This window comes from Curtobacterium citri, from assembly GCF_030362955.1.
Lineage (GTDB): Bacteria > Actinomycetota > Actinomycetes > Actinomycetales > Microbacteriaceae > Curtobacterium > Curtobacterium citri.
In genome coordinates, this window is record NZ_JAUCML010000009.1 from 1 (window position 1) to 55364 (window position 55364).

Here is a 55364-nt window from a genome sequence, read left to right on the forward strand (position 1 = left end):
GGCGCGGCCCGCAACAACCCCCCCCCCCCCCGGGCGGGGGGGGGGGGGCCCCGCGGCCCCCCCGCCTCCAGTCCGTCCCGGGGTCGGTTGTGAACCGCTCAGCCCAGTCCCGCCGCCTGGTCGGCGCGCACCGTGTCCGCGATCTTCTCGAGCGCCGCCTCGCTCAGCAGGTTGAACGGCGCGCGGCACGGCCCCACGGGCTCGCCGGCGGCGTTGGTGGCTGCCTTGACGATCGTGTTCGGGTTGCCGAGCGCGAACAGGTTGCGCAGCGGGCGGATGGACGCCTGCGCCGCGCGGGCCCCCTCGAGGTCGCCCGCCGCCCACTTCCGGGTGATCTCGACCATGGTCCGCGGGTAGACGTTCGCGACGGCGGTGATGCCGCCCGCGCCGCCGGCCTGCAGCGTCGGCAGGACCAGCGAGTCGGTGCCCGCGAGCACCGCGAAGTGCTCGGGATCGGTCAGCTCGATCAGCTGCAGGATCGCGTCGAAGTTGCCCGACGAGTCCTTCACGCCCGCGATGTTGTCGATCTCCGCCAGGCGGGCGACGGTCGCCGGGCTGATGGTGTTCCCGGTCCGCGCGGGGATGTTGTAGACGAGCACGGGGACGTCGACGGCCTCGGCGACGACCGCGAAGTGCCGGTACAGCTCGTCCTGGGACGCCGCGGCGAAGTACGGGGTGATGACGGAGAGCACGTCGGCGCCCGCCGCCTGCATGCGTCGGGCGATGCGGACCGTCTCCTTCGTCCCGACGGCACCGGCGCCGCCGTACACCGGGACCCGGCCCGCGGTGGCGTCGACGACCGCCTCGAGCACGGCGAGCCGTTCGTCCTCGGTCTGCTGGAAGAACTCGCCGTTGGTGCCGAGGCAGAAGACGCCGTCGGCGCCCGCCCGGACGGCGCGGTCGGTGTGGAGCCGCATCTGGTCGAGGTCGAGCGACTCGTCGTCGTGGAACGGGGTGACGAGCGCGTGGATGCTGCCGCTGATCGTGGTGGTCACTGCAGGTGCTCCTTGTCGGCTGGGGGGCCAGGCGGTCTGGTGGTGGGTCAGGGACGGGGTTGCTGCATCACGTGGACCGCGAAGCCGCCGAACTCCCCCGCCAGGTAGATGTTCTGCAGCCGTCCGTCCTCGAAGTGTGCGGCGGTCTCCTGGTCGAAGCCGAAGCCCTTCGCGGTGAGTTCCTCGACCGCTGCCTCCAGGTCGTCGGTCGACATCCCGATGTGGCCGTGCGTCCCGAGGTACTGCGACCGGACGCACTCGAAGAACGTGCCGGCGAACTCGGACTTCTTCCCCTGGCGGGGGTCGAGGTTGAACATGAGGCAGAAGAGGTCGCACAGTTCCTGCGCTGCTGCTGCGTCGGGGTTGTTGATGCCCACGTGGGCGAGCTGGAAGGTGTTCTGCACGTCGGGTGGCTCCGTCACATCGGGTTCGTCACGTCGGGTTCGTCACGTCGGGTTCGTCACATCGGGAAGAGCAGGAGGGCGCCGGCGGTCAGGGCCAGCAGGCGGATGAAGTACATCGGGATGGTGAACTTCCAGAACTGCAGGAGCGAGTACCTGCCGACGCCCATGACCATGGCGGGGAGTCCGTCGATCGGCAGGAAGTGACCGTTCCACCCGGAGATGACGATGGCGACGGCCGCGGCCGCGGGGTTCAGCCCCAGGCTGACGCAGGTCGCGATGGCCAGCGGCGCGAACAAGTACACCGTGCCGATCGTCGATCCCGTGAGGGTCGCGAGCACGCTCGTCAGGACGCAGAACCCGAACACCAGCAGGAACGGACTGACGTTGCCGCCGAGCAGTCCGGCGACGGACTCGCCGACGAGCTTCGTGAGGCCGGTCGCGCCGAGCGCCTCGGCGATGCCGATCACGCCGGCGGACATGATGATGATCGGCTGGCTGATGGCGTCGCGGATCTCGGTGAAGTCGAGGACCTTCATGATCAGCAGCAGCGCCACCGAGAGGCCCGTGATCGCGTAGCCCGCATCGCCGATGTAGCTGTACGAGATCATGCCGGCGATCGCGAGGACGAAGCAGGCGTAGGTCGCCAGCTGCTTCCGACGGTCCAGCGTCGGCGCGGTCACCGTGGCGGTCGCGCTCGACGAGGCGATCGCGGTGGCGTTCGCCTCGGCGGCGTGCGGACCGGGGGTCGCCGGGTCGGTCGCGCCCGGGCCGGTCGTGCCCGGGCCGGTCGTGCCCGGGCCGGTTCCGGCAGCGGTGCTGCGCGCTCCGACCGTGGCCGGCTCCTGCGCCTCGGCCGCCCGCTGCGGGTCGGACTCCTCGTCGGTGATCGGGTGGTCGGGCAGCAGGCGGTAGGCGATGAGGCACCAGACGAGGAACCCGAGGCTGAGCACGAGGTTCACGATCGAGAACCGGACGAGGTCGATGTTCTCCCGCACGCCGGTCGCCTCCAGCACCGCGACGACGATGCCGTACTGCAGCGCCACGTTGAACGGGAGCATGGGGTGGTTCGCCGCGAAGCCGGCCGGCATGAGGACCTTCGACGGCGGCAGCTTCTTGTTGTAGGCGAGCGTCGAGAGCAGCCCGATCACCAGGACGTAGTAGGCGGTGGAGCCCGTGCCGAAGATGCTGCAGCCCAGCATGACGAACACGATGATGAGGACGTAGGCCCGGAACCCGCCCTTCGTCCCGAGTCTCGTGATCATCCGTTTGAAGCCCGAGACGAGGTCGGTCTTCTGCAACGCGGCGATCACCGCCATGAACGACGCCAGCATGATGATGGTCGCGTTCGCGAAGCCGCTGAACGCGACGTTGATCGGCACGACGTTGAACACGACCATCAGGAGACAGGCGATCAACGGCGGGACACCGAACGGCAGGCGGTCGATCATGATCAGCACGATCATGAAGACGGTGATCGCGAGTGCGAAGACCATGGGGAGGGTCATGCTCGCTGCTCCTTCGCAGAGAGGTCCGGACCGGCGGAGGTGGACGACGTCGACACGATCCCCGCGAGGACGTCGGCGCCGAGGTGCACGTGCTTGATCGCCTTGCGGTGCCACGTGTAGGCGATGTGCAGTCCCCCGGCCGGGTCGGGGAGCACCGAGGGGTAGGACAGCTCGCGGTTGAGGCCGTCGCGGCTGTTGTTCGAGAGGCAGTACCCGTCGCCGTTCTCGATGTCGTAGGCGGTCGGCCAGGACCGCCCGTCCGGGGTCGACACCACGAGCGTCATCGGAGCACGTGGCGCACCCCAGAACGCACTGGGCCCGTCGGCGTCGAGCGCGGGTTCGGCGACCCGGGGACCACCGTCGGCCTGGTCGGCCGCGATCCCGTCGTCGTCGATCTCGTCGTACAGCGAGACCCTGCGGCTCGTCGCGTCGGCCTTGCTCGCGTGGTTCATCACCATCGCGATCCGGCCGTCGGCATCGAGGGTGCGCGCCTGGATCGACGAGTTGTTGTTCGGCAGGTCGGTCGGACGACAGGGCGCCCAGGTCATGCCGCCGTCCGTCGACCACGACTCGTACACGTGGTCGGCCCAGCGAGAGCGGAAGCACGCCCAGAGGACGCCGTCCGCACGCGGCACGATGTCCATGTGCACGCAGCCGCTCGACTCGGGCACGGCGACCTCGGACCAGGTCTCGCCGCCGTCGTCGGAGTACCAGACCGATGCGGTGTCGTCGTTGCCGACCCACTTCTCGCCGGGTACCGTCCGGCAGTTGAACACCGGCAGCAGGATCCGACCGCCCTCGAGCACGACGGGCGTCTGCCGCACGAAGACACCGACCGGTGCGTCGGCACCGAGCAAGGGGGACGGCTCACCCCAGGTCACGCCGCCGTCGCGGGAGACCCGGCGCCGCACCTCGGAGGTGTCCTGGTTCCCGGCGACCTGCGCGGTGTACAGCAGCCAGACGGCACCGTCCGGCGCCGTGAAGAGGATCGGGTTCTGCTCGGAACGCGCAGGGTCGGAGCTCAGCTGGACGGGTTCGAGCCAGCGGTCCGTCCCCGCGGGCAGCCGCGAGAGGTGGACGGAGATGTCGGAGACGCCCTCCTGGGTGCCACCGAACCACACGCACGCGAGGTCTCCCCCGGGCAGGAAGGCGAGGTTCGCCGCGTGGCACTGCACCGTCGGTGTCGGCAGGAGCGCCTCGGCTCCTCCGTCGGTCCGGGCTCGCAAGCGGCCATCGGGGTCGTGCATGCGGGGTCCTCCGGTCGACTCTGACGGTGGGCACCAGCGGTCTGGTGCAGTTCTACGGTGAACGGTCCTCGCCGGGAGCGGTGCGCATCAGACCTGGTGCATCCTCCGCCGATCGAGCGAGGAGGCCATCCTGACATTCCTGCTCGAATCGCGCAACCGGTTTGCGCGAGTCGTGCACGCCGCTGTCACCGACGGACGGAACGCGCCGTCCGTGCACGAGACGCGCGCTGCAGGTCGACCTGGCCCGTCCGGTCCGGGCGCACCAGGACGAGCCCGTTCCGCGCACGGAACGGGCTCGTCCTGGTCTGGGTCTACTGCAGGCGGATGCTGTCGAGCTCCGCGTACCCGGTGCCACCGCCGTAGTTCGGCGATCCCTTGGCCAGGCGGATCACGTTGTAGCCGGCCTTGAGCTGCACCGTGACGTCGACGCTGCCGGTGGGGTTCCCCCAGCCGGACGTGGTCGGCGGGTAGCTCACGGTGGAGAACCCGCCACCGTTGTAGGCGAGCCCCTGCGTCGCGGTCGCACCCGTGGCGTTCGCGTACTTGACGGTCATCGTGTAGGCCTTGGCCGTCGGCACGTCGACGAGGAAGTCCACGAAGCTGTCTGTCCGGACGTCACCGGTCCCGTCGATGCGTCCGACGTATCCGCCGTTCGACGCGGTGGACGACGACAGCCGGCTCGCGTTGACGACGGTCGCGTTCTCGGCCTCGTACGTCTGCTGGTACGAGGGGGTCCCGGACGTCGGCGTGATCAGGAGCTGGTACGCCGCGACCGCGTCCATGTTCGCGACCGGGACGGTGATCGAGCCGTTTACCACGGAGTACGTCGTCGTGGAGACGAGGTTCGGGGCGGCCTGGTTCGTCGTGCGCCCCGTGGTGTTCGTCGACGAGAGCCGCACGCTCACCTGGCTGCCGAGCCCCGCGAGCCCGTTCACCTGCACGGTGTTCGAGCCGCTGTCGCCGCCGAAGACGACGTTCACCTGCTTCCGGCTCGCGTCGTAGGACGCGGCGCCGTCCAGGTACGACTGCGGGACGGTTCGGACGACGTTCCCGGACTGGTCGCCGTACCACTTGTAGGCCCAGTAGGACGCCGTGGGCAGGTTGTTGTACAGGAGCCCGTCCATCGTGCCGGCCTCGTACCAGTAGGCCCGCTCGGCGTCGTGGATGCCGGCCCGCTCGAACGCGGCCATGTAGTGCACGCCGATGCTCGGTTGGTCGACCTGGCCGGGCGACGCGTACTCGTTGATCGAGATCGGGATGTGCGGCAGCCCGAGGGAGTCCTCGATGGACCGGAAGTCCGCCACGTGTGCCTGGACGTCCTGGTAGCTGAAGTCGCCGAGCTCGTGCCACACCGCGATGGCGGGCAGCGTGTTCGTGTTCTTCGCGTTCGTCATGAACGACTGCATGAAGGAGTGGTCGTACGCACTGGCACCCGGACCGATGATCGGGGTCAGCGCGTCGATCGCGCGGATGTCCCGGTAGGTGCGGGTCCACATGTCGAGGTAGCTGCCGGCGTTCGGGTCGTTCTTCGTGCTGGTCGTCCAGTTGGCGTCCGGCTCGTTCCAGATCTCGTACCCGGCGATGTTCGTGGTGCTCGTGGCGTTCACCCGGGCCGAGATCATCGTCTTGATCTTCGACTCCCAGTCGGGCCAGCTGACCCAGTTGTAGGGGAACGTGCTGAAGACGTCGGGGAGCCGGAGGTACTGCTGACCGCCGGCGGCCGTGATCTTGTCCGCGACCTGCAGGCCGTCGCAGCAGGGGTGCGTCGCACCGTTGCCGAGCTGCTGGGTGCCGGGCGGCGGCTGGGTGAAGGTGTTGACGTGCAGCGGGTACAGCTGGCTCAGCGGCGGGGTGCTGCCCGTGTCGACGCCGTACAGGCCGCCGGCGGCGACGTGGGTGACCGGGCGGACGGTGGTCCCGACGTCGACCGTCAGCGTGTTGCCGGCGGCGAAGGCCGGCGTCGCCGACCCGAAGCCGAACACGGCCGTCCCGGCGACGGCGAGTGCGGAGAGGACCGCTGCGGCACGGCGTGGACGGCCACGGCGGCGCTCGGACCGGATCGGTGTTCGAAGATGCGTCATTGCTTCCTCCTCGTGGTGCACCGGGTGGTGGTCCCGGTGCGGTGGTGTGGTCACTCCGCGCTGTCGGCGGGGTGCTTGTGGAGCCGGCCGAGGCGCTCCGCCTCGGCGTTCCGCTCGTAGCCCAGGTAGGCGATGACCGCGAGGACGCGGTGGCGGTTCACCGGTCGCACCGTCTCCGGGCAGTTCACGACGCGGGACACCGTCTGGTGCGACACCCCGGCGACGAGCGCCACGTCGTAGATCGTCGGCCGCTCGGTGTGGTCGAGCGTCATCGCTCCTCCTCTCGGCCCGCTCGGCGGGTGGCCGGGTCCGCGGCGGACGGGAGGCACGGCTCGCCTCCCGTCCGGAGCGCACCTACCCGACGGGCAGGAAGACCCGCATGGTCGAGGGACCGCGGTTGCCCCAGGACGCGTAGGGCACCAGGCGGACGGTCCGGCCGTCGCCGGCCGCACCGTCCGCGGCGCGGTCGGTCTCGTGGTCGGTCGTGCCGTCGGCGCTCCGGTACGGCAGCGCGTCCGGCTCCGGCGTCGGGTGCACCCGGACCGCGATGCGCACGTCGTCGACACCGCCGTCCACGGGCTCGACACCGGTCGGCACCGTGACGTCACGCACGTCGGCGCCCAGGTCGGTGGACTCGAGCGCGTAGACCAGGGGGCCGCGCTCGACCGCGACGGTGCCGCGCACCGCGTCGATCCGGGCGTCCGGCACGGTGATCCGCGCACGGACGGGCACGTCGAGGACGACGCGGTCACCCGCGGCGAAGACCCGGGTCACGGTGACGGTGTCGCCCACCACGGGTACCGCCTGGCCAGCCACGTCGAGGGTGGCTCCCGAAGACCAGGACGGTACCCGCAGTCGGAGGGCGACCGGGCCGTCCGAGTCAGCGGTCGCGACGACCTCGACCCGGCCGGCGTGCGGCCAGTCGGAGCGCACCGAGAACGCCGCCCGGGTGCCGTCGCCGACGACGGTGTCGACCTCGTAGTCGCCGTACTGGTGCAGCTGCAGGCCGTCGTCGCTCACGGTCGCGAACACGGACTGCACGCTGGCGATCGTGCGCGACAGGTTCGTCGGGCAGCACGACACCTCGAACCACGGGGCACGCAGGCTCGACAGGGCGCGCCGGAGCACCTCGTCCTCCGGCGGCACGGTGCCCTCGACGCGCTGGTGCATGGTGTTCGCGTAGAAGAAGGCCCGGCCGTCCTCGCGCGGGGCGACCATCACCGCGTTGTACAGCGTGCGCTCGATCAGGTCGGCGTACTTCGACTCCCCCGTCTCGAGCAGCAGCCGCCACGAGAGCATGTTCGACGCGATCGCCGCGCACGTCTCGCCGTACTCGCGGTCCGGCGGCAGCTCGTAGTCGGCACCGAACGCCTCGTCCTGGTGGTGGGCGCCCATCGCGCCGGTCAGGTAGGTGCGCTTGGCGACCGTGTTCGCCCACTGCGTCTCGACCGCGCGCAGCAGCTCGGCGTCACCGGTCTCGACCGCGACGTCCACCGCACCCGCCGCCAGGTAGAGCGCCCGGACGGCGTGTCCGCGCAGGACCTCGGCGTCCCGGACGGGGACGTCGTCCTGGAAGTACTCCTGTCCGTACTCGATCGGCGCGAGCAGCCCATGCCCGCGACGCTCCACGAACGTCCGCGCCAGGTCGACGTACCGGTGGTCGCCGGTCGCCCGACCGAGTTCCACGAGGGCCGGCTCGATCTCGGGGTGCCCGCACACCGCCTCCCGTCCGCCCGTCCCGAACACGTCGACCAGGTGGTCGGCGACGCGGACCGCCACGTCGACGAGCCGTCCGCCACCGGCGGTGCGCAGCCGCGCGACCGCTGCCTGCAGCAGGTGCCCCATCGAGTAGAGCTCGTGGCCCCACTCCAGGTCGGACCACCGGGGCCGCTGCCAGGGGCGACCGAAGCTCGTGTGGAGGTACCCGTCGGCGTCCTGCGCCCCGGCGACCCGGTCGACCAGCCGGTCGTAGCGCTCGGCCAGGTCGTCGTCGTGCTGCACGCCGAGCTGCCAGGCCATGGCCTCGAGCAGCTTGTAGACCTCGGAGTCGACGAACTCGATGCCGGCGTGGTCGAACGGCGCTCCGGTCGCCGCGGCGTCGAAGTTCCCGGTCCAGCCGATGCGCTCCATCCAGGTCTCGCAGTGCCGGATCACGGTGTCCGCGTTCCGCTGCTGCCAGTCGGCCCAGTAGCCGCCGGTCAGGCGCAGGTCGCCGAGCGGCAGGGGGCGGAGCGCACCGGTCGAGGGCACGACGGGACCGGCCGGGACGGTGGTGTGGGTGATGGTCACGATGTCCTCCTGGGACGTGGGGTGCGGGTGCGTCAGTCCTTCACGGCGCCGGCGGTGACACCGGCGGCGACGTAGCGCTGGGCGAGGACGAGGAGCACCGCGGCGGGGATCGACGCGACCACGGCGGTGGCCATGATCGAGTTCCACTCCTGGTTGTTGTTGCCGATGTAGGCGTAGATGCCGAGGGTGATCGGCTTCGCGTCCCCGCCGCCGTCGAGGGTGTTGGCGAACAGGAAGTCCGACCAGGCCCACAGGAAGCTGAAGAGCGAGACCGTCACGATCGAGTTGCGGCTGACCGGCATGACGACGGACGTGAAGGTGCGCCAGGTGCTCGCGCCGTCGATGCGGGCCGCGTTGAGGAGTTCGTCCGGGATCCCCCGCATGAACGCCGTGAAGATGAGCACGCCGAAGGGCACCGCGATCGTCGAGTCGGCGAGGATGAGGCCCCACACGGTGTCGAGGATCCCGAGCTGCACGTAGATCGTGTAGAAGCCCATCGCCATGATGATCGCGGGGATCATCTGCGCGATGAGGAGCACGAAGCTCATGGCGCCGCCGCCCCGGGGGCCCAGCTTCGCGAGCGAGTAGGCGGCCGGGGCCGACAGGGCGAGCGTCAGCACGACCGTGCCCAGGCCGACGAGCAGGCTCGTGCCGAGGAACGGCAGCTGCTGGCCGAGCACGGTGCTGTACCCGTGCAGGGTGCCGTCGATCGGGATCAGGTTCGGCGGGCTCTTGCGCATGTCCTGGTCGCGGGTGAGCGAGACGTTCACCATCCAGTAGACGGGGAACAGCATCACGGCGGTGAGGACGACACCGAGCGCGGTCCGCCACCAGCGCTTCGCCGCGGGCGGTGTGCCCGTGGCCCGCAGTCGGCCGCGGGTGCTCCGGGTCGTCACGGCTCGGGTGACGGTCGTGGTGGCCACCTCACACCTCCAGTCGGCGCTGCACGCGCGCGTAGATCAGGCCGACGACCAGGGCGATGACGATGAGCACGTTGCCCACGGTCGCGGCGGAGCTGAAGTCGGGCAGGAGCGATCCGAAGCCCAGTTGGTAGGACCAGATGGCGAGGGTGGTGGACGAGCCGGACGGGCCGCCCTTCGTCATGATCCAGATGATGTCGAAGACCTTGAGCGTGTAGACGAAGCCGAGCAGCAGGGTGATCGCCGTGACCGGACGGAGCAGCGGGAAGGTGATCCGCCAGAAGCGCTGCCAGCCGTTCGCCCCGTCCAGGGACGCCGCCTCGTAGAGCTCCCCCGGGATGCCCTGCAGGCCGGAGTACATGATCACGAGGTTGAACGGGATGCCGATCCAGATGTTCGCGACGAGGACGGCGAAGAGCGACCACTCCGGGCTCGTCAGCCAGTTGATCTGTCCGATGCCGACCGCTTCGAGGAACGCGTTCACGATGCCCGAGTCGCTGTTCATCATCCACGACCACGTGCTCGCGGACACGAGCAGCGGCAGGAGCCACGGCACGAGGAACAGTGCGCGGAGCAGGCCCGACAGCGGGAAGTGCTCGTGGAAGAACACCGCGAGGGCGAGCCCGAGGGCGAACTGCACGGCGATCGACACGAGCACGAAGACGGCCGTGTGCCAGATCGCCGGGGCGAAGGTCGCGCTCGAGAACACGTCGACGAAGTTCTGCAGGCCGACGAAGGGGGCGTTGCCGGAGACGAAGGACGCCACCGTGTAGTGCTTGAGGCTCAGCTCGATGTTCTTCCAGAGCGGGTACGCGTAGAAGAGCACGAGGTACAGGGCCACCGGGGCGAGGAACGCCCAGGCCGTGAGCTGCGCTCTCCGCTGCGCGTGTGCGCGGCGGCTCCGGGCCGAGGAGCTGGTGTCCTCGGCCCGGGGACGCGCAGCCGACGGTCGCAGTGACGTCGTGTCGGTCGTCATGGTCGTGTCGGCTTCCGTTCGGTGGTGCGGGTGGTGGTGGTGCTGGTGCCGCCGTCGGCTACTTCTGCAGCTTCTCGTCGACGGCCTGCTGGGCGGACTGCAGGGCGTCGGACGGCGACGCCGAGCCGGACTCGGCCTTCTGCACGGCCGTCCAGAGCTGCTCGGAGATGACCGGGTACTTCACGCCGAGGTCGTCCCCGGTGCGCGCGCGGGCGGCACCGACGGCCTCGACCCAGGTCTTCAGGTCGGCGTTGCCGGACAGCTGCTGCTGCTGGAGGTCCTTCGACGCGGCGACGTAGTTCAGCGTGTTGTCCGTCTTCACGACGTTGTCACCCGAGGACAGGCACTCGACGATCTTCTTCGTGGTCGCGTAGCGGGCGTCGTCCTGCTGCACCGGGATCGTGAAGAACTCGCCGCCGGTCGGCACCGGGGCGGCTCCGCCGTCCTTCGCCGGGATCGTGATGACGCCGGCGCCCATCTGCTTCGCCGCGTCCTTCTGCCAGGTGCCGTTCTCACCGAAGGCGAAGTCGCCCGACTGGAACTCCTGCCAGCTGGTCGTCTGGGTGTTCTGGATCACCGAGTTCGGGGCGTACCCCTCGTCGATCCACCCCTTCCAGAGCTTCAGCGCCTCCTCGGCCTTCGCGGAGTCGAGCTTGGTCAGGTCGGCGTCGGCGCCCCAGAACCACGGGAGGAACTGGAACGAGCCCTCCTCGGTGTTGATACCTGAGAAGGTGATGCCCTTCTTGCCCGCCGCCTTCACCTTCGCGAGTGCCGCGGTCAGCGAGTCCCAGTCCTTGACGGACGAGGGGTCGACGCCCGCCGCCTGCAGCACCTTGGGGTTGTAGTACAGCGCCAGGGTGTTCGCGCCGATCGGGACACCGTACGTCTTGCCGTCGACGACCCCGGCGCCGAGGATGTTCTGCGCGATGTCGCCGGTCTCGAGCCCGCTCGTCGCGGTGTCGGTCAGGATGCCGGCCTGGGCGAGGGTCGAGACGACCGGGTTGTCGACGAGCAGCACGTCGGGCGACTTGCCCTGCTGGCCGGCGAGCAGCGCCTTGTTCGTCAGGTCGGACGTGTCGTAGCCGGTGCGCTTGACGGTGACGCCGGCGTCCTTGCCACACTGGGCGATGAGCTTGCCCCAGTCCGACGAGGCGTCGTACTGGGGGTACGGGTCCCAGAAGGTGTACGTGCCCTTCGCGGCGTCGGACGAACCGGAGCCGGAGGACTGGGCAGAACATCCGGTGAGACCGGCGACGACGCTGGCTGCTGCCACCAGCGCGCCGATGCGGACAACAGTCTTGGTGCGCATGATCACGGGTTCCTCTCTGAATGCGACGTGATCGCCGTTCGGGTCCGGCAACGTCCGTCCCGGCGAGCGCACCTCCCCAGGAGGAACTCTTCGTCGAGCAGGACCGAAACCGGTTTCGGGAGCAATGTACGAGGACCCTTGCCGCAGTGTCAAGAACTTTCGTAAACTGGTTTCGGAGGGGCACATGGACGACGACGATCACCGCACCGGGGCCACGGCCGAGACCACGACGCTGGCCGACGTCGCGCGCGCAGCCGGCGTCTCCGTCGCGACCGCGTCCAAGGCGCTCAACGGTCGGGCGCACGTGAGCGCCCGTTCTCGAGAGGCCGTCCTCGCCGCCGCCGCTGCACTCTCGTTCACGCCGAACCCGTTCGCCCGTGCCCTGAACCGCGCGTCCACGAACACCATCGGCATGCTCACGAGCGACCTCGACAACCGGTTCGTGCTGCCGATCCTGCTCGGCGCCGAGGACGCGTTCGGCGCCGGGTCGCTGAGCGTCCTGCTCGCCGACGCCCGCGACAGCGCGCTCCGGGAACAGCTGCAGCTGCAGTCCCTGCTGACCCGGCGGGTCGACGGCGTGCTGGTCGTGGGCCGCACGACGAACCCCCGGCCGCCGATGCAGGCGAAGCCGGACGTCCCGGTCGTCTACGTCTACGCCCCCTCGACCGACGAACAGGACCTGTCCTTCGAGCCGGACAACGAACTGGCGGGGCGGATCGCCGTCGAGCACCTGGTCGCCGCCGGTCGCCGACGCATCGCGATCGTCAACGGCGAGGACACCTACGCGGCAGCCCGGGACCGCCTGCGCGGGGCCGCCGCCGCGATGGAGGACCACGGTCTCGAGCTCGTCGGCAACCCAGGCCTGGTGTTCGGTGCCTGGGACGAGTCCTGGGGACGGCAGGCGGCCGGCCGGCTCCTCGCGGCACACCCCGACGTCGACGCGGTCGTCGCGGGGAGCGACCACATCGCCCGCGGGGTCATGGACGCGGTCCGTGAGTCCGGGCGGAGGATCCCGGACGACGTCGCCGTCGTCGGGTTCGACAACTGGGACATCCTGGTCGAGGGCGCTCGGCCGCACCTGACCAGCGTGGACATGAACCTGCAGGAGCTCGGACGGCTGGCTGCGGAGGCACTCGTCGAGAGCATCGAGGGGCGGGTGCGGCGCGGACGGATCCGCAACCCCGTCCGGTTGGTGGCGAGGGGCTCGAGCGGCGCGGATTCCTGACCACTAGGTTCGGACGGTGTGGGGCACGCTGCTCCCGCCGATGCACGAGGGGATCCGATGTCGACCACGACGCCGCCCGGCTGGTACCCGGACCCGTCCGGACAGCCCGGGAACCGCTGGTGGGACGGCGCCGCCTGGACGCAGCACGTCAATCCGCCCGCCGGACCGGTGCAGCGTCCCCGGATCCCGGACGGAGTGGCGACGGACACCCTCCCGATCTGGTTGCTGGCACTCCAGCCGGTCCTCGTCGTGCTGCTCCAGTTCGCCTACAGGCCGGAGCTCCGGTTCCGGACCATCGGCCCGGATGGCCTGCAGGCGCTCGACCCGGCATCGGTCTACACCGTCGGCTACTTCGTCCTGCAGGTCGGCGGGCTGCTCCTCTACGGGGCGGCCGTGCTGCTCGCGTTCCTCGACCACCGTGCGCTCCGACGGCGTGGTGTCGTCCGGCCCTTCCCCTGGCCCTGGGCGTTCCTGGCCACGATCGTCTACGTGATCGGGCGGTTCGTCGTCGTGCGGAAGGTGGCACCGGGTCGGCCGATGTGGCCGCTGTGGACGTACCTGGTGGTCGGCGCCGTCGGCACGGTCTTCGGCGTGGTGCGCGCTGCGGCGCTGTTCCAGCAGATGCTGCCGTAGCCACGGCGGCTCCCCGCTCCGACAGCCGACCGCTCCGCCTCCAGGATTCGAACCCGGACCTAACGGCACCAAAGGCCGTCGTGCTGCCGTTACACCAAGGCGGAACGCACCCCGATGGGATGCCCCTCCATCCTCCCATGCCGTCGAGGCTGGCCGCGCGGCACCGGTTCGGCCAAGATGGAGGGATGCCGCAGCAGGACGAGGTCGACCGGATCGTCACGGCGTGGGGCCGGGAGCGCGGCGACCTGGACTTCGGTCCGCTCGAGGTCCTGTCGCGCGTCGACCGACTCGCACGGCACCTCGACCGGGCCCGCCGGGCCGCGTTCGACGCGAGCGACGTCGAGCCGTGGGAGTTCGACGTCCTGTCGGCGCTCCGGCGTGCGGGCGAGCCGTACGAGCTCAGCCCGAAGACGCTGCTGCAGCAGACGCTGGTGTCGAGCGGCACCATGACGAACCGGGTGGATCGGCTGGCCTCACGCGGACTCGTCAGCCGCCGGACCGACCCGCGCGACGGCCGGGGCATCCTCGTGTCCCTGACGGCGAGCGGGCGCGCGGCCGTCGACGCGGCGATCGCCGACCTGCTCAGCGCCGAGCGGGCGATCCTGACCGGGGTGTCCGACGACGAGCAGGGCCAGCTCGCCGCGCTGCTCCGTCGCCTCATCCTCGGCCTCGGCGACTGAGGGCAGCCGGCCCGGCGTAGCGTGCGCGGCATGCACGCGATCACCCTCGCCGTGGCCGACGTCGGACGATCGGCAGCCTTCTACCGCGCCCTGCTCGGCATCGAGGGCAGCGGGATCATCGGCACCGAGTACCCCGCGACCGAGAACGCGGCGGGCGGCACCACGGCGATGTTCACCCTCGACGACGGCCTGATCGTCAGCGTGTACGGCCGCGAGGACATGCGGAAGGACTCCGGCGTCGACCTGGCGACCGCGCCGAGCACGACGATCGGGCACTTCGAACCGTCGCGGGAGGCGGCACAGGCGTTCCTCGACCGCGCACGTGACGCCGGCGCGACGATGTCGGCCGCGCCGTACACGCGACCGTGGGGCATGTGGTCCGGCTTCTTCCAGGACCCGGACGGCCACCTGTGGGAGGTCGTGGCGAACCCCGGCGAGGGGGATCCGACCGAGGTGCGGCCCGACCACGACACCGCCGCGGACGCGGAGACCACCGCACGCGAAGAGGGGGCGCGCGGCGGGCACTGACTCCCCTACGGTTGCGGCATGGACAAGGGGCGGGCCGTCGTCGGAGTGAGCGTCATCGGGGCACTGGTCCTCGCCGCGGGGCTCGTGGTCGAGACCGTGCCGACGCAGGGCCTGACGACGAGCACCACCGGCGGCGGCGTGTGCGGCACCTACCCCGAGGGCTCGGCCGTGGCGGCAGCGTGGTTCATGACCGACCTCCAGAACGAGACCGACCACGACGTCCGCGTCCGCACCGTCCGCATCGCCACGATCGAGGGCGTGCGGCTCGAGCACCTCGCACTCGCCCCGCACCCCCGGACGTCGTCGCCCGGCGTGATCATCACCGAGGACCCTGATCAGCCCGCCGAGTACGGTCGCACCGTCCCGGTCGGCAGCGGTGTCGTCGTCCGGCCGCACAGCGACCTGAACGTCAGCGGTCGGATCGTGCTCGACCCGGACCGGACCGCGGGGTTCGTCCGAGGCGTGGTCGTCACCACCCAGGACGGGCTCGGACGACTGCACACGGTCACCGAACCGATCGCCTTCGGGACCGGCATCGGCACCGGGCACGACGCGAGCGAGATCGGTTGTCACGGCGCCTGACCACGCCGCTCGACCACCTGACCGGGCCCGACTACACCCCGAGCAGCTCCGCCACCTCGAGCCACCGCTCCTCGAGCTGCTCGACCTCGGCCTCGAGCCCGGCGAGCTGCGTCTGCAGCGCCCCGAGCCCGGCGTAGTCGGACTGGTCGTGCGCGGCGAAGGCGTCGAGCAGCTTCTTCCGGTCCGCGCCGACCTTCGCGATCTTCCGGTCGAGCGCGGACATCTCCTTCTCTGCCGTCCGGCGGTCCGCACCCGAGAGCGAGGAGGCGGGGACGGTGGTGGACGCGGCCACGGGTCCGGCCGAGCCGGTCCCGCCGACGGTGTCGGGCCTCCCGGCCGTCGCGGCGGCAGCCGCAGCAGCCGTCTGCGGGACGGAACCCGACGCACGCAGCCGCATGTACTCGTCGACCCCGCCGGGCAGGTGCCGCAGGTGCCCGCCGAGCACGGCGTACTGCTGGTCGGTCACGCGCTCGAGCAGGTAGCGGTCGTGCGACACGACGAGCAGGGTGCCCGGCCAGGTGTCGAGCAGGTCCTCCATCGCGGCGAGCATGTCGGTGTCGAGGTCGTTCGTGGGCTCGTCGAGGATGAGCACGTTCGGCTCGTCGAGCAGGATGAGCATGAGCTGCAGCCGGCGCTTCTGCCCGCCGGACAGGTCCTTGACGGGCGTCGACAGCTGCTCCGACGTGAAGCCGAGCCGCTCGAGCAGCTGTGACGGCGTCATCTCCTTGCCGTCCGCGACGTAGCTCGTCTTCTTGCGGGCGACGACCTCGCGGACGCGGTCGTCCGCGAACTGCGCGAGGTCGGCGAGCTGCTGGTCGAGCACGGCGACCTGCACGGTCTTGCCCGTCTTGACGCGGCCGCTCGTCGGCTGGAGCTTGCCGGACACCAGGTTGAGGAGCGTCGACTTGCCCGCGCCGTTCGGGCCGAGGATGCCGGTGCGCTCCCCCGGCGCGATGCGCCACTCGACGTCGCGCAGGATCACGGCGTCGCCGAACGAGACGCCGATGTCGAGCAGGTCGACGACGTCCTTGCCCAGTCGCGCGGTCGCCGTCTGCGACAGCGCGACGGTGTCGCGGATCGGCGGGACGTCGTCGATGAGCGCGTTCGCGGCGTCGATGCGGAACTTCGGCTTGCTCGTGCGGGCCGGAGCGCCGCGGCGGAGCCAGGCGAGCTCCTTGCGGGCCAGGTTCTGGCGGCGCTGCTCGATCGTGGCCGCCTGCCGGTCACGCTCGACACGCTGCAGGATGTACGCCGCGTAGCCGCCCTCGAAGGGCTCGACGACGCCGTCGTGCACCTCCCACGTGTCGGTCGACACCGCGTCGAGGAACCACCGGTCGTGCGTGACGACCACCATGCCGCCCTGGTTCGACGACCACCGACGGTTGATGTGGTCCGCGAGCCACTGGATGCCCTCGACGTCGAGGTGGTTCGTCGGCTCGTCGAGGAACAGCACGTCCCAGTCACCGACGAGCAGCTTCGCGAGCGCGATCCGGCGGCGCTGCCCACCGGACAGGTCGTCGACGACGGCGTCCCAGGGGATGTCCGACACGAGACCGCCGATGACGTCGCGGATCTTCGGGTCGCCGGCCCACTCGTGCTCCTCGAGCTCGCCGACGACGATGCTGCCGACGGTCGCGCCCGCGGGCAGGACGTCGCGCTGGTCGAGGTACCCGACGGTCAGCCCGCGGCGGTGCGTGACGCGGCCGGCGTCCGGTTCGAGGCGCTGGGCCAGCAGCGCGAGCAGGGTCGACTTGCCGTCGCCGTTCCGGCCGACGACGCCGATGCGGTCACCCTCGTCGAGGCCGAGGGTGACGCTGTCGAAGACGACACGGGTGGGGAACTCGAGATGCACGTTCTCGGCGCCGAGGAGATGAGCCACCCGTCAAGGGTAGGCGGCGCGGCGGGGTGCGGGTACCGCGGGGTCGCGGTGGGGTGCGGTGGGCTGGGCGTTCGTGGGCGCGTTCGGGTGGTCCGTGGTGCGCTGCGCTCTCGAACGATCGCCGGCACGTCGCGCCACGGAGTTCCGTGGCGCGAGGTGCTCCGCGTTGTGCGCGACCGCAGGACGGCCGCTCTCGGTCCGGCCGGGAGGCGCGGCTCAGCTCGCGGGCTCCGGCTCGCGCTCGGCGCGGGGCGGGTTGCGCTCGACGAAGGCCCGGTACTGCGCCCGCCAGCGCAGCGCCAGGACGAGGACGACCGCGAAGAAGACCAGCGCAACGGCCTGGATCGCAGTGAACGTCGACCAGGTGGTCGTCAGCAGGTTCCCGCTCCACAGGAGCAGGAAGCCGGGCGCGAACGCGATGATCGGCGTGGAGGTGCGCCGTCGCTGCTCCGCCACAGCGCGCAGGACGTCGGTCCGTTCGGCGGGCCAGACCGAGACACCGCGCGCCATCCGGTCGATCGCCCGTCGTTCCCGCGCCCGGAGGCCCGATGTCGGGTCGTTCCCGAGCGGTGGGAACGCGTTGCGGCGGAGCAACCAGACCACCGCGACGACCCATGCCACGAGGGACGCGAGCAGGCACACTGCCCCCACCGTGCCCCAGGCGCCGTCCCGCGGCTCAGTGTCGAATTCGATGTCGGGTCCGAGCCGCCAGCCGACGAAGGCGCCACCGACGACGGCGACCATCACCAGGACGACCAGGACCACCCGCCACTGCTGCCGACGGCGACCATCACCAGGACGACCAGGACCACCCGCCACTGCTGCCGACGCCGACGCACCGTGGCGAGTGGCCGTCCGGCGATGGTCTCGGCCACGGTCTCCCACGTCGCGTCGGAAATTGGTTCGTCCGGGTCGCGCCGCATCAGCTGCCCGCGGTCGGGTCGCCCTCGCCGGCGGCCTCCTTCGCGCGGCGCAGCCGCGCCTGGGCCTCCCAGTACTCGATCTCCCGCTCGAGCTCGGCGAGCTCCTGCTCGGTGCCGTTCACGCGCTTGTCGCCGTGCGCCGCGCGGGCGTGGCCGATGCTGGCGTACCGGTCCTCGTGGCGGTTCGGCTCGATGTAGCGGCCGTGGTTCCGGTCGTTCGCGCTCCAGTCGTGCCCGACGGCGAACCACACGATGCTGCCGACCAGGGGCAGGAAGATGCAGATGAGGATCCAGGCGAACTTCGGGAGCCCTCGGACCTGGTCGTCGCCCCGCGTGATGATGTCGATCAGGGCGAAGACGAGCAGCACGATCCCCGCGCCGTACAGCAGAACGCTCATGTTCCGGAGTCTATGGATCCGCCGAGTGCGGGACCATGCCCTGAACGGGTGCCGGGATCACGATCCTGCGTCGGTCTCCTGCGGGGCTCCACAGCTGCCGGGGTCGGCCGCGGGTTCGTCGGCGAGCAGACGTCGGGCCAGCGCTGCGTCACGGACGGTGCCGACGAGACTCCCGACCGCGGCCACGGCCGGGAGGAGGTACAGGACCGACAAGGTGCTCACTCCGGACGCTGCCAGCGCGCTCCAGAGGATCGGGTACGCGTACAGGCCGGGCAGTCCGTCGGCCGCCGCCATCTGCACCGCGGCTGCGCGGACCACGGTGCGCCGGTCGTCGGGAGCGGTTCCGCGACCACGGACGACTCGCTTGACGGCGCGCTGCTCCCGCGCTGAGAGCGATCCGATGACCGGCTGTCGATCCGGGGTCCCGCGTCGGCGGACCGCCACGATCACTGATGCGATGACGACGATCAGTGCCACGGATGCCACCACGGTGGCGAGCAGCCACCGGACGGGCGCGTCCGGCGGCAGCACGACCGCGGTGACGAGCAGTGCGAGCTCGACGACGACGCTGACGGACACGAGCAGGCCCCGTCGAGCGGGACGAGGCCCTCGCCCCGCCGCGAACCGTCGCAGCACGAGTCGAGCGCGCTGCTCGGCGAGGTCCCACCGGTGCTCGGCTGCCGCCACAGTGTCGCTCAACGGCCACCGCCGGTCGGCACGACGCCGTACCGCATCACAGCGCAGCCACCCACTCGTCCGTGCCGTCCGTGAACTCCTGGCGCTTCCAGATCGGCGTGCGCTCCTTCACCAGGTCGATCAGGGCTGCACACGCCGCGAACGCCTCCGCCCGGTGCGGCGACGAGACGGCGGCGGCGAGCGCCACGTCCCCGATGCCGAGCGCGCCGACGCGGTGCAGCACGGCGATGCGGACCTCGGGGTGGTCGACGGCGATCGACCGGGCGACCTCGGCGATCACGTCGCCGGCGCTCGGGTGCCGCTCGTAGTCGAGTGCGGTCACGCCCTTGCCGTCGTCGTGGTCGCGGACGACCCCGGCGAAGGTCACGACCGCGCCGTCGCGGTCGGTGGCGACGGCGTCCGAGACCTCGTCGACGGTGATGACCCGGTCCACCACGTCGGCGATGACGACGCGCTCCCCGCTCACGACGCGCTCCGGGGTGCGTGCCCGGCGCCGTGCAGCTGCGCGAGGACGTGGTCGAGCACGCCGTCGAGCACCGCGAGCCCGTCGGCCACCCCGCCGCGGGAACCGGGCAGGGTCAGCACGAGCGTGCGGCCGCCGGCGATGCCCGCGACACCTCGGGTGAGGAGCGCCGTCGGGCCGGCACCGGCGAGGCCCCGCCGACGGATCTCCTCGACGAGACCCGGGAGCTCCAGGTCGATGAGGGGCGCGACGGCCTCGGGCGTCCGGTCCGTCGGGGTGACGCCGGTCCCGCCCGTGGTCACGACGACCCTCGCGTCGGCGAGCAGCTCGGCGGTGACGGTCTCGGCGATCGCGCCGCCGTCCGGCACGATCGTCGGCTCGGCGACCGTGAAGCCCCGCTCGCGGAACCAGGCGGCGATCGTCGGGCCGGTGCGGTCGAGCGAGGCGTCCGTCGCCGCCTGCGTGGACACGACGACCACGCCGGCGCGGCCCCTGGTCTTTTCGGACGTCATCGAGCGCTCCAGTCCCCGGAGCGTCCGCCGTGCTTCTCGAGCACCCGGACGTCCGTGATCACGGCCGCACGGTCGACGGCCTTCACCATGTCGTACACGGTCAGGGCGGCGACGCTCGCGCCGGTCAGCGCCTCCATCTCGACGCCGGTGCGCGAGGTGGTCCGGACGGCGACCTCGATGTGCACGCGGTCGCCCGACCCGGTGATGTCGACCTCGACGCCCGCGATCGGCAGCGGGTGGCACAGCGGCACGAGGTCGGACGTCTTCTTCACCGCCATGATCGCCGCGATCCGGGCGGTGCCGATGACCTCGCCCTTCGGCAGCGAGCCGTCGATGATCCGCTCGACCACGTCGGCACGGGTCACCAGGGTGGCGGTGGCCGTGGCGCTGCGCGCGGTGACGTCCTTCTCCGACACGTCGACCATGTGCGCGGACCCGTCGGACCTGACGTGGGAGAGGTCGGCGCCGGTCGGGTCGGCGCTGGACGGGTGGGTGGTGGGGTCGTCGGTCATCGCAGGCTCCAGACGGTCAGCGGGTCCCCGGGCTCGACGGTGTCGGTGCCGACCGGGACGTGGACGAGGTGGGTCGCGGCGGCGAGGTGCCCGAGCAGGTGGGAGCTCGGCCCGCCGACGAAGTGCACACGGCCGTCGACGACCGTGCCGCGGCGCACCTGGTGCTTGCCGACCGGTGAGGTCGCCGACTCCGCCGCGGGGAGCTCCTGCGCCGCTCGGTCGGGAGCGCCGACGACCGCCGCGAGCACCGGTCGCAGGAAGACCTCGAACGAGACGAGCGCCGAGACAGGGTTGCCGGGGAACGCAACGACGGGCACCCGGCGTCCGGCGAGCGGGAGCCGGCCGAGCGCCTGCGGGCCGCCGGGCTGCATCGCGACCGGGGTGACGGCGAGGCCGAGCGGCTCGAGCGTCTGGCGCACGACCTCGTACGCCCCGGCGCTGATCCCGCCGGTGGTGAGCACGAGGTCGGCCCACTCCCCCACGGCGTCCTCGAGCGCGGGCAGGAAGGCGTCGACGTCGTCGGTGAGCCGGACGGTCCGCGCCGCGGCACCGACCTCGGCCAGGGCCGCCCGCAGTGCGACGCCGTTCGCGTCGCGGATCGTCGCACCCGACCCACCGTGCCCGTCTCCGCGATCACCACCGTCCGCCAGCTCGCTGCCCGTCGAGACGACGAGCACGCGCACGGACCGCACCACGTCGACCACGTCGATGCCGGCGGCGGCGAGCGTCCCGAGCAGCGCCGGCGTCACGGGGGCGCCCGCCGGGGCGAGCTCCGCTCCGCGCCGCACGTCGCTGCCGACCGTCCGGACGAAGGTGCCCGTGGTCGTGCCGTCCGGCACGGTGAGCTCGGCGAGCGCCAGGGCCGCGGGGAACGCGCCCGGGGCGGTCTCCTCGACCGGGACGACCGCGTCGGCACCCTCGGGGATGCGCGCACCGGTCATGATCGGCGCCGCGGTCCCCGGGGCCAGCGGCACGGGGACGGCACCGGCGGGGATCGGGTCCACCACCCGGACGGACCGACCGGACTCGGCGGCGCGGACGGCGAACCCGTCCATCTGGCTGTTGTCGAACACGGGCAACGGCACGGGCGCCGTCACCGCGGCGGCGAGGACACGATGGCCCCGACCGGCGCCGACGCCGTCCGCCAGGGTGTCGATCGCGACCGTCTCCGGACCACGCTGCGCGAGCGCGGGTGCGAGGAGCGCGGCGACCTCGTCGCGATGCTGACCGATCGTGCGCACCCGTGCCTCCGAACCCGTGGGGATGCCCGCTCCCGGTCACTGCCGGAGGGGCGTCAGTAGCGTATCCAGGGCGCACCACGCGCCGAGGACATCCTGAAGGACCTGTGGAGGACCACGTGACCACGACCGAACCGCCCGTGGACGGAACGACCGCTCGCATCGGGGTGATCGGAGGCTCCGGTCTCTACCGCCTCTTCGAGGAGGGCACGGCCGACGAGATCGACGTCGCGACCCCGTTCGGTCCGACCTCCAGCCCGATCACGGTCGGCACGATGTCGGGCAAGCGCGTCGCGTTCCTCACCCGGCACGGCCGCGAGCACTCGGTCGCGCCGCACCTGATCAACCACCGTGCGAACGTCTGGGCGCTCCGCTCGCTCGGCGTCCGTGCGATCGTCTCGTCGAGCGCCGTGGGCGGCCTGCACCCGGACTACGCGCCGGGCACGTTCGTCGTGACGGACCAGCTGATCGACCGCACGTGGGGTCGCGCCGACACCTTCTTCGAGGACCAGGTGCAGCACCTGTCCTTCGCGGACCCGTTCGACCCGGTGCTCCGCCGCGCCGCGATCGACGCCATCGCCGCGCTCGACGTGCCGTTCCGTCCGACCGGCACGTGCGTCGTGATCCAGGGTCCGCGCTTCTCGACCCGCGCCGAGTCGGTGTGGATGCGCGAGGCCGGCGGCCACACGATCAACATGACGATGACGCCCGAGGTCCCGCTCGCCGCGGAGCTCGGCATCGGCACCGTCAACCTGTCGTACGTCACCGACGCCGACGCCGGCCTGGCACCCAGCGCGGACGAGACCACGGCCGCCGAGGCCCCGGTCACCCACGCCGCCGTCATGGAGCGCCTGGCCCGCGCCAACGAGGTCATCGTCCGCGCCATCGGCGACGTCGTCGCCGCACTGCCCGACGACTGGACGCCCCGCGAGCTCGTGCCCTCGGAGGCCAGCGAGAGCGTGCTCCGCGGGGCGGTCGGCGCATGAGCCGCCTGCTCGTCACCGGCGGCGCCGGCTTCATCGGCTCCGCGATCGTCCGCCGCGCCCTCGCCGAGGGGCACGAGGTCCGCATCCTCGACTCGCTGCGCGACGACGTGCACGGCGACCCCGGCGAGGTCCTCCGCGCCCACGAGCAGCAGGGTCTGTCCTTCGTCCACGGCGACGTCCGCGACCGCGTCGCCCTCGAGGCCGCGCTCGACGGCGTCGACGTCGTCTGCCACCAGGCTGCGAAGGTCGGCCTCGGGGTCGACTTCCAGGACGCCCCCGACTACGTCTCGTCGAACGACGCCGGTACCGCCCACGTCCTGGCGGGCATGGACCGGCACGGCATCGGCCGGCTCGTGGTCGCGAGCTCGATGGTGGTCTACGGCGAGGGCGCGTACGAGACCGCCGACGGCGAACCGGTGCGACCGCCGGCCCGTCGCCGCGAGGACCTCGACGCCGGCCGCTTCGACCCGATCGGCCCCGACGGGCGGGCGCTCGTCCCGGGCCTCATCGACGAGTCGGCCGCGCTCGACCCCCGCAACGTGTACGCGCAGACGAAGGTCGCGCAGGAACACCTGGCGTCGTCGTGGGCGCGCGCGACCGGCGGTACCGCGATCGCCCTGCGCTACCACAACGTGTACGGCCCGGGCATGCCGTCGAACACCCCGTACGCCGGGGTCGCCTCGCTGTTCCGCTCGGCGCTGGCCCGCGGCGAGGCACCCCGGGTCTTCGAGGACGGCCGGCAGCGGCGCGACTTCGTGCACGTCGACGACGTCGCCGGAGCGAACGCGGCATCGATCGCCGCGACCGCCGAACTGCCCGCCGAGACCTTCCGCGCCTACAACGTCGGCTCGGGTGTCGTGCACACGATCGGCGACATGGCGTCGGCGATCGCCGGACCGGACGGGCCGCAGCCCGTCGTCACCGGTGAGTACCGGCTCGGCGACGTCCGCCACGTGACGGCGTCGTCGGACCGCATCCGCGCCGAGCTCGGGTGGCAGGCACAGGTGGACTTCGAGCAGGGCATGCGCGCGTTCGCGACCGCCCCGCTCCGCGCCGCCGTCCAGCGCTGACGGCGCCGACGCGGCCGGGGCACTCCCGGCCGCGTCCGCGCGGCCGGCTGCGTGCTGAGACTCGGCACAGCCTGCGCGAGCCGCCACGATCCCGCCAGGACCGGCCACCCGACCGGGTGCGCCGTCGTGCGGAGGCGATCCGGGCCTCCCGGCTGTCCCCCGGAAGCGGGACACGGCATCCACTGGGCGCACGGAGTGACCGGCGGGGGACGGCTAACCTGTACCCCGGGCTGTGTCTTCGTGTTACGTCGAGTACATGGACCGCCCGCCCTCCGACGACCACGACCCCGCCGCCGCCGAGGCGAGCGGGACCGACGCGGGCACCCGTCGATCCGACGGACCGCACCGAATGGACACCATGACCGTCGACGTGATCCTGCCCTGCCTCGACGAGGCGGACGCGCTCCCCCGCGTCATCGGGCGCCTGCCCGAGGGGTACCGCGCCATCGTGGTCGACAACGGCTCGACCGACGGCTCCGCCGACGTGGCGCGCGCGCACGGCGCGACCGTCGTCACCGAACCGGTCAAAGGCTTCGGCTCGGCGTGCGCCGCCGGCGTCGCCGCCGCGACCGCCGAGTACGTCGCGTTCTGCGACGCCGACGCCTCGATGGACCCCGCCGAGCTGCCGGCCCTCGTGGCGCGCGTCGCCGACGGCCGCACCGACCTCGCGCTCGGTCGGCGCGTCCCGACCACGCGTGGTGCCTGGGCGCCGCACGCCCGCTTCGCGAACCGCGTGCTCGCCGTGCTCATGCGCCGCGCCACCGGCTACCGGCTCCGCGACCTCGGCCCGATGCGCGTCATGCGCCGCGCCGACCTCGTCGCGCTCGACCTGCAGGACCGTCGGAGCGGCTACCCGCTCGAGATGGTGCTGGCCGCGCACGCCGCCGGCTGGCGGGTCGACGAGTCCGACATCGGGTACGCCCAGCGCGTCGGTGACAGCAAGGTCACCGGCACGCTCCGCGGCACGGTCAACGCCGTCCGCGACATGTCCCGTCTGCTGCGCCAGTACGGACGGGAGGCACGGCCCCGCGTCGTGGCGCCCGGTCCCGCCCGCGACGTGGCCGGGTCCTCGGAAGGAGCACGTTCATGACGGACGTCACGGTGGTCGTCGTGGCCAAGGAGTGCCTGCCAGGCAAGGTCAAGACCCGGCTCACGCCGGCCCTGACGCCGGAGGGTGCCGCGCGCGTCGCGTCGGCCGCACTCGCCGACACGATCGCGACGGTGCGGGCCCTCCCGGCGTCGCGGCGCGTCCTGCTCTACGACGGCGTCGTCCTGCCCGAGGGCACCGACGACTTCGACGTGCTGCACCAGGTGGGCGGCGGTCTCGACGAGCGCCTCGGTGCGATGTTCGACGCGATGACCGGCCCGACACTGCTGGTCGGCATGGACACCCCGCAGGCGACGCCCGAGCACCTCGCCCGGGTGTTCGACGACCCGGACCGCGACGCCTGGTTCGGCCCGGCCGACGACGGCGGCTTCTGGTCGCTCTACCTGCGCGAGCCCGACGGCGCCCTGCTCCGCGGCGTCCCGATGTCGCAGGACGACACCGGTGCCGTGCAGCTCGCCCGCCTGACCGACGCCGGCCTGTCGGTCGGCACGCTGCCCGGCCTCCTCGACGTCGACACCGTCGCGGACGCCGAGCGGGTGGCCGCCCTCGCGCCGGACTCCCGCTTCGCCGCGGCCTTCCGCGCCGAGGCACCCACCACCCTGACCACGACGACCGGAGGCGCCCGATGACGATGCACGACACCATCACGTTCGGCGCAGGTGGCGGCGAGCCCTACGCCCGCGCCCTGCGCACCGACGGCCGCCTGCGCCTGACCGACCCCGAGCGCCCCGACGTCGAGGTCACGATGGACGTCGGTCGCTGGAGCGCCGCGGCCGACCGGGTCGACCGCTCACTGCTCGACGGCGCGGACGGACCCGTCATCGACATCGGCTGCGGCCCGGGGCGGATGCTCGTCGCGGCGCAGGCCCTCGGCATCCCGGCGCTCGGCGTCGACGTGTCGGACGAGGCCGTCGCCATCGCACGACGCTCCGGCGGCACCGCCGTGCAGGGGTCGGTCTTCGACCCGATCCCGGACGAGGGCCGGTGGGACACCGCACTGGTGATCGACGGCAACATCGGCATCGGCGGCGACCCCGTCGCACTGCTCGCCCGCTGCGCGGAGATCGTCCGCGACGGCGGTCGCGTCGTCGTCGAGACCCACGTCGACCGCTCCGCCGACCGGACGTTCACCGCGCACGTGGCGGACGGCGACGGCAACCGCAGCGAGGGCTTCCCCTGGGCCGAGGTGGGCGTCGACGCGCTGCTCGAGCACGCGGCGACGGCGGGACTGCGGGCCCGCCAGAGCTGGACGGCCGAGGGTCGGACCTTCTGCGAGCTCGTCGCGTGATGCGGCCCTGTTGTCTTGCATCGTTCAAGACAACGGGGTAGCGTGGTCGTCATCAGCCGACGGCGTCCTGGTCGTCGGTCGGACGGTCGGTGACCCGCGGCACGACGACGAGGAGCACCCGTGCAGAACCGACAGAACCCCCTCGGCGGCGCCTACGTCACCGGTCTCGAGCAGCGTGACGAGCTCGGTGCCTACGCGGTCGAGGCCGCCTGGCGCCCCGTCGGCAGCTACACCGGCACCGGCATCGGCCGCACCGTCGGGCGCTTCGTGGACACGCAGTTCCGGCGTCCGAGCACGTCGACGGCCTCGACGCGGACCGTGACCGGGTCGCTGCGCACGGCGACCGGGTCGTTCCGGACCGCCTGAGCCGCCACTCCCCCAGACCGCGAGCGGTCGCCCACCCCGGAACGTCCCCCCACGTCCCCGGTGTGCGCGGCCGCTCGCTCTGTGCTCACCGGTCTGCACTCACCGGTCGAGTCGTGGCCCCCGTGGGTCATGCTCCGTCACCGGATGCTGGATGAGCAGCGGCGACCACTCGTCAGGATGACGCTGCGCCCACTCGAGTGCGCGCAGGAACCGAGCCTGCGTGGACGGTGCGCAACCCCAGAGCCATCCCGACGGCTCGTCGTTGTACGGGCATGTTCCGTAGCTGGTCGGTGCGCTCTCCGAGAACTGAAGAGACTCCCCTCTGCGGAGTCCCACTCATCGCGCCAATCCTCGTTGAACGCCCCGCCCATCAAGTTCGCGAAGGACGGCACTCCCGCCGCGAACTTCTCCATCTCGATCAAGGGTCGCGCCGTTCCTGGGCAGCGAAGATCGCGGGCTCCGGGAACGCGCTGATCGCGCGGTCGTCGACGGCGAACCGTGCCGATACCGTCCAGACCATCCTTGACTGATCGACGTGGTCGCTCACCGCGTGACGTTCGGATCAGTGCCGCCGAGGTGCCGCTCGACCCGCGCTGCCACCTCCCGAAGCCATGTACGGTCGTTCATCCCGTCGTCCGACGGGACGTAGTTGCAGTCGAGCTCGATGAGACGGCCCCCGAGCGCTGCCTCGTCCGGGAGGATTCCGTCCAGGTCACGGACGTCCTCGAGCAACTCGCTGAGCGCGTCGGGCGAAGAGCTCGCGAGGTGGTCCTCGAGCGCTTGCTCCGCCGAGTACGGCTCCTCCGCCCAGTCCTGGTGGAAGTAGGTACCGACGAATGCGTCGAAGCCGTGGAAGTTGCGCGCCGTGATGCTCGCGACCGCGGGGTACGCCGTGAACACCGTGTAGCCCGAGGGACTGTCCGCCGATCGGACGAGCACGGCGCGCACGGCTTCGAGATCCTGCGGCTCCACGAAGGGGTTCCCCCGGCCGGTCACGCCGCCGGGGACGGCGTACACCCGCAGCGGGCGTGAAGCACCCTCCGCGACCCACCGCCTGATGCGTTCGTGGTTGTAGTCGAGCGCGTAGGCCACCGCTTCGTTCGCGCGCTCGACGCTCGGGAAGTAGGACTCACCCGTCCGTACAGTGCGTGCCATCAGAGGACCTCACCGGTCTGCCCACGCTCGACCGAATCGCCGTTTCGGACATTGCGGGCAGCACGGTCTCGAAGTCCGATGAGCCAGGTACGGGAGGTTTGGCCAGTCTCGGCGAGGGGATCGAGGCCCGAATCGATGTACGTGAAGAAGTCGTCAACCGACGAGTCGGTCCCCAGCACGTTCAAGAGGTAGTCGAGCTCTGTTTGCAGCACCTCGTTGTCGCGCAGCGGAGCATCATCGAGGTCCTGCACGAGGACCGATTCCGCATCTGGCCAATCGAGCTGCCAATCGAGGTTGAATTCCACGCCGAGCAACGAGGTCGTTCTCGGAGCGCGACGGATCACCTCACGGTAGAAGTCTTCGTCATCCATTGATCGTCTCTCGCGGGTAACTAGTCAGGATCGAGTATGGGGGGTCTCCGCTGGGTTCGAACTTCAGGACAACCCGCACAACGGACGCATCTTGGATCGGCGGTGTACGCCCCTCGACGAATCTCCGGCCGATGACCTGATCTGCTGGCCAGCGGACGGCCCCGTCATCGACATCGGCTGCGGCCCGGGGCGGATGCTCGTCGCGGCCCAGGCCCTCGGCATCCCGGCGCTCGGCGTCGACGTGTCGGACGAGGCCGTCGCCATCGCACGACGTTCCGGCGGCACCGTCGTGCGGGGGTCGGTCTTCGACCCGATCCGGCCCCCGAGCGCTGCCTCGTCCGGGAGGATTCCGTCCAGGTCACGGACGTCCTCGAGCAACTCGCTGAGCGCGTCGGGCGAAGAGCTCGCGAGGTGGTCCTCGAGCGCTTGCTCCGCCGAGTACGGCTCCTCCGTCCAGTCCTGGTGGAAGTAGGTACCGACGAAAGCGTCGAAGCCGTGGAAGTTCCGCGCCGTGATGCTCGCCACAGCGGGGTACGCCGTCAACACGAAGTACCCCGAGGGATCGTCCGAGGTTCCGACCAGGACGACGCGGACGGCTTCGAGGTCCTGCGGTTCCCGGAAGGGCTTCCCCCGCCCGGTGAACCCGCCCGGGACTGCGTAGATCCGCAGCGGTCGACTGGCACCGTTCGCCACCCAATTCCTGATCCGCTCGTGATTGGCGTCGAGCGCGTAGGCCACGGCGTCATCTGCTCGATCGACACTCGGGAAGTAGGACACCCCGGTCCGCGCCGTGTGGTCCGTCATGCTTCCCCTTCCACCTCGATGGCGATGCAACCGGGCTTCCCTGGCTTCCTCATCACTCTGCTTTCGATCGAACATTCCGTGCTGCCCGGTCCCGGAGTTCGAGCATCCACGACCGCGCTGACTGTCCGAGGTCGACCCGCGGCGAGAGGCCCGTACCCACGAACTTGAAGAAACCGTCGACGTCACTGTCGGTCGGCAGCTCCTGCAACAGGAAGTTCAGTTCGTCGCGGTACTGGAGGTTCTCGGCCCGCGATACCTCATCGAGGTCGCTGACGAGCACGGACTCGACATCCGGCCAATCGAGGTCCCAGTCGTAGTTGAACTCAGCCGCCAAGAGCGATCTGAAGCCCGGAGCGCGAGCCGCCACGCTCCGGTAGTACTCGTGCTTATCCATTCAGGTCCTCTCGCGGGTACGTTGTGACGATCGAGTACGGGGGATGGCCGTCCGGGAAGAATTTCAACACCACCCGCACAACGGACGCATCGCGCATCGGCGGTACCCCATCCGGGTCGAAGTAGCGACCGACCACGGTGTCGGACGGCCACTCGAACTCTTGGGTGGGCTTCCCGATCGAGCCGTTTCGTTTCGCCGCGATCCACTCCTGGATGGCCTCGTGGTTGGCGTCGAGCGTCGAGGCGATCATCTCGTCGACCTTCCGCACCGGGAGCGAGTAGGCGCTGTTCTCCTTTTCGCCCTTGAATCGGGATCGTACGAAGTCGTCGAAGGCTTCCTTGTTCAGCACCGACGGTGGAACGTGCCACTTGATCGCATGCCCACCGTGATCTTCGGCGTACTGCAAACCCCCGCGCTCGATGAAGATCGACGATTCGACGCCGTGCGGGATCGCATCGGCATCGTTCAGCCGGTGGTAGTCCGGATGCTCCAACTCGAACCGGTTCAACTCGTCGCGGAAGAAGCTCGCGAAGGAGTCATCGCCCACGCCTGAGGCAGGCGAGTACCCGGCCGTACGTGACCACTTCGCGTACTCACGGTCGACGAGGTCGGCGAGTGCGTCGATGTTTGCCTGCGAGGCTCCACCCTTCACCCACGAGCGGACGTCGGCTTCCATGCCGCGAAGACCAAGCTTCCCCAGCCCCGACGCGAGTTCCTCCGCTCGGCCGGCTCGACCAGCCCATCCCTCGGGCCCGATGAAGCTCGTCCCGACCGCCGAAGCAGCCGCGCCGGCTGCGACCGCGGGGTGCTCCTGCGCGTCCTCCCACCAACGCTCGACGCCGTCACCAAACGCGCCGAGGGTCTGCCCCGCCTGCCCCTCGGGATCGGCCGCGGCATCAAGCCAGGCGAGCGGGTCGACGAGCATGCCGAAGGCCACGAGACCGTCGCCCATGCTCTTCCACGCCGAGCCAGCGTTCCCCCAGCTCCACTCTCCGCTGTCGTCCCAGCCGCCGAGGTGGAGGAGTCCTCCGAGCGTCTTCAGCAGGTCGTCGGTGAAGCCCTCCTCGAACTGCTCGGCCCACGTCTTGCCCTCGGCGGTCCCGACCCGCGACCAGGGCAGGTCCACCCCGCGAGCGTCGAGGTCGCTCCTCGACGGCGCCTGGAAGGCCTGCTTCACCGACGCACCCGACGCCTTCTTGATCGCGAGGGCACACTCCGCCTGTGCTGCCTGGAGCAACGCGACCTGTTCGTTGACACGCCGGATCAGCTGGTCGTTCTCGGCGCGTGTCGCGATGTCCTCGTACCAGGGCACCGTCTTCGACTCCGGCTCCTGTTCCACGGCCTGGTAGCCGTTCCACGAGCCGGAGACCGGAGCCGGTTGCTTCGGCGTGAAGGCTGATTCGAACCTCGGTACCCCGTGCCGCACCCGCGCGACGAAGGCCTCGGCCTCGACGCGGAGGGCGTCGAGTTCCCGCTTCGGCGCAGCGGCAGTGGACGCGTACGTGTCCAGCGCCGAAGCGACCCTCCGGGCGACACCGCCAATGGTGTGCACGTCGTCCGTCACCGGATCCATGAGGGTGAACACCTGATCCGACTCGGGTGACTCGTAGACACCGCTCAGACGCTGCCACTTCGACGGGAGGTCGTCGGCGACGGTCTTCATCGAGTCCGCTCCGGTTCGGATCGTCGCGGCTCCCGTCGAGACGGCATCGAGCTGCAGATCCGCCCCGGGGATGGCGTCCGGCGCGATCAGGCCGTGATCCCCGTACGCGACCCCACTCACCGTCGCTCCTCCGCCGCGCGGATGAACAGCGAGAGGTCGTGACCCTCGTGGGCGCGCACGCCGGCACGTTGTGCGTTCGCCGCCATGTCGAGGTCGCCCGCGCGGTAGGCGTCGACGGCGTTCGTCACGCCCTGCACCCCGCCGATCAGCCGGTAGGTCACCTGATCGACGTCGTCCTGCGTTTCCTCGACGAAGGCCCCGAGCGCCTCGTTCACCACGTCCCCGGCACCCGCCGCGACCTCGGCGACCCCGCTCTGGACCGCCCGGAGCGCCGACGCGGTCCCGTTGACCGACTCGCGGACCTCGGACAGGACGGACGCGACCCCTGCCGGGTCGATCCGCCACCCCTGTGTACTCATCGTTCTCCCCCCACCCGCGTGCCATGTTCACCGGAACCACCCTCCGCCCGCAAGTCCGATGCGTGCGCGGCGCGAGAGCGGCGTTCCTGCAAGCGCTCGACCAGCACCGCTGCAGCGGCCCAGCGTTCGCGCTCGCTGCCCGGGAACCACGAGACGACACCACGCTCGCTGCCGACCACGAGGACACGGTGCGGCAACCCCGCGGTGTCTGCGGCCGCCTCGTGTGCTCGAGCGGCCCGCCCAGCGGAGTACACGCCGAACGGTGCGGGAGGGCCAGCCACCGAGGTGTCCACCACGCCGTCGGTCCTGCCGCGGCTGAGTGCGAACCGCGCCGAGCGCGCGTGGTGACCGTGCATGACGGACCGGAGACCCGCCTCCAGTCCGGCGTGCAGCGCACTGTCGCCTCCAGGCGGCACTGCGATCGTGCAGCGCAGCGTCTCGAGCACGACATCGGCAGCGCGCTGCACGACGAGGACACCGCCGAGCACGGGCCGCTCCCTCGTCGTCACGACGAACAGCGCGTCCTGCGGCGAGCGCCGCTCCGCCGCGAGGGTCAGGCGGTCGGGCGTGATGGCCTCACCGTTCTCGACCAGGGCGAACCGCGGTACTGCACCGAACGCGTGCCCGACGAACCGGGAGGACGCGACACCGAGCAGGATGCCCGGAGCCGGGTCGTGCTCGATCACGAGGTCGACGTGCAGACGCCGACCGAGCTGCGGAGCGGTCGAGTGCGCCGCCTCCGGGGCCCACCGGAAGCCGCGTTCGGCGAGCAGGTGCAGCGCCGCCCACGAAACCGTCGTCCCTGCTGTCGTGTGCAGTACGGCGCCGTCCTCCTGCTGCACGGCTGCCGACAGCTCGGCACCCGCGCGGACCGTCTCCCCCATCCTCCGACCGTAGCGCCGTCCGGTGCCGCCCCGCGATGCCGCGACACACACAAGGGGCCGAGTGCCAGGATGGGCCCATGAACGACCGCGCCGGCACCCCCGCGACCGCAGACGACCTCGTCGACCTCGACGCCCTCCTGGCGGCCTACCACGAGCGCGTCCCCGACGTGTCGATCCCCGAGCAGAAGGTGGTGTTCGGCACCTCCGGCCACCGGGGTTCCTCGCTGGACACCGCGTTCAACGACATGCACATCGCCGCGATCACGCAGGCGATCATCGAGTACCGCACCGAGCAGGGCACCGACGGCCCGCTGTTCATCGGCCGCGACACCCACGCGCTCTCCGCCCCTGCCGAGCAGACCGCACTGCAGGTCCTCGCGGCGAACGGCGTCCGCGTGCTCGCCGACGCCGAGGACGGCTACGTGCCGACCCCGGCGCTCAGCCACGCCATCATCAAGTACAACCGCGAGGAGCACGGCGACACCGCCGACGGCATCGTCATCACGCCGAGCCACAACCCCCCGCGTGACGGCGGCTTCAAGTACAACCCGCCGCACGGCGGCCCGGCCGACAGCGACGCCACGTCGTGGATCGCCGACCGCGCGAACGCGATCATCGCCGGTGGCAACGCCGACGTCCGCCGCCAGGACGAGACGTCCGCCGAGGGGTACGACTACCTCGGCTCGTACGTGTCGGACCTCGAGGACATCATCGACATCGACGCGATCAAGCGCGCCGGGGTGAAGATCGGCGCCGACCCGCTCGGCGGCGCCTCGCTGCCGTACTGGGAGCGCATCCGCGACCACTACGGACTCGACCTGACGGTGGTGAACCCCGACGTCGACCCGACCTGGGCGTTCATGACCCTGGACTGGGACGGCAAGATCCGGATGGACCCGTCGAGCCCCTCGGCGATGGCGTCGGTGCTCGCCCGGAAGGACGACTTCGACGTGCTGACCGGCAACGACGCCGACTCGGACCGCCACGGCATCGTCACCCCCGACGGCGGACTGATGAACCCGAACCACTACCTGGCCGTCGCGATCGAGTACCTGTACGCACACCGGCCGGAGTGGCGCGACGACGCCGCGATCGGCAAGACGCTGGTCTCGTCGAGCATCATCGACCGCGTGGCCGAGTCGCTCGGTCGTCGGCTCTGGGAGGTCCCGGTCGGCTTCAAGTGGTTCGTCCCGGGCCTGATCGACGGCTCCGTGGCCTTCGGCGGCGAGGAGTCCGCCGGCGCCTCGTTCCTCCGCAAGGACGGCACGGCCTGGACCACGGACAAGGACGGCATCATCCTGGCGCTGCTGGCATCCGAGATCGTCGCGGTCACGGGCAAGACCCCGTCGCAGCTGTACGCCGAGCTCACCGAGCGCTTCGGCGCCCCCGTCTACCAGCGCGTGGACGCGGCGGCGAGCAAGGAGCAGAAGGCGCGCCTGTCGAAGCTCGACGGTGACGCCATCACCGCGGACACCCTCGCGGGCGACCCGATCACGGCGAAGCTGTCGAAGGCACCCGGCAACGACGCGGCCGTCGGCGGCGTGAAGGTCGTCACGGACAAGGCGTGGTTCGCCGCCCGCCCGTCCGGCACCGAGGACGTCTACAAGATCTACGCGGAGAGCTTCGTCGGGCAGGAGCACCTGGAGCAGGTCCAGCGCGAGGCCAAGGAGATCGTGGACGCCGCCCTCGGGGCGTAGTCGATCGTTCCCGGGAGGCGTCGTCGGATCCGTCCGACGGCGCCTCCTGCACATCCGCCCCGGACCCTGCCGATGTCCACAGGAACGCGGTTCCGGGGAACAAACCGTTTGCGCTGGTTGTATTTTTGCAGTGCGCGCAACGAACGTTCCCCCGCGCCCGGGACGGAATGCCTGCGCGAGCACCAGTACGCACGGGAGACCGAATGACCCAGACGGCGACCGCACCAGCGGCCCCCACCACGTCCTCGAACGCGGTGATGAACCACCGACAGATCCTGCTCGTCATCTACGGACTGATGGCCGGCATGTTCCTCGGCGCGCTCGACCAGACGATCGTCGGCACGGCGATCCGCACGATCGGCGACGACCTGCACGGCCTCGACCAGCAGGCATGGGTGACCACCGGCTACCTCATCGCCTCGACGGTGACGACCCCCATCTACGGCAAGCTCTCCGACATCTTCGGCCGGCGCCCGCTGTTCCTCACGGCGATCGCCATCTTCATCATCGGCTCGCTCCTGGCGTCGTTCTCGTCCTCGATGCTCATGCTCGCCGGCTTCCGCGCCCTGCAGGGCCTCGGCGCGGGTGGTCTCATGTCGCTGCCACTGGCGATCATGGGCGACATGCTCGCCCCCCGGGAGCGCGCGAAGTACCAGGGGTACTTCCTGGCCGTGTTCGGCATCTCCTCGGTGATCGGCCCGCTGGTCGGCGGTCTGTTCGCCGGCGCGTCCCAGATCCTGTTCGTCGACGGCTGGCGCTGGGTGTTCCTCATCAACGTACCGGTCGGCGTGATCGCGCTGGTCATGGTGACGACGTTCCTGCACCTGCCGAAGTTCGGCGACCGCGGCAAGCCCCGCATCGACTGGTGGGGTGCCACGCTCGTCATCGTCACGCTGGTCCCGCTGCTCCTCATCGCCGAGCAGGGCCGCGACTGGGGTTGGGACTCCCCCGGCGCCATCGCCTGCTACGTCATCGGCGCGCTCGGCCTGATCGGCTTCGTGATCGTCGAACGGGCGATGGGCGACGACGCGATCCTGCCGCTCAAGCTGTTCGGCTCCCGCGTCTTCTCGATGGCCGCGGTGCTCTCCGTGCTCGTCGGCTTCGGCATGTTCGGCGCCATGCTCACGCTCCCGCTGTACCTGCAGATCGTGAAGGGCGTCACCCCGACCGAGTCCGGCTTCAGCATGCTCCCGATGGTGCTCGGCCTCATGATCGCGTCGATCGCGTCCGGCCAGATCATCTCGCGGACCGGGCGGTACCAGGTCTTCCCGATCACCGGCACCGCGTTCACCGCGATCGGCTTCACGGTCCTGACCTTCCTGACCGCCGACAGCCCGCTGTGGTTCCTCATGATCGGCATGTTCGGCATCGGCCTGGGCCTCGGGCAGCTCATGCAGACGCTGACCCTCGCCGCGCAGAACTCGGTCTCCCCGCGGGACATCGGCGTCGCCACGAGCGCGGCGACCTTCTTCCGACAGATCGGCGGCACGATGGGCACCGCGGTGCTCCTCTCGGTGCTGTTCACGCTCATGCCGACGAACATCACCGGCGCGATGCAGAACGAGTCGAACCTCAAGCCCGCGCTCAACGCGGCGCTCACTCCCTCGGTCGCCGGCGCGTCCGAGAACAAGGGCGTCATGGACCAGATCTGGTCGAAGATCGTGGACCCGGTGCAGCAGAACGTGCAGCAGGGTCTCGACAAGGGCGCCGCTGCTGCGAAGCAGGCTGCCGACCAGGCCGTCACCGAGCAGGTCACCGCCCAGGTGCAGCAGCAGGTCGCCGCCGGCACGATCCCGGCCTCGGCAGCCGACTCGGTCATCGCCCAGCAGGTCGCGGCGAACAAGTCCACCGCCGAGCAGCAGGCGCTCCAGACCGCCGCGTCCAAGGCGAACGCCGAGGTCGTCGACGGCACGCTGCAGATCGACTACGCGAACGCCGACCAGCGTCGGGCCGTGGTGGACGAGGTCGCGCCGAAGCTCGTCGACCAGCTGAAGAAGGGCGACACGGCCGCGAGCTCCTCGGCCGGCTCCGCCACGACCGACACGTCGTTCCTGAACGGCGCCGACCCGCGACTGACCCGCCCGTTCCTCGTCGGCTTCAGCAGCTCCGCGGTCGTCGTGTACTGGGTCGGACTCGGCGTCATCCTGCTCGCGTTCGTGCTCACCTGGTTCTTCCGGGTCCCGCCGCTCCGCAAGGTCTCGGCCCTGCAGGAGCAGGCGAACGCCGCGAAGGACGCCGACCAACTCACGTCCGACGCGCAGCGCGCCGCCGCGAACACCGGCTCGCTCGTCTCGCCCGACACCGGGTCGATGCGGACGGTCCCCACCTCGCCGGACGTCGCGGCCCAGCCGCCGCAGGGCCGGACGGGAGGCACCACCGCCTCCGCCACGTCGGTCCGGTCCGACGGTGGGACGGTCCAGGGCACGACCGCCACGGCCACGGCGGTGCGGAACGACGACACCCGGGCACCGCTGCCGGGGGCGACGACGCACGGCGCCCACTCGGCGGCCGCGCCGGTGGACGAACCGGCCACCACCACGGGCACGATCCGCACGCACCCCGCCCACGCCGCACCGGAGCACCGCGCCGCGGACGCCACCGCCACCGCCACCGGGACCGCGACCGCGGCGACCACAGGGGCGACCGGCACGGCGGACCGGACCGACGGGGCGGACGCTGACCGTGCCTCCCGTCCGACCGACGGCGACCACCCGCACGGGCGCCACTCCGCGGAGTAGCCGGGCGGTCCGAGCACATCGGCACCCCTCCGAGGCGACACCGCCGACGTCGTACGACGTCGGCGGTGTCGCCTCGGTCACGTCCCGGGAGGCGCCACCTCGTCGACCACCGCGTGTGGTAGCCGCCGGCGCATGACGTCGACCGCCACCGGGTTGTCGTCCACGAGCACGAAGCGCCGACCGAGGTCCCGCGCGACCGCACCGAGCGTGCCGCTCCCCGCGAAGAAGTCGAGCACCCAGTCGCCCTCGCGCGAGGACGCCTGCACCATCCGCCGGAGCACCCCCTCGGGCTTCTGCGTCGGGTAGCCGGTCTTCTCGCTCCCCGTCGGCGAGACGATCGTGTGCCACCACACGTCCGTCGGCAGCTTTCCGCGCTCTCGCTTCTCCGGCGTCACGAGTCCGGGCGCCATGTACGGCTCGCGGTCGACGGTCTCGGAGTCGAACCAGTAGCGCTCCGGGTCCTTCACGTAGACCAGGATCGTGTCGTGCTTCGTGGGCCAGCGTGAGCGCGACTTCGCCCCGAAGTCGTACGCCCAGATGATCTCGTTCAGGAAGGCGTCGCGACCGAACAGCGCGTCGAGCAGGACCTTCGCGTAGTGGGCCTCGCGGTAGTCGAGGTGCAGGTACAGCGTGCCGTCCTCGGCGAGGAGCCGCCAGGCCTCGAGCAGCCGGGGCTCGAGGAACGCCCAGTAGTCCTCGAACCGGTCGTCGAAGCGCATGAGGTCACCCCGGACGCGCTCGTACGTCCGGCCGCGGAAGCCCGTGATCGTCCCGGCGTCGCCGGCCGTCCGCCGCTCGGCCGTCACCGCGTGCCGGCGCTGCTTCCGACCGGTGTTGAACGGCGGGTCCAGGTAGACGACCGTGAACGACGCGTCCGGCAGGGTCGGCAGGACGTCGAGGTTGTCCCCGAGCACGACGAGGTCGGGGCTCCGGTCGTCGATGCTGCGCACCGGACCATCCTCCCCCGCACCCGACCGGCCGCAGGACCGAGCGGCGTCAGGCGTGTGCGGCATCGGGCGTGCACGGCGTCAGGCGTGTGCGGCGGAGTCGTCCTCGGTGCCCGCTCGGCAGGTGACGCCACCCGGGGTGACGTCGGACGCGTACGTCGTGCCGCCGACGAAGACGTCCGTCGGCTGCCCGGCGAGCAGCGGGGTCATGACGACCACGTCGTGCGGCGCACCGATCGAGCCGACCTCGGCCCCGACGCGGAACTGCACGGCCGCGTCCGCGCAGTCGGTGGACGAACGCACCGCGAAGGCGACGCAGTCCGTGGTCGCGCAACCCGCGGGCCGTTCGGCATCCGTGTCCGCGTCGGCCCCCTGCGTCGCCGCGATGCGGTCCGCGTGCGGGTCGTCGTCGGACGCGCAGGACACGTCGCCGATGCTCGACGTGTCCTCGTCGTGGTTCTCGACCAGGACGAGCGGCACGCCCTCCGTGATCGACACCGTTCGCTCCTCGACGCGACTCGGTCGAGCGTCGTCCAGGGACGCGAAGAACCCGACCGTCACGACCGCCGTGCAGGTCCGGTCGCTGTCGATCTCGTACGCGTCGCAACCGGCGTCACCGGGCGTCAGGTCACAGGTGCCCTCCCACTCGTCGTCGCCCGCGAGCCACCACGCCTCGATGCTGCCGTCGTCGGACGTCCACTCGGGCTGTGCGGCGTCCTCGTCGTCGCCCTCGACCGACCACGGAGACCCCGGTTCGACGCCCGTGAGCGCGCGGGCTGCGCCCTCCTCGACCGCCGGCACGAGCGGGAGGAGCGAGACGGAGGCCCCGGTCGCGAGGACGAGCCCGGCGACCCCGGCCGTGACGGCGACGAGTGCCCGCTGTGTCCGGGTGCCGGACCGCGACGGCGGCCCCGCGACGAAGGGTCGCGCGCCGGGCACGGCCCAGCCGCGGGCGTCCCACCCTGCCGATGCGTCCGCCGGATCGGCGCCCGGGAAGACCGCGGCGGCACGGGCGGGGAGCTCGGTGGCCCGCCGGACCGACGCCTCGGCACGCACCGCGTGCAGGGCCTCGGCGAGCCGATCGGCGTACCGGGACGCCCCGATCACCCAGAGCGCGGTGCCGGCGACCACCGGGGCCAGTGCCAGGACCGCCGGTCCGCCGACGGCCCAGAGGACGACCACGGCGACGAACGACGCGAGCGCGATCGCGGCGCCGACGACCGGCACCACCCGGGCGGCGCGGGGCACGCGGCGGTGCAGCGCTCGCGTCGGCGCCCAGAACCGCCAGCGGGACGGAGCGGGCGGGATGTCCTCGATCGGCCGCCAGCCGGCGTCGGGCTCGGCCCCCTGGAACAGGTCGACCCACTCGGACGACGGCGTGGGCCAGCCGGGCGGCGTCCGGAAGCGCAGGGGCGGTGTTGCATCGTGCACGGGGCGAGAGTAGTGCGGATCGGGAGCGTGTCACCGCCCCGCGTTCGGGGACCGGCGCCGTCCACGACGCTCTCCGGGGGCACGGCGTACGGTCGTCGTCATGGCATCACCCGAGGTCCGCAACGACACCGACGCACAGCAGTACTCCCTGGTCGAGGACGGCGAGGTCATCGGCTTCGCGGCGTACGAGGTCGACGGCGACGAGATCCGCTTCACCCACACCGAGGTCGACCCCGCACACCGCGGCGGTGGCCACGCGTCGATCCTCGTCCAGCACGCACTCGACGACGTCCGCGAGGGCTCGCTGCGCGTCGTCCCGCTCTGCAGCTACGTGCACGCGTGGATCGAGCGCCACCCCGACTACCAGGAGCTCACGACGCGCTGACACGACGGCAGCACCCAAGCTTGCCGTCCGCGTCCGCGCGCGGTCAGTACGTGCGGTCGAGCGTGCCCGGTCGGGCCTCGTGCCGACCGGCGCCTCGGACCGACGGCACCCGGATGAGCACGTTCCCGCTCAGCAGGTCGTGGTCGTCGTCGGCGGGTGTCGGGGCCTGGTGCGGCAGGCGTGCCTGCCGCTCGTACTCGGCCTGCGCCTCGTGACGGGTCGGTGCGAACACCTCGTCCATCATCGACACGACACCACCGGATCCGCCGCTGCGTGTGGCCTTGTTCGACAGGTCGATCCACCCCACGCGATCGGCGACCCACATCACGACGGCCGCTGCGGCCACCGCCCCCAGGAGGATCAACCAGTTCACGGTCCCGACGCTACGTCAGTCACCCGGCGACCACCTCCGCCGCGCGGATGATCCTCGTGATCCGCACGTCTGCGCGTGGTCTGCACGGCTGGTTCCTGGGAACGCCGCCGAGACTGGTCGCCGCGGCGGTCCGGGTCCCCCCTCCCGGGCCGCCGTCACTGCTGCCAGGACGGCGACGTGCTCGACGACGCCGACCGGGACCTCGGCACGCGGTACCCCGACGAGCCCGACGATCAGCCCAGCTCGTAGGACCGCGACTCCGGCTCGAACCCCTCCGGCACGACCGCGACGTACCAGTGGACCGGCACGTCTCCACGACGCACCGCCTCCGGCGCGGTCCTGAGCGGGTGCGCCCGCACGGTCAATCCGCCGCTCTCCGGCACCGTCACGGACAGCCGTTCGGTCGCTCCGCACGGCACGTCGCTCCGGGCGAGGGTGTCGCCGCCGTCCGGTCCCGATTCGACCCGGAAGGACCACCCGTCGGCGCCGTTGCAGGCGACGAGCAGGTCCCACGCGCCCGCCGGCACCGATCCGAGGCCAGCGCCTCCCGCTCCTTCGCCGCCGGCTCCGCCCTGGCCGTGCTCCTCGTCGAGCAGTGCGGTCCCCATGAGCGAGGACCACCGCGAGAGCGCTGCCTCCGAGGTGGATGCGTCGTCCGCCGAGCCGCCCGAGCAGGCGGTCGCGGTGGACACGACGACCACCGCGGCGGCGGCGACGGACAGGAAACGAGGGGCGCATCGCACGCGCCGAGCCTAGGGGGCACCCGCCAGCGGACGCCCCTCCCCGATCAGGGCACCCGCTCGAGCCACTCCTGCGTCGCGAACTTCGTCGCCACGAGCTCCCGCGCCCGGGCCCGCTCGGCCTCGGTCACGTGCCCCTCGCGCGCCCCGTACATCGACGTGAACGTGCCGATCAGCCGCTCGATGATCTCCGCCCGCGCGAGCCCGGTCTGCGAGCGCAGCGGGTCGACGCGCTTCGCCGCCGAGGTCGTGCCCTTGTCGCTCATCTTCTCGCGTCCGATGCGCAGGACCTCGACCATCTTCTGGCCGTCCATGTCGTAGCTCATCGTCACGTGGTGCAGCAGCGCACCGGTCCCGAGCCGCTTCTGCGCCGCGCCGCCGATCTTCCCGCTCGCCGAGGCGATGTCGTTGAGCGGCTGGTAGTACGCCTCGATGCCGAGCGACTTCAGCGCCTCGATCACCCACTCGTCGAGGTACGCGTAGGAGTCCGCGAAGGTCATGCCCTGCACGAGGTCGGTCGGCACGTACAGCGAGTACGTGATGATGGCCCCGGCGTCCATGAACATCGCGCCGCCGCCGGAGATGCGGCGCACGACCTCGACGCCGTACTTCGCGGCACCCTCCGGGTCGACCTCGTTCTTGAGCGACTGGAACGACCCGATGACGACGGCCGGCTGGTCCCACTCCCAGATGCGCAGGGTCGGGCCACGGCGTCCGGCGCCGACCTCCTCGGTCAGGACCTGGTCGAGCGCGAGGTGCTCGTTCGGGCTGACCGGGCCCTCGTGGACGATCTCCCAGTCGTACTCCTGCCACGTCGACGCCCGCGAGAGCGCACGACGGACGGCGACGCCGACGGACTCGGGCGTGAAGCCGAGCAGCACGGCGCCCTCGGGCAGTGCGCCCCGGACGGCGGCGGCGATGCCGGCTGCGTCCGTGGTCGCGGGCAGGCCGTCCACGGCCTGGTCGATGAGCGGCAGCGCGTCGTCCGGTTCGAGGAAGAAGTCTCCCGCCAGACGGAACTCGCGGATGCTCCCGTCGACGACCTCGAGGTCGACGACGACCAGCTTGCCTCCGGGGACCTTGTACTCACCGTGCACGGCACGAGCCTACGCCGTGGCGGACGGGAGGCGCGTGGCGGCGCCCCCACGCGCCTCCCGTCCGACCTGTGGTGACGCTGGTCACCGACGTGCGGACCGAACCACGGAACCGACGTCGAACCGCCCGCCGCTCCTGGTTCGATGTCGGATCTGTGGTTCGATGCGACCGACCCGATCCGGAGAGACGACCGCGTCAGCGACCCACGTGGCGGTCGAGCCACGCGATCAGATCGGCGATGACCTCGTCGCGGTTGGTCTCGTTGTAGACCTCGTGCCGCGCCCCCTCGTAGGCGTGCACCTGCACGTCCGACAGCCCGCCGCGCCGGCGGTACGCCGCCGCGAGCCGCTCGATCGACCGCGGCCCGCCGAGGGTGTCGTCGGACCCGACCTGCAGGAGCACGGGCAGGTCGTGCGGGATCGCCCGCCTCGGGACACCGAGCAACCGGAGCGCGTCACGGACACCGAACAGCTTGATGACGTCCGCCTCGACGACCAGCGGGTCGGCGGCGATCGCGTCGACGACCGCCCGGTCGCGACTGATCCACTCGTGCTTCGTCGGCCCCGACCCCGCGTGCCGGGCGTTGAGGTCGCCGCTGTTCATCCAGCCGGGGAGCCGGTAGGCCGTGGCGGACAGGACGACCCCGTCGTACGCCTCGGACGAGGTGTTCACGACGTGCTGCGCCATGAGGGACCCCCACGAGTGCCCGAGCAGCACGAGCGGGATGCCGGGGTCCTGCTCGCGCGCGACCGCGGTCATCTGCTCGACGGCGGCGATGGCCGCTCGCAGACCCCCGGGGCCGAGCCGCCCGAGCTTCGTGTGGTCGCCGTCCCACTGTCCGAGTCCGGTCCGGCCGTGTCCGCGGTGGTCGTTGGCGTACACGGTGTAGCCGGCGCGGACCAGGTCCTGCGCGAGGGGCTCGTACCGCACGCCGTGCTCGCCGACCCCGTGCGCGATCTGCACGACGGCCCTCGGTCTGGCCGCGCGCCAGGTCGAGTAGACGATCTCGACGCCGTGCGCGTCGGTGAACGAGGAGTCCCCTCGGGCTGCGGAGAAGGTCGGCACCTCTGCATCCTGACAGACGGACGACCCCGCGGACGTGTTCACCCGGCGTTCACGCAGCGGGTCCGGGGCGGGCCTAGCGTCGCCGCCATGGACGTCCTCGTCACCGTCGTGCTGGTGATCGTCGTTGCCCTCGTGTTCGACTTCACGAACGGCTTCCACGACACCGCGAACGCCATGGCCACCTCGGTCGCCACCGGAGCCCTGAAGCCCCGGACCGCCGTGCTCATCTCCGCCGTCCTCAACGTGGTCGGCGCGTTCCTGTCCACCGAGGTCGCGAAGACGGTCTCGCAGGGCATCATCCGCGAGGGCCAGGACGGCATCCAGATCAGTCCGACCATGATCTTCGCGGGACTCGTCGGCGCGGTGCTCTGGAACCTCGCCACCTGGTACTTCGGCCTGCCGTCGTCGTCCACGCACGCGCTGTTCGGCGGCCTGATCGGCGCGTCGATCATCGGCGCCGGGCTGAACTCGGTCGACTGGGCGACGGTGGTGTCGAAGGTCGTCCTCCCCGCGCTGCTCTCCCCCGTGATCGCCGGGGGGATCGCCCTCGTGGCGACGTACCTGGCGTACTCGCTGACGAAGAACGCCACGACCCACGGCGCCGCGACCGGCTTCCGACACGGGCAGACGATCTCGGCGTCGCTGGTCTCGCTCGCGCACGGTACCAACGACGCGCAGAAGACCATGGGCGTCATCACCCTGACGCTCATCGCGGCGAACTACCAGCCCTCGGGCACGGGTCCGGCGCTCTGGGTGATCCTGGCCTGCGGCCTCGCGATCGGCCTCGGCACGTACACCGGCGGGTGGCGGATCATGCGCACCGTCGGCAAGAAGATCTCGGACGTGCAGTCGCCGCAGGGCTTCGCCGCGGAGACCAGCTCGGCGGCGACGATCCTCGTGTCGTCGCACCTCGGCTTCGCCCTGTCGACGACCCACGTCACGAGCGGCTCGGTGATCGGCTCGGGCCTCGGCAAGAAGCTCGCCGACGTGCACTGGTCGGTCGTCGGACGCATCGTCGTCGCCTGGGTGATCACGCTGCCGGCCGCCGCCGTGGTCGGCGCGCTCGCCACCCTCGTCGCCTCGACGAGCACCATCGGTCTGGTGGTCGTGGCCGTGCTCGCCCTGGGCGGCGGCCTCGGCTTCTTCCTCCTCGCGCGGCGGAAGCCGATCACGAAGGACACCGTCAACGACGAGCAGCCGGCCGCCGAGCCGGTCTCCGCCTAGGAGGCACCGTGGACATCGACCTCAGCAGCATCGGCATCGTCGCGGGCGTCGGCTTCGTCGCCGCCGTCGGCGTGGTGCTCGTCTACACGCTCGGGCTGCGGCTGCTCGGGACGGGGCAACCGGTCGACGCCGGGGGCGAACGCACCGAGTACCGCGACGAGACTCCGCGGTCCGGGCACACGCCGCCGGCCGCGATCGTCGGCGCCGTGGTGTGCTTCGCGTTCTGCGTCGCAGCCGTCCTGTACGGCATCTGGCTGACGATCCCGCAGTTCCACTGACCGCCTGCCCGTCACGGGCGGTGTCCTGCGAGGATCGACGGGTGACCTCCCACCGCATCGACGCCTCGCTCGACACCGCCATCGACGTCCTCACCGCCGAACGCGAGCCCGTGCTCCGCGTCGACGACGGTGACACGGTGACGGTCCGGACCCTGAGCGCCGCCGGCTACACCGAGCGGCAGGCGTCCCCGGGCGCCGACGCCCCCACCCTCGTCGACCCGCGGCGTGGACACTGCCTGGTCGGCCCGATCGCCGTCACGGGCGCCCGGCCGGGACAGGTCCTCGCCGTCCGCTTCGACGCCCTGGTGCCGGACGACTGGGGCTACACCGGCTCCGGCGGTGTCGACACCGAGCTGAACCGCGCGCTCGGGCTCGCGGACCCGACGTCCCGCGGCCCACTGCTCTGGGACGTCGACGCGGCCACCGGCGTCGCCCGCAACCAGCTCGGGCTCGGCGTCCGGACGGCACCGTTCCTCGGGGTCGTCGGACTCCCGCCGGAGCCGACCGGCGAGCACTCGACGATCCCGCCCCGGGCGGTGGGCGGCGGCAACATCGACTGCCGCGAGCTCGTCGCCGGCGCGACGCTGTACCTGCCGGTGACCGTGCCGGACGCCCTGCTGTCCGTCGGCGACGGCCACGCGGCGCAGGGCGACGGCGAGGTCTCGGGCACCGCGGTCGAGTGCGGCATGACGACCACGATGACGCTCTCGCTCCTCGACGACGCCCCGGTCGCGGGCATCCACGCCGACACTCCCGCCGGGAGGATCACGTTCGGGTTCGACGCGGACCTCAACGCCGCCACGACGACGGCCCTCGACCGGATGGTCGACTGGATCGCGGGGTCGTACGGCATCTCCCGCGCCGAGGCCCTGGCGATGGCCAGCGTGGCCGTCAGCATGCGGGTGACGCAGGTGGCGAACCGCACGTGGGGCGTGCACGCCCTGCTCCCCCACGACGCGATCCTCGGTCCCGACGCGGCCTGAGCGCTCGACGCGAGCGCACGCCCGGACGGGAGGCGCGACCAGCGTTCCCGCCGTCGGGGACGCTGGTCGCGCCTCCCGTCCGCCCGTTGCTTCCCATCACGCCCGCGATGGAGAGCGGGAACGGGCGTACCTGGTCGACTGTGCTGACCAGGGACGCCCGTTCCCACCCGGTACGCCCGAAGCGACCCGGAGGGCCCTGCGCGATGCGAGGCTCGGAGCGTCCATGCTGGCGAGGCTGCGCGCTCGAGCTGCGCCGCGCCTCCCGTCCGCCCGTTCTTTCCAATAACGCCTGCGATGGAAAGCGGAAACGGGCGTACCCGGTCGATCGTGCTGACCAGCTACGCCCGTTCCCACCAGGTACGCCCGCTCCTACCCGGCACGCGCAACGCGACCGGGGAGGCACGTTCCCGTCAGGCACGCCCGGACCGACCAGGTACGCCCGGAGCGCCCCGGGACGTGCGACGCGCCCAGGTACGCCCGGAACGACCCGGCACGCCCGACCGCGGTCAGTGCGCGCTGTACCCGCCGTCGACCAGGTGGTAGCTGCCGCTGATGAACGACGCCTTGTCGCTGAGCAGGAACAGCACGAGCGCCGCGACCTCGGCGTCGGTGCCGAGGCGCTTCGCGGCGTGCTCGCCCTCGAGCGCCGCGAGCTCGTCGGCGGACAGCGACGAGCGGACCAGCGGGGTGTCGATGAAGCCCGGGCCGACCGCGTTCGTGCGGACGCCCTGGGCGGTGTACTCGAGCGCCGCGACCTTGGTCAGGCCGACGAGCGCGTGCTTCGACGCGACGTAGGCGGCGTTCTGGGCGATGCCGACCGACCCGAGGACGGACGCCATGTTCACGATCGCACCGCCACCCGCGGCCAGGATCGCCGGGATCTCGTAGCGGAGCCCGTAGAAGACGCCGTCGAGGTCGACCGCACGCACGCGGTCCCACGCCTCGACGTCGTACTCGCCGATCGGCTTCGGCGCGGCCCCGATGCCGGCGTTGTTCACGGCGAGGTGCAGGGCGCCGTACGTGTCGACGGCGTGCTGCACCATGCGCTCGTTGTCCGCGGCGACCGCGGAGTTGGCCTCGAACGCCGAGGCCGTGCCGCCGGCACCCTCGATCTCGGACACCACGCGCTGGGCGGCGTCGAGCTTGATGTCGGTGACGACGACCGACGCACCCGCGGCCGCGAGCTCCTTCGCGACGGCCTCGCCGATGCCGCTGCCGCCACCGGTGACGATCGCGACCCTGCCCTCGAACTCGGACATGTTCTCCTTCTTCCTCGACGACCTCGTCGAACGTGCTGAAAGCAACACCTGTTGCTCTACGAGAGTACACCCGTGCACACCCAGTTCGTTCACCGAACTAATGAGTTAGGCTGACGATCGTGCCCGACACCTCCCTCGCCACCGACCTCCGCATCGCCGTCAACCGGCTGTCGCGGACGCTCCGCGCGCAGAAGGCCGACGCGAGCATGACCGACGGGCAGTTCTCCGCCCTCGCCCGACTGCACCGCGACGGGGCCATGACGCTCGCCGAGCTGAGCCGCCAGGACGGCGTCACCCCGCCGAGCATGACGAAGTCGGTCGCGGTGCTCGTCGACCGCGGTCTCGTGTCGAAGGACGACCACGGCGACGACCGCCGCAAGGTCCTGCTCGCCGCCACACCCGCCGGCTCCGCCTTCGTCGAGGAGACCCGGCGCCGCCGCGACGACTGGCTCTCCCCGCGCCTCGCCGCACTGTCCGACCAGGAGCGCCGCGCCCTGGCCGACGCCACCGAGATCATGAGGAGGCTGGCCCAGCAGTGAGCGCCATGTTCCGATCCCTGTCCGCCCGCAACTACCGCATCTGGTTCGCCGGTGCCCTCGTGTCCAACGTCGGCACGTGGATGCAGCGCACCGCCCAGGACTGGCTCGTCCTCACCAAGCTCTCCGACAACGACGCGATCGCGGTCGGCATCACCATGGCGCTGCAGTTCGGGCCGCAGCTGCTCCTGCTCCCCCTCACCGGCCTGGCTGCGGACCGCTTCGACCGGCGGAAGATGCTCATGCTCACGCAGGGGCTGATGGGTGCACTCGGGCTCGGCCTCGGGATCATGGTGCTCACCGACACGGCCACGCTCTGGTCGCTGTACGGCTTCGCCCTCGCGCTCGGCATCGTCGCCGCGTTCGACACCCCGATCCGCCAGGCCTTCGTCTCCGACGTCGTGCAGGGCGAGCACGTGGCGAACGCCGTGGCGCTCAACTCCGCGTCGTTCAACGCCGCACGGCTGGTCGGCCCCGCGGTCGCCGGCGTGCTCATCGCCGTGATCGGCACCGGATGGGTGTTCGTCATCAACGCGGGGTCGTTCCTGGCCGTCCTGCTCGCGCTGCGGTTCGTCGACCCCGCGCAGCTCGCCGAGCGCGTCCGGGCGGAGCGCGGCAAGGGGCAGATCGTCGCGGGCTTCCGCTACGTCCGCACCCGGCCGGACATCGTCGTGGTGCTGTGCATGATCTTCGTGGTCGGTACGTTCGGCGTGAACTTCCCGATCTTCACCTCGACGATGGCACGCGTCGAGTTCGGCAAGGGCGCCAGCGAGTTCGGCCTGCTCAACTCGGTGATGGCGATCGGCTCGGTCGCCGGTGCACTGCTGTCCGCTCGGCGCGACCGCCCCCGGATGCGCACCCTCGTGGTCGCGTCCGCCGGGTTCGGCGTGGCGTGCACCGCGGCGGCGCTGGCCCCGACCTACTGGACCTTCGCGATCGTGCTCGTCTTCGTCGGCCTGGCGTCGCTGACCTTCATGACCACCGCGAACGCGCTCGTCCAGACCACGACGAAGCCCGCCATGCGCGGCCGGGTGATGGCGCTCTACATGGCGATCTTCGCCGGCGGGACCCCCATCGGCGCGCCGATCGTCGGTGCGGTCGCGGACGCCTGGGGTCCGCGGTGGGCGATCGGCGTCGGCGCCACCTCGGGGTTCGTCGCCCTCGCGATCGCCCTCGTCTGGCTCGTGCGCTGGGAGCACCTGCGGCTCCGGTACGACGCCGACGCGCGCCTGCACCTCGCCGTGACGCACGCGGTGCCCGTCGTCGGGTCGCCCGGCGCGTCCACGGCACTGCGGCGCGACCTGGAGCGCGACGAGGCGGTGGCCGACCGCTCGAGCGCGGTCTGACGCACGACGGGGCGAGGCGGCGGCGGGCTGGCATCCGCCGGACGGGAGGCGCGGTGCGGCGCCGCCACGCGCCTCCCGTCCGCATCGTGCGCGGCTCCACCGCGGTGCGCACGTCGATCCGCCGATCCGGCCCGCTCGGACCCGGGTCGGCGGCGGGATCAGTGGGTGGGCGCCGCGACCGCGAAGACCCGCGCGTCGAGTGCCGCGACGACCGCGCCGACGGCACCGGCGAGCCGGTCGGCGACCGCGCGGAGGTCGGCAGGGGCCGCCACGTCGACCCGTCCGAGCGACGAGCGGGCGGCGCGGAAGGCGTCCACCTCGTCCGCGACGCAGTCGGGCGCGACGTCGGTCAGGCAGTCGTCGGCACGTGCCGCCAGGAACGCGAGCGAGCGCGGACTGTGCTGGTCGTGCAGCAGGAAGTGCGCGGCGTCCTCGGCCTCGGTCCCGTGGTCGCGGCCGCGGCGGAAGGCCTCGCCCGCACCGCATGCCCGGAGTGCGGTCTGCCACGAGGACGACGAGGACGCGTCGACGAGCGACGACCCGAGCAGCCGAGCGGTCAGACCGCAGCGGAGCAGGGACCGGCCCAGGGTGAAGAACTCCCACACCTGGTCGCGGCTGGCGTCCCCCTCGACCACACCGACCGCGAGGGCACTGCGCTCCCGGACCCACCCGAGGAACTCGTGCGCCCGGTCGACCGCGACCTTGCGGGGCATCCGCGACCGGGTGACGTCGAGGCAGTCCCAGAGCTCGGTGGAGACGACCTCGCGGGCACGCCGCGCGTGGTCCCGCGCGACACCGACCGCGTGGGCGATCGAGGCCGGTTCGTGCCGGTCGAGCGCCAACGAGTCGATCGAGGTCGTCCGGTCCTGCCGGCGCGTCGAGGGGACCGCGCCGAGCACCGACCGCAGCGCTGCGGACACGGCGGCGTCCTCGTGGCCCGACGCCGGGTCCGGGCGGGCGACGTACACGTCGAGCATCCGGGCGACGACGTCCGCCCGCTCCACCGCGCTCCCGACGTGGAACACGCTCCCCGCGAGTCGGCTCAGCACGTCGGCTCCTGCATGCGGCGACGGTACCGAGCGGGCGTTGCGGGAGTGTTTCCGGACCGCGTCACGGGTGTTGCGGGGTCGTCCACGAGGCGCGCTCGCTAGACAAACTAACTAGAGCGTCTAGCATTGTCACCATGACGACCGAGGTGACGAACACCACCACGGGCTTCTGGTACGGCACGGATTCCAGGGTCGACGCGGTGGACGTGCTCAATGCGCTCCGCAGGTACCGGAGCGCCGAGAGCGCCGCGCAACGACGTGCTCGCGAGGCACTGGGCATCGGCGAGAACGCCCTGCTCGCCCTCCGCGTGCTCCTCGACGCCGAGTCGGACGGGCGGTCGGTGAACGCGAAGGAGCTGGCGGACCGGCTCGAGATCACACCCGCGTCGACCTCGGCACTGGTCGACCGGCTCGTCCGCAGCGGCCACGTCGAGCGCCACCCCGACCCCCACGACCGGCGCGGCGTGATCCTGACGGCATCCGGCGGTTCGATGCGTCAGGTGCTGCAGGTCATCGACCAGCTCGACACCCGCGCGATCGAGGTCGCCGAGCACCTGCCGAAGTCGGAGATGTCGGTGATCGTCACGTTCCTCGAGCAGATGGCGCGGGTCGTCGACCACGAGGACGACGCCGAGCGTTCCGCGTAGCCTGCTCTCATGCGCAGCGCTCCTGGCGGCCCGGCCGGGGCACCGCAGCACGATCCCGAGGACGACATGCCCCTCGCCGAGCTCGACGCTCGGGCGCGGGCGGACGCGGCACTGCGGCGCATCCGCAACGGGTCCGACCCGGCCCGCGAGGCGTTCGACCTGGCGAACACGATGAACGACGAGGCCGTCGGTCGGCTCAGCGGCGCGGTCCGACGGTGGTTCCGGCGGTCCTGACCGGATCGGCAGGACCGCCGGCTCGTCAGAAGGCGGTGCCGACCGCCGCGATGTCGTCGCCGCCGTGCCCCTCGGCGCTGGCCTGCGCGTAGACGCGGTCGAGCGCGTCGACGAGCACCGTCGAGACACCCGCGGCCCGCGCGGCCTCGCCGATCAGGCCGATGTCCTTCCGGAGGCCGTCGAGGGCGAACTGCGGTGCGAACTCGCCCGAGAGCATGGCCTCGCCCTTCGTGTGCGCGTAGGGCGAGTCGCTCGCGGTGCCGTCGATCGCGTCGAGGAACAGCGCCGGGTCGAGCCCGAGCGCCCGGGCGATCGCCAGCGACTGCGCCGTCGCGGCGGTGATCGAGGCGATCCAGGCGTTCGCGGCGAGCTTCAGCGCGGTGCCGTCGCCGACCCGCTCGCCAGCTCGCACGGTCTTCGCTCCGATGGCGTCGAGGACCGGGTCGATCGCCTCCAGCTGGTCGGACGGACCCGCGGCGAGCATCGTGAGCTTCCCCTGCTCCGCCGGGGCCTTCGTGCCGAGCATCATGGCCTCGACGAGGGTGATGCCGTACTTCTCGGCGAGCTGCACGATCGTCTCGGTGCCGTCGGTGCCGACCGTCGAGGACTGCACCCACACGGCGTCGGTCGGGGCGTCACCCGCGGCGGCCTCGAGGACGTCCACGACGGCGTCCGTGTCGAACAGCGTGAGGAGCACGACCTCGGCGTGCTGGACCGCCGCGGCCGCGTCCGTCGCCACGGTGGCGCCGTCGTCCGCGAGCGGTCGGGCCTTGTCGGCACTCCGGTTCCACACCGTGACCTCGTGGCCCTCGCGCAGCAGGGACTTCGCGACCCCTGCCCCCATCGTCCCCGTACCCAGCACCGTCACGCGCACCAGCGTCTCCGTCCTGCGGTCGGCACCCTGCCGCCGCGCGGTCGACGCTACGCCTGCCGGTGGAGCGCACGTCGAGCGCGGGCGCACGTCGAGCGCGGGCGCACGTCGAGCGCAAGCGCACGTGCGTGGTCACGGCGGCGGTCCGGTCAGGCGCGGACGAACCCCTCGCGCGCGATGCGCTCGACCTCGGCGGCGACGGCGTCGACCACCGCACGGGTCAGGGCACCCGCGACGGCCTCGACCAGGGCGAGCTGGTCGACGGCGACCGGGTGGCCTGCGACGGCCGCCGGGGTGCCGGTGCCGTCCCGGGAGCCGGGCGCCGGCGCTCCGGCGTCGTCCCCGAGGTCGGCTCGTCGAGCGACGGCGTCGAAGAGCGGAGTGGTCGACAAGCTGCTGCCTTCCGATCGGCGGCGGATCCGGGGCCGTCGACCGAGGTGTACACGCGGCCGACGCGCCCCCGATTCAACCACTGGTATGCAGCATGTGCAATAGGGGACCGATCAGTCCGGCTCGACCGCCTGCGTCGGGTCGTCCCGGCGCAGCGCCTGCTTCACCCGTTCGACGATCGTCGTGGGCGGGTTGTTGTAGGTGCCGGCGGGCTCCTGCCCGCTGAGCTCCTGGATCGCTGCCATCACCGCGTCCGTCGCGTGCCGACGAGCCCGACCGGAGGACGCCTCCCCGAAGCCCGTCAGGTCCATCGGCTGGCCGAACTCGACCGTGACCCGGGCGAGCCGCGGCAGCCGTGAGCCGACGGGCTGGACGTCCTCCGTGCCGGTGAGGGCGACGGGCACCACGGGCGCCCCGCTCGTCAGGGCGAGCCAGGCCACGCCCGTGCGGCCCTTGTAGAGCCGGCCGTCGAGGGACCGCGTCCCCTCGGGGTAGATCGCGAAGGCCTCGCCCAGCTCCAGGCGCTCGAGCCCGAGGTCGAGCGCGTGCTGGGCGGCCGCTCCGGCGCCGCGTTCGACGCCGATCGCACCGATGCCGCCGAAGAACGCCCGCGACACCGCTCCGCGGAAGCCGGTGCCCGTGAAGTACTCCTGCTTCGCGAGGAAGGACACCTTCCGCGGGGCCAGGAGGGTGATCGCCGGAGAGTCGATGAACGACCGGTGGTTGCTCGCGAGGATGACCGCGCCGCGCTTCGGGACGTTCTTCCGGCCGATCACCCGGGGACGCCAGAGCAGTCGCGCGAGCGGGGTCACCACCGTGCGGCTGAGCGTGGTGGTGATCGTCGTCGAACCGGACACCCGGGCCTCCTCGTGGACAGGGGTTCCGAGTGTAGTGAGCGCCCGCAGCACCACATGCCCCGAACGGCATGCACCCGTGATCGGCGTCAGATGCCCGGCGATCCAGTGGCTCAGTCGTGCGCGGCGACGACGTCGAGCACCGCTCGGCCGTAGCGTTCGAGCTTCGCGCCACCGACGCCGGAGATCTCGCTGAGGGCGTCCTCGTCGGTCGGCTTGACCGCGGCGATCCCGCGCAGCGTCGCGTCGTTGAACACGACGTAGGCGGGCACGCCCTGCTCGCGGGCCTGCGCCGCACGCCAGGCTCGCAGCGCCTCGAAGAGTCCGAGTGCCTCCTGCGGCATGTCCGTCACCGGCTGCCGTCGCGACCGCGACGCCCGGGAGGCCTTCACGGGGTCGCGACGCATGAGCACCCGGGTCCGACCGCCGAGGACCTCGGCGCTCGTCGGGCTGAGCACCACCGTGCCGAACCCGTCACCGGAGACCGCCGCGTACCCCTGCGCGAGGAGCTGCCGGGCGACCGCGCGCCACTCCCCCTCGCCGAGGTCGCTGCCGATGCCGAAGGTCGCGAGGGAGTCGTGCCGGAGCTCCTGCACCCGCGGCGACTGCTTGCCGACCAGGATGTCGACGAGGTGCGCGACGCCGTACCGCTGGCCGCGCTCGCGCTCGAGTCGGACGACGGTGGACAGGAACTTCTGCGCGGGGACGGTGCCGTCCCACGGCTCGGGCGGCGCGATGCACGTGTCGCAGTTGCCGCACGGCGTCGACTCCTGCCCGAAGTAGGCGAGCAGCCGGACCCGGCGGCACTCGATCGTCTCGCAGAGCGAGAGCATGGCGTCGAGGTGGGCACTGAGCTGGCGCCGGTGGGCGGCGTCACCCTCGGACTGGTCGATCATCCGGCGCTGCTGCACGACGTCGTTCAGGCCGTAGGCGAGCCACGCGGTCGACGGCAGCCCGTCGCGTCCGGCACGGCCGGTCTCCTGGTAGTAGCCCTCGACGGACTTCGGCAGGTCGAGGTGCGCGACGAACCGCACGTCCGGCTTGTCGATGCCCATGCCGAACGCGATGGTCGCGACCATGACGATGCCGTCCTCGCGCAGGAACCGGGACTGGTTGCGTTCGCGCACCTTCGCGTCGAGTCCGGCGTGGTACGGCAGTGCGGGGATGCCCTGGTCGGCGAGGGCGGCCGCGGTGCGCTCGACGGAGTTGCGGGACAGGCAGTAGACGATGCCGGCGTCGCCGCGGTGCTCGGTCTTGATGAAGGTGAGGAGCTGCTGCAGGGCGCCGGTCTTCGGCTCGATGCGGTACTGGATGTTCGGACGGTCGAAGTCGGCCACGAAGTGTGCGGCGTCGTCGAGCCCGAGCCGTCCGGAGATCTCGCGGTGGGTCTGCGGCGTCGCCGTGGCGGTCAGGGCGATGCGCGGCACCGTCGGCCACCGCTCGTGCAGCACGCTGAGCTCGAGGTAGTCCGGGCGGAAGTCGTGCCCCCACTGCGCGACGCAGTGCGCCTCGTCGATGGCGAACAGGGCCAGGCGCGCACGGTCGAGCAGCGACCGGGTGGATTCGAGCCGCAGGCGCTCGGGCGCGAGGTAGAGCATGTCGACCTCGCCCGAGACGATCGCCCGCTCGACCCGGGCACGTTCGTCCGGCCCCTGTGTCGAGTTCAGGAACGCGGCCTTGACGCCGTTCGCAGCGAGGGCGTCGACCTGGTCCTGCATGAGGGCGATGAGGGGCGAGACGACCACCCCGATGCCGTCGCGCACGAGCGCGGGCACCTGGTAGCAGAGCGACTTGCCGCCGCCGGTCGGCATGAGCACCAGGGCGTCGCCGCCGCCGACCACCTGGTCGATGATCGCGGCCTGTTCACCACGGAAGTCGTCGTAGCCCCACACCCGGTGCAGCACGTCCAGCGCGGCAGCCTGCGACGAGGACAGCGCTGCCGCCCGCGATGCGGTCGGCGCCGCCGCCTGCGTGGTGCTCATGACACGACAGCCTACGTGCGGGCAGCGACACCCGAGGAGCTGTCCACAGGGACGGAGCCGGCCGTCTCCGGGTCGCGCGCCGGCGCGACGTCCCAGCCCGTGCCTCCCGGCCGGGTCCACCGACGACCACCCGCCCAGACCGGCGCGGTCCCGCGGAAGCGTGGTGCCTCGCTGCCCGCGAAGCGGCGGTCCAGCCCCCGCCACGACGCGAGCACCTCGACCATCCCCCAGAACGCGAGCGACGTGCCGAGCGTGATGAGCCACCCGACCATGGTGCCGTTCGACGAGTCGAGGTCGATCTTCGACCACCCCGGCGCCTGCAGCACGAAGATCATGATGTTGTTGAAGGCGTGCTGCAGGACGGTGGCCTCCATGCCGCCGGTCCGGAGCACGATGATCGCCGCGACCAGCCCGAACGAGCCGACGTCGAGGATGCCCCACACGTTGTAGCCGTTCGGGATGTGCAGCAGGGCGAAGACGACGGTCGAGACGGCCACGGCGACGACCGTGCCGACGACGCGGAGCGGGATCCACGAGCCGATGGTCTGCATCAGGAACCCGCGGAAGATGTACTCCTCCGCCGCGCCCTGGAACGGCACGAGCAGCAGCACCAGCACGATGGTCAGGGTGAGGGTGCCGAGCGAGACGGTCGACTGCCCGATCGCGTCGTGGTCCCA

General features: G+C 71.6%; 62 protein-coding genes, 1 tRNA gene and 1 pseudogene (1 of these 64 running past the window's edge). 22 read left to right on the top strand and 42 right to left on the bottom strand.

What is annotated here, in order from left to right:
• Positions 1–98: 98 nt before the first annotated feature.
• The 10 genes from dapA to QUG92_RS13075 all read right to left on the bottom strand — a co-directional run bounded on the left by dapA (position 99) and on the right by QUG92_RS13075 (position 11726).
• Positions 99–995 carry a 4-hydroxy-tetrahydrodipicolinate synthase gene (gene dapA / locus QUG92_RS13030; protein WP_182045538.1) on the bottom strand — a complete coding sequence of 299 codons (897 nt, stop codon included), beginning with the start codon at positions 993–995 and terminating at the stop codon, positions 99–101.
• Between the two features lie 47 nt (positions 996–1042).
• Positions 1043–1417: a VOC family protein gene (locus tag QUG92_RS13035; protein ID WP_220456173.1), complete on the bottom strand. Its 375-nt coding sequence runs from the start codon at positions 1415–1417 to the stop codon at positions 1043–1045.
• Positions 1418–1455: 38 nt separating this feature from the next.
• Entirely contained in the window at positions 1456–2904 is a 1449-nt protein-coding gene (locus tag QUG92_RS13040) for an SLC13 family permease (RefSeq protein ID WP_289459356.1), read from the bottom strand.
• Positions 2901–4151, bottom strand: coding sequence for a sialidase family protein (locus QUG92_RS13045; protein WP_182045540.1), 1251 nt, complete (start codon positions 4149–4151; stop codon positions 2901–2903). The genes QUG92_RS13040 and QUG92_RS13045 overlap by 4 nt, the downstream gene beginning before the upstream one ends.
• Before the next feature lie 311 nt (positions 4152–4462).
• Complete coding sequence (locus QUG92_RS13050) at positions 4463–6232, bottom strand: carbohydrate-binding protein (protein ID WP_289459357.1); 1770 nt, start codon at positions 6230–6232, stop codon at positions 4463–4465.
• Positions 6233–6282: 50 nt separating this feature from the next.
• On the bottom strand, positions 6283–6504 hold the full coding sequence (locus QUG92_RS13055) for a LacI family DNA-binding transcriptional regulator (protein WP_353063151.1): 222 nt from the start codon (positions 6502–6504) through the stop codon (positions 6283–6285).
• An 82-nt stretch (positions 6505–6586) separates the two neighbouring features.
• Entirely contained in the window at positions 6587–8521 is a 1935-nt protein-coding gene (locus QUG92_RS13060; RefSeq protein WP_289459358.1) for a glycoside hydrolase family 127 protein, read from the bottom strand.
• Positions 8522–8553: 32 nt separating this feature from the next.
• Entirely contained in the window at positions 8554–9315 is a 762-nt protein-coding gene (locus QUG92_RS13065; protein WP_069712588.1) for a carbohydrate ABC transporter permease, read from the bottom strand.
• Positions 9316–9445: 130 nt separating this feature from the next.
• Positions 9446–10417 (bottom strand): carbohydrate ABC transporter permease, encoded by a 972-nt coding sequence (locus QUG92_RS13070; RefSeq protein ID WP_289459359.1) that lies wholly within the window; start codon positions 10415–10417, stop codon positions 9446–9448.
• A gap of 58 nt (positions 10418–10475) precedes the next feature.
• Positions 10476–11726, bottom strand: a complete 1251-nt coding sequence (locus QUG92_RS13075; protein ID WP_289459360.1) for a sugar ABC transporter substrate-binding protein — start codon at positions 11724–11726, stop codon at positions 10476–10478.
• Positions 11727–11910: 184 nt separating this feature from the next.
• On the opposite strand from QUG92_RS13075, the gene QUG92_RS13080 reads away from it, so the two are divergent.
• Both QUG92_RS13080 and QUG92_RS13085 read left to right on the top strand, forming a co-directional pair.
• Entirely contained in the window at positions 11911–12951 is a 1041-nt protein-coding gene (locus QUG92_RS13080; protein ID WP_289459361.1) for a LacI family DNA-binding transcriptional regulator, read from the top strand.
• A gap of 57 nt (positions 12952–13008) precedes the next feature.
• Complete coding sequence (locus QUG92_RS13085) at positions 13009–13584, top strand: DUF2510 domain-containing protein (protein ID WP_289459362.1); 576 nt, start codon at positions 13009–13011, stop codon at positions 13582–13584.
• A gap of 32 nt (positions 13585–13616) precedes the next feature.
• Here the strand turns inward: QUG92_RS13085 and QUG92_RS13090 are convergent.
• Positions 13617–13688 (bottom strand) — tRNA-Gln (locus QUG92_RS13090).
• 81 nt (positions 13689–13769) lie between these two features.
• Here QUG92_RS13090 and QUG92_RS13095 point away from each other — a divergent pair.
• From QUG92_RS13095 to QUG92_RS13105, 3 genes are read left to right on the top strand one after another with little or no spacing between them, the layout of a single operon-like run.
• Entirely contained in the window at positions 13770–14264 is a 495-nt protein-coding gene (locus QUG92_RS13095) for a MarR family winged helix-turn-helix transcriptional regulator (protein ID WP_069712512.1), read from the top strand.
• A gap of 30 nt (positions 14265–14294) precedes the next feature.
• Positions 14295–14792: a VOC family protein gene (locus QUG92_RS13100; RefSeq protein ID WP_289459363.1), complete on the top strand. Its 498-nt coding sequence runs from the start codon at positions 14295–14297 to the stop codon at positions 14790–14792.
• 18 nt (positions 14793–14810) lie between these two features.
• Positions 14811–15374 carry a hypothetical protein gene (locus QUG92_RS13105; RefSeq protein ID WP_289459364.1) on the top strand — a complete coding sequence of 188 codons (564 nt, stop codon included), beginning with the start codon at positions 14811–14813 and terminating at the stop codon, positions 15372–15374.
• Between the two features lie 31 nt (positions 15375–15405).
• On the opposite strand, the gene QUG92_RS13110 is transcribed toward QUG92_RS13105, so the two are convergent.
• From QUG92_RS13110 to QUG92_RS13150, 9 genes are all read right to left on the bottom strand, one after another.
• A complete protein-coding gene (locus QUG92_RS13110) occupies positions 15406–17253 on the bottom strand; it encodes an ABC-F family ATP-binding cassette domain-containing protein (RefSeq protein ID WP_289459365.1) in 1848 nt (615 codons plus the stop codon).
• Positions 17254–17469: 216 nt separating this feature from the next.
• Positions 17470–18018, bottom strand: coding sequence for a hypothetical protein (locus QUG92_RS13115; protein WP_289459366.1), 549 nt, complete (start codon positions 18016–18018; stop codon positions 17470–17472).
• Positions 17997–18128 (bottom strand): hypothetical protein, encoded by a 132-nt coding sequence (locus tag QUG92_RS13120; protein ID WP_289459367.1) that lies wholly within the window; start codon positions 18126–18128, stop codon positions 17997–17999. The genes QUG92_RS13115 and QUG92_RS13120 overlap by 22 nt, the downstream gene beginning before the upstream one ends.
• 47 nt (positions 18129–18175) lie before the next feature.
• On the bottom strand, positions 18176–18574 hold the full coding sequence (locus QUG92_RS13125) for a PLD nuclease N-terminal domain-containing protein (protein ID WP_069712507.1): 399 nt from the start codon (positions 18572–18574) through the stop codon (positions 18176–18178).
• 57 nt (positions 18575–18631) lie between these two features.
• The gene (locus QUG92_RS13130; RefSeq protein WP_289459368.1) at positions 18632–19273 is read right to left on the bottom strand and encodes a hypothetical protein; all 642 of its coding nucleotides are present in this window, start codon (positions 19271–19273) and stop codon (positions 18632–18634) included.
• Between the two features lie 34 nt (positions 19274–19307).
• Positions 19308–19736: a molybdenum cofactor biosynthesis protein MoaE gene (locus QUG92_RS13135; protein ID WP_069712505.1), complete on the bottom strand. Its 429-nt coding sequence runs from the start codon at positions 19734–19736 to the stop codon at positions 19308–19310.
• Positions 19733–20245 (bottom strand): MogA/MoaB family molybdenum cofactor biosynthesis protein, encoded by a 513-nt coding sequence (locus QUG92_RS13140; protein WP_289459369.1) that lies wholly within the window; start codon positions 20243–20245, stop codon positions 19733–19735. Before QUG92_RS13140 ends, QUG92_RS13135 begins: the two co-directional genes overlap by 4 nt.
• On the bottom strand, positions 20242–20757 hold the full coding sequence (gene moaC / locus QUG92_RS13145) for a cyclic pyranopterin monophosphate synthase MoaC (protein WP_289459370.1): 516 nt from the start codon (positions 20755–20757) through the stop codon (positions 20242–20244). The genes QUG92_RS13140 and moaC overlap by 4 nt, the downstream gene beginning before the upstream one ends.
• Positions 20754–21998, bottom strand: coding sequence for a molybdopterin molybdotransferase MoeA (locus QUG92_RS13150; protein WP_289459371.1), 1245 nt, complete (start codon positions 21996–21998; stop codon positions 20754–20756). Before QUG92_RS13150 ends, moaC begins: the two co-directional genes overlap by 4 nt.
• 116 nt (positions 21999–22114) lie before the next feature.
• Between QUG92_RS13150 and QUG92_RS13155 the strand changes: the two genes are divergently transcribed.
• From QUG92_RS13155 to QUG92_RS13180, 6 genes are all read left to right on the top strand, one after another.
• Positions 22115–22981, top strand: coding sequence for an MTAP family purine nucleoside phosphorylase (locus tag QUG92_RS13155; protein ID WP_289459372.1), 867 nt, complete (start codon positions 22115–22117; stop codon positions 22979–22981).
• Complete coding sequence (locus QUG92_RS13160) at positions 22978–24051, top strand: NAD-dependent epimerase/dehydratase family protein (RefSeq protein WP_289459373.1); 1074 nt, start codon at positions 22978–22980, stop codon at positions 24049–24051. The genes QUG92_RS13155 and QUG92_RS13160 overlap by 4 nt, the downstream gene beginning before the upstream one ends.
• Before the next feature lie 349 nt (positions 24052–24400).
• Positions 24401–25141, top strand: a complete 741-nt coding sequence (locus QUG92_RS13165) for a glycosyltransferase family 2 protein (protein WP_289459374.1) — start codon at positions 24401–24403, stop codon at positions 25139–25141.
• Positions 25138–25788 (top strand): TIGR04282 family arsenosugar biosynthesis glycosyltransferase, encoded by a 651-nt coding sequence (locus QUG92_RS13170; RefSeq protein ID WP_289459375.1) that lies wholly within the window; start codon positions 25138–25140, stop codon positions 25786–25788. Before QUG92_RS13165 ends, QUG92_RS13170 begins: the two co-directional genes overlap by 4 nt.
• Positions 25785–26447: a class I SAM-dependent methyltransferase gene (locus QUG92_RS13175; protein ID WP_182045555.1), complete on the top strand. Its 663-nt coding sequence runs from the start codon at positions 25785–25787 to the stop codon at positions 26445–26447. Before QUG92_RS13170 ends, QUG92_RS13175 begins: the two co-directional genes overlap by 4 nt.
• 120 nt (positions 26448–26567) lie before the next feature.
• On the top strand, positions 26568–26813 hold the full coding sequence (locus tag QUG92_RS13180; RefSeq protein ID WP_182045556.1) for a hypothetical protein: 246 nt from the start codon (positions 26568–26570) through the stop codon (positions 26811–26813).
• A gap of 418 nt (positions 26814–27231) precedes the next feature.
• Here the strand turns inward: QUG92_RS13180 and QUG92_RS13185 are convergent, their stop codons facing one another.
• From QUG92_RS13185 to QUG92_RS17160, 4 genes are read right to left on the bottom strand one after another with little or no spacing between them, the layout of a single operon-like run.
• Positions 27232–27360 (bottom strand): hypothetical protein, encoded by a 129-nt coding sequence (locus tag QUG92_RS13185; protein ID WP_259346036.1) that lies wholly within the window; start codon positions 27358–27360, stop codon positions 27232–27234.
• Positions 27357–27968 (bottom strand): contact-dependent growth inhibition system immunity protein, encoded by a 612-nt coding sequence (locus tag QUG92_RS13190; RefSeq protein WP_289459376.1) that lies wholly within the window; start codon positions 27966–27968, stop codon positions 27357–27359. The genes QUG92_RS13185 and QUG92_RS13190 overlap by 4 nt, the downstream gene beginning before the upstream one ends.
• Positions 27968–28339, bottom strand: a complete 372-nt coding sequence (locus QUG92_RS13195) for a hypothetical protein (protein ID WP_250368380.1) — start codon at positions 28337–28339, stop codon at positions 27968–27970. The genes QUG92_RS13190 and QUG92_RS13195 overlap by 1 nt, the downstream gene beginning before the upstream one ends.
• Positions 28332–28550 (bottom strand): RNase A-like domain-containing protein, encoded by a 219-nt coding sequence (locus QUG92_RS17160; RefSeq protein ID WP_491700635.1) that lies wholly within the window; start codon positions 28548–28550, stop codon positions 28332–28334. Before QUG92_RS17160 ends, QUG92_RS13195 begins: the two co-directional genes overlap by 8 nt.
• Here QUG92_RS17160 and QUG92_RS17165 point away from each other — a divergent pair.
• Entirely contained in the window at positions 28533–28811 is a 279-nt protein-coding gene (locus tag QUG92_RS17165) for a hypothetical protein (protein WP_491700634.1), read from the top strand. The two genes, QUG92_RS17160 and QUG92_RS17165, sit on opposite strands and share 18 nt — an antisense overlap.
• Here the strand turns inward: QUG92_RS17165 and QUG92_RS17125 are convergent.
• The 5 genes and pseudogenes from QUG92_RS17125 to QUG92_RS13220 form a co-directional block, all read right to left on the bottom strand.
• Positions 28712–29218: pseudogene (locus QUG92_RS17125) on the bottom strand (contact-dependent growth inhibition system immunity protein); the annotation flags it as partial. The gene QUG92_RS17165 and the pseudogene QUG92_RS17125 sit on opposite strands and share 100 nt — an antisense overlap.
• Positions 29196–29537 carry a contact-dependent growth inhibition system immunity protein gene (locus tag QUG92_RS13205; RefSeq protein ID WP_182048069.1) on the bottom strand — a complete coding sequence of 114 codons (342 nt, stop codon included), beginning with the start codon at positions 29535–29537 and terminating at the stop codon, positions 29196–29198. The pseudogene QUG92_RS17125 and the gene QUG92_RS13205, both read right to left, overlap by 23 nt.
• On the bottom strand, positions 29530–31320 hold the full coding sequence (locus QUG92_RS13210) for an RNase A-like domain-containing protein (RefSeq protein WP_289459378.1): 1791 nt from the start codon (positions 31318–31320) through the stop codon (positions 29530–29532). The genes QUG92_RS13205 and QUG92_RS13210 overlap by 8 nt, the downstream gene beginning before the upstream one ends.
• Positions 31317–31679, bottom strand: a complete 363-nt coding sequence (locus QUG92_RS13215; protein WP_289459379.1) for a DUF6507 family protein — start codon at positions 31677–31679, stop codon at positions 31317–31319. Before QUG92_RS13215 ends, QUG92_RS13210 begins: the two co-directional genes overlap by 4 nt.
• Positions 31676–32563 carry a DUF6177 family protein gene (locus tag QUG92_RS13220; protein ID WP_289459380.1) on the bottom strand — a complete coding sequence of 296 codons (888 nt, stop codon included), beginning with the start codon at positions 32561–32563 and terminating at the stop codon, positions 31676–31678. The genes QUG92_RS13215 and QUG92_RS13220 overlap by 4 nt, the downstream gene beginning before the upstream one ends.
• Before the next feature lie 77 nt (positions 32564–32640).
• On the opposite strand from QUG92_RS13220, the gene pgm reads away from it, so the two are divergent.
• Together pgm and QUG92_RS13230 are read left to right on the top strand one after the other, a co-directional pair.
• The gene (gene pgm, locus QUG92_RS13225; RefSeq protein ID WP_182048065.1) at positions 32641–34260 is read left to right on the top strand and encodes a phosphoglucomutase (alpha-D-glucose-1,6-bisphosphate-dependent); all 1620 of its coding nucleotides are present in this window, start codon (positions 32641–32643) and stop codon (positions 34258–34260) included.
• A 203-nt stretch (positions 34261–34463) separates the two neighbouring features.
• Positions 34464–36998 carry an MDR family MFS transporter gene (locus QUG92_RS13230; protein ID WP_289459381.1) on the top strand — a complete coding sequence of 845 codons (2535 nt, stop codon included), beginning with the start codon at positions 34464–34466 and terminating at the stop codon, positions 36996–36998.
• 77 nt (positions 36999–37075) lie between these two features.
• Here QUG92_RS13230 and QUG92_RS13235 read toward each other — a convergent pair whose 3' ends face one another.
• Both QUG92_RS13235 and QUG92_RS13240 read right to left on the bottom strand, forming a co-directional pair.
• On the bottom strand, positions 37076–37948 hold the full coding sequence (locus QUG92_RS13235) for a DNA-methyltransferase (protein ID WP_289459382.1): 873 nt from the start codon (positions 37946–37948) through the stop codon (positions 37076–37078).
• A gap of 78 nt (positions 37949–38026) precedes the next feature.
• Positions 38027–39376, bottom strand: coding sequence for a hypothetical protein (locus tag QUG92_RS13240; protein ID WP_289459383.1), 1350 nt, complete (start codon positions 39374–39376; stop codon positions 38027–38029).
• Between the two features lie 100 nt (positions 39377–39476).
• Between QUG92_RS13240 and QUG92_RS13245 the strand changes: the two genes are divergently transcribed.
• Positions 39477–39761: a GNAT family N-acetyltransferase gene (locus tag QUG92_RS13245; protein WP_069712486.1), complete on the top strand. Its 285-nt coding sequence runs from the start codon at positions 39477–39479 to the stop codon at positions 39759–39761.
• A 43-nt stretch (positions 39762–39804) separates the two neighbouring features.
• Here QUG92_RS13245 and QUG92_RS13250 read toward each other — a convergent pair whose 3' ends face one another.
• The 4 genes from QUG92_RS13250 to QUG92_RS13265 form a co-directional block, all read right to left on the bottom strand.
• Positions 39805–40134 carry a hypothetical protein gene (locus QUG92_RS13250; protein ID WP_182047163.1) on the bottom strand — a complete coding sequence of 110 codons (330 nt, stop codon included), beginning with the start codon at positions 40132–40134 and terminating at the stop codon, positions 39805–39807.
• A gap of 233 nt (positions 40135–40367) precedes the next feature.
• Entirely contained in the window at positions 40368–40877 is a 510-nt protein-coding gene (locus tag QUG92_RS13255; RefSeq protein WP_289459384.1) for a hypothetical protein, read from the bottom strand.
• Positions 40878–40921: 44 nt separating this feature from the next.
• Entirely contained in the window at positions 40922–41971 is a 1050-nt protein-coding gene (gene lplAB, locus QUG92_RS13260) for a lipoate-protein ligase LplAB (RefSeq protein WP_289459385.1), read from the bottom strand.
• Positions 41972–42164: 193 nt separating this feature from the next.
• Entirely contained in the window at positions 42165–43034 is an 870-nt protein-coding gene (locus QUG92_RS13265; RefSeq protein ID WP_289459386.1) for an alpha/beta fold hydrolase, read from the bottom strand.
• Between the two features lie 87 nt (positions 43035–43121).
• Here QUG92_RS13265 and QUG92_RS13270 point away from each other — a divergent pair, with 87 nt between their 5' ends.
• Genes QUG92_RS13270 through QUG92_RS13280 form a run of 3 tightly spaced genes read left to right on the top strand, consistent with a single transcriptional unit; the run spans position 43122 to position 45519 of the window.
• Entirely contained in the window at positions 43122–44258 is a 1137-nt protein-coding gene (locus QUG92_RS13270; RefSeq protein ID WP_289459387.1) for an inorganic phosphate transporter, read from the top strand.
• Positions 44259–44266: 8 nt separating this feature from the next.
• The gene (locus QUG92_RS13275) at positions 44267–44536 is read left to right on the top strand and encodes a hypothetical protein (RefSeq protein ID WP_069712479.1); all 270 of its coding nucleotides are present in this window, start codon (positions 44267–44269) and stop codon (positions 44534–44536) included.
• A gap of 41 nt (positions 44537–44577) precedes the next feature.
• Complete coding sequence (locus tag QUG92_RS13280; protein WP_289459388.1) at positions 44578–45519, top strand: acetamidase/formamidase family protein; 942 nt, start codon at positions 44578–44580, stop codon at positions 45517–45519.
• Between the two features lie 506 nt (positions 45520–46025).
• On the opposite strand, the gene QUG92_RS13285 is transcribed toward QUG92_RS13280, so the two are convergent.
• The gene (locus tag QUG92_RS13285) at positions 46026–46778 is read right to left on the bottom strand and encodes an SDR family NAD(P)-dependent oxidoreductase (RefSeq protein WP_069712477.1); all 753 of its coding nucleotides are present in this window, start codon (positions 46776–46778) and stop codon (positions 46026–46028) included.
• A 119-nt stretch (positions 46779–46897) separates the two neighbouring features.
• On the opposite strand from QUG92_RS13285, the gene QUG92_RS13290 reads away from it, so the two are divergent.
• Together QUG92_RS13290 and QUG92_RS13295 are read left to right on the top strand one after the other, a co-directional pair.
• Positions 46898–47317: a MarR family winged helix-turn-helix transcriptional regulator gene (locus QUG92_RS13290; protein WP_289459389.1), complete on the top strand. Its 420-nt coding sequence runs from the start codon at positions 46898–46900 to the stop codon at positions 47315–47317.
• On the top strand, positions 47314–48660 hold the full coding sequence (locus QUG92_RS13295; RefSeq protein WP_182047170.1) for an MFS transporter: 1347 nt from the start codon (positions 47314–47316) through the stop codon (positions 48658–48660). The genes QUG92_RS13290 and QUG92_RS13295 overlap by 4 nt, the downstream gene beginning before the upstream one ends.
• Before the next feature lie 158 nt (positions 48661–48818).
• On the opposite strand, the gene QUG92_RS13300 is transcribed toward QUG92_RS13295, so the two are convergent.
• Positions 48819–49709, bottom strand: a complete 891-nt coding sequence (locus tag QUG92_RS13300; protein ID WP_182047171.1) for an alpha-E domain-containing protein — start codon at positions 49707–49709, stop codon at positions 48819–48821.
• A 134-nt stretch (positions 49710–49843) separates the two neighbouring features.
• On the opposite strand from QUG92_RS13300, the gene QUG92_RS13305 reads away from it, so the two are divergent.
• Complete coding sequence (locus tag QUG92_RS13305; protein WP_069712473.1) at positions 49844–50356, top strand: MarR family winged helix-turn-helix transcriptional regulator; 513 nt, start codon at positions 49844–49846, stop codon at positions 50354–50356.
• Between the two features lie 9 nt (positions 50357–50365).
• Positions 50366–50590, top strand: coding sequence for a hypothetical protein (locus tag QUG92_RS13310; RefSeq protein ID WP_141718917.1), 225 nt, complete (start codon positions 50366–50368; stop codon positions 50588–50590).
• A gap of 25 nt (positions 50591–50615) precedes the next feature.
• On the opposite strand, the gene QUG92_RS13315 is transcribed toward QUG92_RS13310, so the two are convergent.
• The 5 genes from QUG92_RS13315 to QUG92_RS13335 form a co-directional block, all read right to left on the bottom strand.
• Complete coding sequence (locus QUG92_RS13315; RefSeq protein ID WP_220456237.1) at positions 50616–51458, bottom strand: NAD(P)-dependent oxidoreductase; 843 nt, start codon at positions 51456–51458, stop codon at positions 50616–50618.
• 152 nt (positions 51459–51610) lie between these two features.
• Positions 51611–51853 carry a hypothetical protein gene (locus QUG92_RS13320; protein ID WP_289459390.1) on the bottom strand — a complete coding sequence of 81 codons (243 nt, stop codon included), beginning with the start codon at positions 51851–51853 and terminating at the stop codon, positions 51611–51613.
• Positions 51854–51964: 111 nt separating this feature from the next.
• Complete coding sequence (locus tag QUG92_RS13325; RefSeq protein WP_182047173.1) at positions 51965–52708, bottom strand: lysophospholipid acyltransferase family protein; 744 nt, start codon at positions 52706–52708, stop codon at positions 51965–51967.
• Between the two features lie 110 nt (positions 52709–52818).
• Entirely contained in the window at positions 52819–54687 is a 1869-nt protein-coding gene (gene recQ, locus QUG92_RS13330; RefSeq protein ID WP_289459391.1) for a DNA helicase RecQ, read from the bottom strand.
• Between the two features lie 11 nt (positions 54688–54698).
• Positions 54699–55364, bottom strand: partial view of a CPBP family intramembrane glutamic endopeptidase gene (locus QUG92_RS13335; RefSeq protein WP_289459392.1) — the 3' portion only. Its footprint extends 438 nt past the window's final position; the window shows 666 of its 1104 coding nt (coding positions 439–1104); its start codon lies beyond the right edge, outside the window; it ends in the stop codon at positions 54699–54701.

Coding starts and splice junctions, on each gene's coding strand:
- QUG92_RS13040 (WP_289459356.1), bottom strand. CDS start 2,904: ATGACCCTCCCCATGGTCTTCGCACTCGCGATCACCGTCTTCATGATC.
- QUG92_RS13045 (WP_182045540.1), bottom strand. CDS start 4,151: ATGCACGACCCCGATGGCCGCTTGCGAGCCCGGACCGACGGAGGAGCC.
- QUG92_RS13050 (WP_289459357.1), bottom strand. CDS start 6,232: ATGACGCATCTTCGAACACCGATCCGGTCCGAGCGCCGCCGTGGCCGT.
- QUG92_RS13055 (WP_353063151.1), bottom strand. CDS start 6,504: ATGACGCTCGACCACACCGAGCGGCCGACGATCTACGACGTGGCGCTC.
- QUG92_RS13065 (WP_069712588.1), bottom strand. CDS start 9,315: ATGCTGTTCCCCGTCTACTGGATGGTGAACGTCTCGCTCACCCGCGAC.
- QUG92_RS13070 (WP_289459359.1), bottom strand. CDS start 10,417: ATGACGACCGACACGACGTCACTGCGACCGTCGGCTGCGCGTCCCCGG.
- QUG92_RS13075 (WP_289459360.1), bottom strand. CDS start 11,726: ATGCGCACCAAGACTGTTGTCCGCATCGGCGCGCTGGTGGCAGCAGCC.
- QUG92_RS13080 (WP_289459361.1), top strand. CDS start 11,911: ATGGACGACGACGATCACCGCACCGGGGCCACGGCCGAGACCACGACG.
- QUG92_RS13085 (WP_289459362.1), top strand. CDS start 13,009: ATGTCGACCACGACGCCGCCCGGCTGGTACCCGGACCCGTCCGGACAG.
- QUG92_RS13095 (WP_069712512.1), top strand. CDS start 13,770: ATGCCGCAGCAGGACGAGGTCGACCGGATCGTCACGGCGTGGGGCCGG.
- QUG92_RS13100 (WP_289459363.1), top strand. CDS start 14,295: ATGCACGCGATCACCCTCGCCGTGGCCGACGTCGGACGATCGGCAGCC.
- QUG92_RS13105 (WP_289459364.1), top strand. CDS start 14,811: ATGGACAAGGGGCGGGCCGTCGTCGGAGTGAGCGTCATCGGGGCACTG.
- QUG92_RS13125 (WP_069712507.1), bottom strand. CDS start 18,574: ATGAGCGTTCTGCTGTACGGCGCGGGGATCGTGCTGCTCGTCTTCGCC.
- QUG92_RS13140 (WP_289459369.1), bottom strand. CDS start 20,245: ATGACGTCCGAAAAGACCAGGGGCCGCGCCGGCGTGGTCGTCGTGTCC.
- moaC (WP_289459370.1), bottom strand. CDS start 20,757: ATGACCGACGACCCCACCACCCACCCGTCCAGCGCCGACCCGACCGGC.
- QUG92_RS13160 (WP_289459373.1), top strand. CDS start 22,978: ATGAGCCGCCTGCTCGTCACCGGCGGCGCCGGCTTCATCGGCTCCGCG.
- QUG92_RS13165 (WP_289459374.1), top strand. CDS start 24,401: ATGGACACCATGACCGTCGACGTGATCCTGCCCTGCCTCGACGAGGCG.
- QUG92_RS13170 (WP_289459375.1), top strand. CDS start 25,138: ATGACGGACGTCACGGTGGTCGTCGTGGCCAAGGAGTGCCTGCCAGGC.
- QUG92_RS13175 (WP_182045555.1), top strand. CDS start 25,785: ATGACGATGCACGACACCATCACGTTCGGCGCAGGTGGCGGCGAGCCC.
- QUG92_RS13190 (WP_289459376.1), bottom strand. CDS start 27,968: ATGGCACGCACTGTACGGACGGGTGAGTCCTACTTCCCGAGCGTCGAG.
- QUG92_RS13195 (WP_250368380.1), bottom strand. CDS start 28,339: ATGGATGACGAAGACTTCTACCGTGAGGTGATCCGTCGCGCTCCGAGA.
- QUG92_RS17165 (WP_491700634.1), top strand. CDS start 28,533: ATGCTCGTCGCGGCCCAGGCCCTCGGCATCCCGGCGCTCGGCGTCGAC.
- QUG92_RS13205 (WP_182048069.1), bottom strand. CDS start 29,537: ATGGATAAGCACGAGTACTACCGGAGCGTGGCGGCTCGCGCTCCGGGC.
- QUG92_RS13215 (WP_289459379.1), bottom strand. CDS start 31,679: ATGAGTACACAGGGGTGGCGGATCGACCCGGCAGGGGTCGCGTCCGTC.
- QUG92_RS13220 (WP_289459380.1), bottom strand. CDS start 32,563: ATGGGGGAGACGGTCCGCGCGGGTGCCGAGCTGTCGGCAGCCGTGCAG.
- pgm (WP_182048065.1), top strand. CDS start 32,641: ATGAACGACCGCGCCGGCACCCCCGCGACCGCAGACGACCTCGTCGAC.
- QUG92_RS13230 (WP_289459381.1), top strand. CDS start 34,464: ATGACCCAGACGGCGACCGCACCAGCGGCCCCCACCACGTCCTCGAAC.
- QUG92_RS13245 (WP_069712486.1), top strand. CDS start 39,477: ATGGCATCACCCGAGGTCCGCAACGACACCGACGCACAGCAGTACTCC.
- QUG92_RS13270 (WP_289459387.1), top strand. CDS start 43,122: ATGGACGTCCTCGTCACCGTCGTGCTGGTGATCGTCGTTGCCCTCGTG.
- QUG92_RS13285 (WP_069712477.1), bottom strand. CDS start 46,778: ATGTCCGAGTTCGAGGGCAGGGTCGCGATCGTCACCGGTGGCGGCAGC.
- QUG92_RS13305 (WP_069712473.1), top strand. CDS start 49,844: ATGACGACCGAGGTGACGAACACCACCACGGGCTTCTGGTACGGCACG.
- QUG92_RS13310 (WP_141718917.1), top strand. CDS start 50,366: ATGCGCAGCGCTCCTGGCGGCCCGGCCGGGGCACCGCAGCACGATCCC.
- recQ (WP_289459391.1), bottom strand. CDS start 54,687: ATGAGCACCACGCAGGCGGCGGCGCCGACCGCATCGCGGGCGGCAGCG.